The organism is Thermocrinis minervae (genome assembly GCF_900142435.1).
GTDB lineage: Bacteria > Aquificota > Aquificia > Aquificales > Aquificaceae > Thermocrinis_A > Thermocrinis_A minervae.
Genome location: NZ_LT670846.1, coordinates 1 through 56,289, shown reverse-complemented (window position 1 = coordinate 56,289; position 56,289 = coordinate 1). Strand labels below are relative to the sequence as shown.

The window sequence follows — 56,289 nt, the reverse complement described above, 5'->3', positions numbered from 1 at the left end:
GAAGCTTTTGTTAAGAAAGCTTACGACAATGGCATAGAAGTCTTCAGGATATTTGATGCTTTGAATGATACAAGGAACATGAGAAAGGCCATAGAGGTGGCCAAGAAGATAGGAGCCACAGTCAAGGGTGTCCTCTCTTACACCATAAGCCCTGTTCATACAGTGGAGTATTACCTTAAGGTAGCCAGAGAGTTAGTAGACATGGGAATAGACATAATATCCATAAAGGATCAGGCGGGGCTCTTGTCTCCAAAGGTTGCCTACGAGCTTGTTAAGGCTCTTAAGGAGGAGTTTCCTTCGTATCCTGTACATCTACACACACAGACAACGGCAGACCTAGCAGAGATGGCCCAGCTTAAAGGCATAGAAGCTGGAGCAGATATGATAGATACAGTCTTCTACTCCCTATCTGGTCAAACATCCCATCCACCAGGTGAGACCATGATATACGTTCTTAGGGAGTTCGGTTATAAGGTAAGCGTGGATGAAAACCTCTACAAGAAGGCTGGTGATATGTTTAGAGAGATAAGGAAAAAATACAAAAAGTATGATGTTCTACCCCCATACCCTGATGTGGGCGTGTTGAAGCATCAGATACCAGGTGGAATGATAACCAACTTCATAAGCCAGCTAAAGGAACAAGGAATGGAAGACAAACTTGAGGAGGTTATGCAAGAGGTAATAAGGGTAAGGGAAGACCTTGGGTATCCTCCACTGGTAACACCAACCAGCCAGATAGTAGGTTCCCAAGCCTTCTTAAACGTCTTGCATGGAGAAAGATACAAGGTGGTCACCAAAGAGACAAGAGACTACGTAAAAGGTCTATACGGTAGACCACCAGCCCCCATAAAGGAGGAACTAATAAAGAAAATACTAGGAAATGAGGAACCCGTATACCATATAAGACCTGCGGATCTGCTAGAGCCAGAGCTTGAAAAGGTAAGGCAAGAAGCTATACAGGCTGGTGCGAGGAGCGAAGAAGATGTACTTTCCTACGTTCTCTTTCCGTTAGTAGCCAAAGAGTTCTTTGAGTGGAGGGACAAGTTTGAGAAAGGTCAAGCACCACCACCTTACACGGAAGATATCATGCAAGAAGAGGAAGAAAGGCATAAGGCTCCTGTAGAGTTTTACATAACGGTGCATGGTGAGCAGTACCACGTTCAGATAGCTGGTAAAGGTGAGGATACGGAGGAAGGTAAGACCTTCTTCATCAGGCTAGATGGAAGGCTTGAAGAGGTGGTTCTTAAGCCTTTAAGGGAGATAGATATATCTCAAATAAAGAAGGGAGAGATAACAGCTGGTGAAGAAGTAAAACCAAAAAGAAGAAAGCCCGTAGGTGTAGGAGACATAACTTCACCCATATCTGGTAAGGTGGTCAACATAAAGGTAAACGTAGGGGATCGTGTTAAAGAAGGTGATGTACTGTTTGTGGTTGAGGCCATGAAGATGGAGAACGAGGTGCACAGCACCATAAGCGGCGTGGTGGAAGAAATACTGGTGTCTGTGGGTGAGGTTATCAATCCAGATGAGGTAGTGATGAGGATAAAGCCAGAGATATGAAAGGTACGCTCCTCATTGTAGAGGACGATAGAGACCTTTCTGACCTTATAGCTTACAATCTTAGAAGGGAAGGCTATCAAGTTTTGACAGCAAGCAGTGGAGCACAAGCCTTAAAGCTCCTGGACAGCCAAAGGATAGACCTCATACTTTTGGACATAATGCTTCCAGATTATGACGGCTATAGGATAGCCCAGTACGTAAGATCTAGGCAGGACCTCAGGATGATCCCAATACTTTTTATCACGGCGAAAGATAGGGAGGAGGATAAGCTTAAAGGCTTCTCTGTAGGTGGAGACGACTACATAACAAAGCCCTTCTCCATAAAGGAGCTGCTTGCAAGGGTCAGGGCGGTGTTGATGAGGTCGAAGGGTGTGCCACCTGGTAGAGTACATAACATAGGCGATATAACGGTAGACTTAGACACCAAGAAGGTTTGGAAGGGTGGAACTCTTGTAAGCCTTACACCTTCGGAGTTTAGGATACTTGAAGCTCTTCTGGAAAACAGAGGAAAGCCCGTAAGTAGAGAAAGACTCGTGGAGAACTATTTGGACAGGGATGTTTTTGATAGGACAGTAGATGTACACATAAAGAACCTCAGAGAAAAGCTTGGTAAAGATGTTATCAAGACGGTAAGAGGTTTTGGTTATAAAATAGAGTGATGCTCCAGCTCTGGAAGGAAAAGATAGAAAAGAGGCTAAGAGATCTTCTAAAACCCTTCAACCCTGATGTGTTCTACAGGGCCATGTCCTACTATCCTTTTCAGGAAGGTAAAAGGATCAGGCCCATGCTCGTATGCATAGTGGCAGACGCTTATGGTGGAGACATAGAGGATGCTATTACTGCCGGCTGTGCTATAGAGTTTTTGCACAATTATTCCCTTATACATGACGATCTGCCGTGTATGGATAACGATGCCTTTAGGAGGGGGTTACCATCGTGTCATGTGGCTTTTGGTGAAGACCTTGCACTTCTTGCAGGTGATGCTTTGCTTACCTTCAGTTTTGAAGTGTTATCCGACAAAGGTCTGTACAAAACTCTGACAGAGGGTGAACTCCTGCTTATGGTGAACATTCTCTCCAAAAAGGCTGGTTTTATGGGTATGGTCGGTGGGCAAGTTTTGGACATAAGGAAGCTAGGAGATCAGGATGAGATAACCTTAAAGAAGACAGCCGAGCTTTTTAGTGCATGCTTTATCTTTGGTGGTATAGTTGGGAAGAGATTGGACCTCCTTGAAGAGTTAGACACCCTAGGAAAAGAGTTTGGCATATTCTTCCAGATGATAGATGACTACAAGGATAAGGATGGATACTACCAAGTGTACAGCGAAGGTGTCCTGCATATGGCCGAAGAGAAGCTAAACTCAATAAAGAAAAAGGCACAGGAGCTTTCAGTTCTTACTGAGCACTTTTTAAACCTTCTGCAGATGTTTGAAGACTTTGTAAAGACTGATTAGTGCCACAAGCACTACTAAAGAGACATAAGTAAACGCCAGTGTTGCGTTTATGTAATCTCCAAGAAGTACTTTATGGGCTACGTCCATAGAGTTTATACCGGAGGGAAGCTCTCCTTTTTGGAGGAAGGAAGAGATCCATCGAGCATGTGCCAGAAAACCTATACCCTTGTCAGGATGGAACACCTTTTCAAGCCCAGCCGTTATGGTGTTTATGCCTACGAACAGTGCTGGCAATCCTGTTACCCACGCATACCTTATTCCATGCCTTGTGGCTATGTAGTAGGTTGCTATTATAAGGGCTGCAGTAGCCAACAACTGGTTGGATACTCCAAATAGAGGCCAAAGGGTCTTTACACCACCATAGGGATCCACAACACCTGCATACAGGAAGTAGCCCCACAGGGCAACAACTACGAAGCTTACGAATATGTTCAGAATAGGGTTAGAGTAGTTTTTGAAGGATGGGTGTACGTAGCTCAGTATGTCCATAAGGATGTACTTTCCTACTCTCGTGCCTGCGTCTATGGTGGTGAGTATGAACATGGCTTCAAAGAGTATGGCAAAGTGATACCAAAAGGCTATGAGTGCCTCCGATGTGCTTTTGGCAAGTATGTAGGCTATACCTATGGCGAAGGATGGAGCTCCGCCAGTCCTTGAGAGGATGTTCTCGTGAACCTCTTGCGAGTACCTCTTTAACTCCTCAGCTGTTATAGGGAAACCCCACGAAGATATCACGGATGCTGCCTGTTCAAAGGTCTTTCCTATCACTGACGGGGGAGAGTTTATGGCGAAGTAAAGACCAGGCTCCATGCTGACAGCTGCTATAAGGGCTATGACTGCTACGAAGGATTCAGCTAGCATACCCCCATAACCTACAAGCCTTATGTGGCTTTCTTTGTCTATGAGCTTTGGCGTCGTTCCAGAAGATATGAGTGAGTGAAAGCCCGATATAGCACCACACGCTATAGTTATAAACAAGAAGGGAAACAGATCACCCTTCCAGACGGGACCATTTCCATTGAAAGCAAACTGGGTAAGTGCCGGCATCTTCACTTCAGGCATAGCCACGAGTACACCAATAGCTACGAGCACAACAGTTCCAAGCTTGAGGAAAGTGCTAAGGTAATCCCTTGGTACCAGCAGCAGCCACACGGGCAGGACTGAAGCGGTAAAGCCATAAGCCATGAGGAAGAAGGCTAGAGTCTTTTCAGACAAGTTAAAGTACACGGACAAAGTTGGAGAGTCTGCAACCAATCTACCTATATATAAGCTGAGTAGTAAGGAAGTAGCTCCAAACAGGAAAGGGATAAGTGCAGAGCCAGGTCTTACGTACCACATGTACAAGCCCATAAGGATGGCTATGGGTATGCTCGCAAAGACTGTAAAGGTACTCCACGGGCTGTTGAACATAGCCTTGACTATAACCAGGGCAAGGACTGCAAGCAGTATAATGAGTATGGAAAATATGGTGAGGAGAACCACAATACCCCCAAGCTTACCAAGCTCCTCCTTAGCTATCTGACCCAAGCTTTTAGCATCCTTGCGCATGGACATGGCAAGCACTACCATATCCTGCACAGCACCAGCAAGAACCACACCTATCAGTATCCACAGAAGCCCAGGAAGATAACCCATTTGAGCAGCAAGGACAGGACCTACCAAAGGTCCAGCACCAGAGATGGAGGCAAACTGGTGAGCAAAAAGCACCCACTTGTTGGTAGGAACAAAGTCTACCTTGTTGTAAAACTTATGGGCTGGAGTGGGGTTGCTGTCATCTACCTGAAAAACTTTGTAGGCTATGAACCTGCTGTAGTACCTGTAACCTATAGTAAAAGCGCAGAGGGTAGCCACTAAGAACCATACTGCATTTACCTTTTCTCCTCTCTCTATGGCCAATACATATAGAGAAAAAGCACCTACTAGAGAAAGAATTAGGAGTATAAGCTTTTCCCTCATTCTAGATGTTGCTTGAAGAAGGCTACTGTCTTTATCCACACGTCTTTGGCGTACTCTTCATGGTAGACCTCAGGCCTTGCATCGTTGAAGAAGGCATGATCCACGCCTGCGTATATGATAAACTGGGCGTTTATGGAGTGTTTATTGCACTCCTCTATTGCCTTGACTACGTCCGACAGTGGTATGAAGGCGTCCTTTCCTGCATGGACGGCAAACACGGGAGCCTTTATCTTGGAAAAGTCTATAGGCACTATGCTGTACAAGCCGTAGTATGGAGCTAAGGCATGAACGTCTTGGGGGAACTTAGCCCCAAAGTACCAGGTGCACGTTCCACCACAGCAAAAGCCCGTAACTCCAAACCTATAGTCCTGGACCCTACCCACAAACCCTATGTCGTTCTCCTTAAAGTAATCCAGGCTTGCTTTGAACATAGCCTCGGCTTCAGGAAGCCTGTTTTGAAAGAGATCCTGCATGAGCTTGCCTGCATCCTCTGGGTTGTTAGCAGTCTTACCCTTGTATAGATCTATGCCGAAGGCGAAAAAGCCTTCCCTTGCGTACCTGTCACACACGTCCTTTATATGAGGTACAAGTCCCCACCATTCGTGTATAACTATGACGAGCGGACCCTTCGTTATGGCCTCAGGCTCTGCAAAATACCCAGAAACCTCCACTCCGTCCTTTTTGAAGCTAATCATCTTTCCCATAGCAATCCTCCTGTTATATTTTATTGATATATAATTATATACAGGGGTGCGTTATGGTAGTAAGCGAAGAGGAAAGGTTGGAAGAGTGGGCTGAGTTTTTAAAAGCTCTGGCACATCCTATAAGACTGAGGATAGTGGCAGAGCTTATGGAGAGCAAGCAGTGCGTTAAAAACTTGAGCGAGCTCATAGGCACATCCCAGCCTAACATCTCTCAACATCTCAGCATTCTTAGGAATAAAGGTATATTAGGATGTAAAAGGGACGGTTCAGTGGTGTGTTATTACATAAAGGACAGGAGAGTAATACACATATATAGGTTGCTTGCATCTGAAAAGGAAGAGGCTAATAAAGGAGGATAGGCATGGCTGGAAAAGTTATCACTTTAACTGACAGCAACTGGCAGACGGAGGTGCTTAACTCCGACGGGCTTGTGCTCGTGGACTTTTGGGCTCCGTGGTGTGGACCATGCAGGATATTGGCACCCATAATAGAGGAACTTGCGGAGGAGTTTGAGGGAAAGGTAAAGGTAGGAAAGCTAAACACGGATGAAAACCCAAACATAGCGATGCAGTATGGCATAAGGGCCATACCCACTGTTATGCTCTTCAAGAACGGTGAAGTGGTAGACACGAGGATAGGTGTACAGCCCAAGGAAGCCCTAAGGCAGATGATACTCAGTCACATATGAACGGGTTTTCTGAAGATATACTCTACGATTGTGTCATAGTGGGTGGTGGACCTGCGGGGCTTACCGCAGGTCTTTACTGCGCAAGAGCAAAGATGAACACCCTTCTCTTTGAGAAGGGTACGTTGGGCGGTCAGATAGCTATAACAGATCTAGTTGAGAACTACCCTGGGTTTCCAGAAGGTATAAGCGGGAAAGAATTGACCCAGCGGTTCAAGGCCCAAGCTGAAAGATTTGGCCTTAAGATACACCGCGGCGAAGTTTTAAAGATTGAAAAAGTAGATAAGGAGCTATTCATACACCTTAGAACAGGTCAAATGGTTAGAAGCAAAACGGTAGTATTGGCCGTGGGTGCAAGTCCAAGGAGATTAGGCGTTCCTGGAGAGGAGGAGTTTTTAAACAGAGGAGTATCCTACTGTGCTACCTGTGATGGGGCCCTCTTTGACGGTGTTCCCATAGCTGTAATAGGTGGTGGTGATTCTGCATGTCAGGAAAGCCTTTTTCTTACTCGTTTTGGCAGCGTAGTCTATCTTATTCACCGAAGAGATCAGCTTCGCGCTCAAAAGCACCTACAAGAAAAGGTCTTTTCCAACCCAAAGATAAAGTTCATACCCAACAAGGTAGTTGAAAGGATAGAGGGAAGTCAAGCCGTAGAAAGGCTAGTGCTAAGGGACACAAAGACGGGTGAGCTCTCCGAGTTAAACGTAGAGGGTGTGTTCATATTCATAGGGCTTGAGCCAAGCACAGGATTCTTGAAGGGTTTTGTGGAGTTGGATGAGAGAGGTTACATAAAGACAGATGAGCGTATGAGAACGAACGTACCAGGTGTGTTTGCCTGCGGTGATTGCAGAAGCGGCGCCACAGGTCAGGTGGCTGTTGCAGTAGGGGAGGGTTGTATAGCTGCCATAGAGGCAGAGAAGTACCTGCAAGAAGAGTTTTAATATGCTTCTGAAGGTGCTCTCGGTAGGACCCTTATCTGTTAACTGCTCTATACTGTTGGACGAGGAGAGGAAGGAGGCCTTAGTAATAGACCCTGGAGCAGATGCAAGCAGGATAATAGAAGAGTTGAAGGACTTTAAACTGGTGGGCATACTTGCAACGCACGGACACATAGATCACGTAGGTGTAGTAAAGACCCTAAAAGAGCGGACTGATGCCATCTTTTACATGAACGAAGAAGATCTTTTTTTGTTAGAAGATACCCTTTGGCCAGGGTTTGATAGGTATATAGGAGCCGAACTACCCTGCCCAGAACCTGATATCTCCATAAGGGAAGGAGATACCATAAAGTTTGGGTCTGTGGAGATAAGGGTATTGCATACACCCGGTCATACTCCAGGACTTTGCTGCTTTTACATACCACAACATTCCCTGTTAATAGCCGGGGACCTTCTCTTCAGAGGGGGTGTGGGAAGATGGGATCTGCCTGGTGGGGACCTTCAGGCTTTAAAAAAATCCTTGAGGCGTGTGTTTGAAGAGCTTCCTGACGACACACTGGTGGTAACGGGTCACTATGATAAGACCACAATAGGCCATGAGAGGGTCTTCAATCCTTACCTGAGGGAGCTACTATGAGGCTTGCTGTAGTAGACATAGGCTCTTACTCCTGTAGGCTTGCTGTTGCAGATATTAACAACGGTGTACCCCATATAGTCTATAAGGAAGGAAAGATCACATCCCTTATGAGCGGTGTACAGTCCGAAGGTCTAATACAGGAAGACAGGATGGAGGAAACTTTACAGGTAATAGAGTCCTACCTCAAGAAGGCAAAGGAGCTAGGTGTACAAGAGATATACCTTTTGGGAACAGAAGCCCTTAGAAAGGCAAAGAATAGAGATCAGTTTTTTAGACTAGTCAAAGAGAGGTTAGGGTTAACAGTTGAAGTGATACCACCAGAGAAGGAAGGAGAGTTAGCCTTTTTGTCTGCTGTTTACTCCCTCGATCTTAGCGGTCACGTGTGCGTCATAGACCAGGGTGGAGGGTCTACAGAGTTCGTATTTGGAAGGGATAAAAAGCTCTATGAGGTCCGATCACTTCCTATGGGTATAGTAAGCCTGACGGAGGAGTTCATAAAGCACGACCCACCCACCATATACGAGCTAGAGTCTCTCAAAAACTACGTAGATGAAAGAATATCCGAGTTGGTAAGACCAGTGGATCAACTTGTGGGACTTGGTGGTACTATAACCACCCTGGCGGCGTTAGAGTACAACGTCTTCCCTTACGACCCTTCTCAGGTACATGGCAAGGCTCTTTCCCTAGAAGCTATCATGAAGTGGCTCGAAATCCTTTCTTCCATGAAAGCACAAGAAAGGTACGCCACATTCCCACACATAGAGCCAAAAAGGTCCAAGGTAATAATAGCAGGGATAGTCATGTTCTACAGGATACTCCTCCTGTTTGGTAAGAAGGAGATAGTCGTAAGTGACTGGGGAATAAAGGAGGGTTTTTTGATAAAAAAAGGAGGGGAACGGAAAGGGAGGTAAGCTTTAGAAGATCCACTGGAACTGAATCGTTACAGCATCGTTGTTTATCTTGTTTCTTTCTTCGTCGAACTTTGTGTACTCAATGGTCCATCTGAAGTTTTCGTTCCTGTAGTAGTAGTTGATGCCCAGGCCGAGCTGTTTTATCTTACCCAAGGTAGATCTGTCCTGACCGGCGGTCAGTTGGTTAGCTCCCACAAAGTTTGTAGCGTCACCGTACAGTCTGGCATTAGCTCCGCTGCCCACTATCACTATCTGAGGTTTGTACTCAGAGTAGCTTATGTAAGGTTCGAACTTATGTGGAGATTTTTCGTTCAAGAGATATCCTGCCTTCACAATCCAGAAGGAGTTCTTTATGCTTTGATTAGGATATAGGTTGTTGGCACCATCTGTCAGGAGTAGCTTTTCAAACTTAACCTGTCCAATCTCCGCTAGGAAGGATATTGGTCCGTGATGCCAGGCTAAGTCCGCACCGTAAAACCTCATGTTAACCTTGTTGTCAAGCAAACTCTGCGACACCGTAGTGCTGTTTACACCTATTGGATTGGGAAGTATTAGGTAGGGTATGCGCACGTTTACAGTTCCAGCACCGTTGTACGGTGAGCCGTTACCTAATACACCTGCGGATATCCCTTGGGTATCCGTTACGATATGCTAGTCTATCTTGTTCTGGAAGGCATAAGATACACCAAGAGTTATTCCCTTTCTTTTCCCTATGTAAGTGTCCCTATAGAGCCAGTTGTAGATAGCAGGTCTTCCTTCTGGGTCACCCAGTTGTAGCGTGGCCCTAAAGGTGTAAAGAGGGTTGTTGGAGGAGTTGCCCCTTGCCTTAGACAAGCATGTGGATATGTTTGGATTTGGGGTTGTATATCCACAGAGTGGTGTATTATTAGATACGCCGACGACTGTATCATCCCATGGGTTTTTTACGTTCTTAAAACTGGAAAAGGCTCCCACAAAGGCATCAAAGGTTATCTTAGAGTAGCCTTGACCTTTAGGGGGTGTCCTCAAGTGTACATAGCCTCCGAAGGACCTCCCCGTGACGTCTCCTATGGCAAGATGGGTCCATCTTAGGGTGGCGTTTGTCCTGTCAAGGTCTATGTTGTCATAGGCTCTTTGAAACTGTTCCCTTCCTAGGGGTACTCTAGGATACCCCAAGTGAAGGTCTACCGTCAGACTCTTCAGGTCGGTCATGGCGCTTGGTACTAGTATGAGGTCAAATTCATGGATGTAGCCCGTATTTCCGTTGCTCTGCCTTTTTGCATGAGTTGGCTGCCCTCCAAAAGGTGCGTCATAAGGATCCCTGCCAAAGTCGTTATCTCTCAGAACTAGGTTGAACTTAAACCACTGGTTTACGCTACCACCGAACCTTATCCTTATCCTCCTGAAGAATACATCATCCCTACTGCTTGCGTTGACAAAGTTAGGCCTGTTTTGATCGCTTATGTTTTGATGTCTAAACCAGGTTTGAATGAGGAAGTTTATGTCTAGGTACTGCTCCTCTGAAGAGGTGCTCAGCTTTATGGCGTGAGAAAACTCTGGGCTGAATAGAAGCAAAGCCAAGCAGCTCGAAGTAAGAAGATGCTTCTTCATGCTTAAACCTCCCTACTGAACTTTTATGTAGCCATAGCCCCTCGCTTGAAGCTCACCTATGGCCCCAACACCTGACGGAACTATCTTTGTAAACTCATGAAGCTTATTAGGATCAAGTCTTAGTCTTGTGAGGGTTATGTTACATATGTAGTACTCAACTCCATAGATCGTAAGGTCCTTCTCCATTCTGTAGAGTTCTTCTACGTTTATGGGTTCAGATTCCCAGGGTGAGCCTGTGAGGTCCTTCATGAAAAACTTTACGCCCGGTCCATGGGCAACCACCACTATCTTTATCTTGAATGGATCGTTGTTGTAAACAGATAGATGATTCCCTATGTTACCGAGCATGGCCCTAAAACGTGGCTCCTGTGGAAAGTCACAGTGATAGACTACGGATATGTCTGCTTCCTTCTTAAAGTCTTTGTATTCTATGCGTGGCGGTGCTGCACCTGCAAACCTTCCTATGAAAGGTAAACCCACTAGCAGAGAGGTCCACTTAAAAAAGCTCCTCCTGTCCATACTATCCACCTCCGCATACAACCTTTTTGCAAAAATCATGCCAAGGAGGGGATTTTGAAAAGTGTAGGATTTAAAAGCCTTTTGTCAGAGGAGTGGGTCTTATGTGTATGTCATAATGGCATGCAGGATGTCATGATGGCATTACAGGAGGTTATGGTACCTGAGCTTTCTGTAGAGAGTCCTTAAGGGTATTCCTAACATCTGAGCTGCCTTCTTTTTGTTGTTTCCACTGAGCTTCAGAGCCTCCAGTATACGCTGCCTTTCCATATCCTTCAGAGTTAAAGTACCTTGACAGGTATTTGGTATACAGAGCTCTTGCGGTGTTATGTATCTACCCTCGGCGAAAAGAACTGCCCTTTCTACTATGCTCTTTAGCTCTCTCACGTTCCCCGGGTAGGTATAGCTTAAAAGCTCCTCCTTTGCCTGCCTGGTAAAACCTTCTATACTCTTTCTGTACTTGTGGGAGTAAAACCTTAAAAAATGCTCGGCTAAGGGGATTATGTCCTCCGGACGTTCTCTTAAGGGTGGGATGTAGATCTCTACCGTGCTCAGCCTGTAGTATAGATCTTTCCTAAACTTTCCCTCCTCAATAAGCTTTTTTACGTCTGCGTTAGTTGCAGCTATGAGCCGTACATCTGTATGTATCTCCCTCTTTCCACCTATTCTGAAAAAGCTTTTGTGCTCTACTACCCTCAGCAGCTTGGCTTGTACCTCGACAGGAATATCTGTCACTTCATCCAAAAATATGGTGCCTTCGTTGGCAAGCTCAAAGAAACCCTCTCGGGATTGAACGGCTCCTGTGAAAGCTCCCTTCTCGTAGCCGAAGAGCTCCGCCTCCACCAGATCTTTTGGAATGCTAGCCAAGTTTAGTACGACCATAGGTTTAGCTTTTCTGGGGCTTAGCTGGTGTATCAACCTCGCTATTACCTCTTTTCCCACTCCTGTTTCACCTACTAAAAGCACAGGACAATCGCTACAGGATATCTTGGAGATGTTGTGTAAGACCTCCTTCATCTTTGGGCTTTTAAACACATACTCTTCTTCTAGCAGGGCTTTTTCTAGCTTATACAGTTTGTTTTCCTTCTTCGTCCGTAGAGTCTCCAAGGCTTTTTCAACGGTCATGTTTATATCGTCAAGGCTGCATGGCTTGGTCAAAAAGTCGTTTGCCCCTTTTTTCATAGCTTCCACGGCCAGCTTTATGCTTCCATGACCTGTTAGAAAAACTACCTCTGTACCAAGTTGGTTACTCTTGACGGTTTCAAGTATGTCTACACCATTGCCATCTGGAAGTAGCACGTCAACTATCGCCACATCATAGCTGTTTGTACTTAACCTGTCTACAGCATCCTTTAAAGTCTTGACCCAATCCACCGTGTAGTAGTTGGACAGGTACTCTAACAAAAGACTTCCAAAGTCCGTATCGTCTTCAACCACCAACACCCTCACCATCTCTGTTTAAGATAATCATAAACCTTGTGATGTTTGCTTGGCTTTTAAGCTCTATCTTTGCGCCTATATCCTCTGCGAACCTTTTCACTATGGTAAGGCCCAAACCTGTGCCACTTTCCTTTGTAGTATAAAAGGGTTCAAATATGAGCTTTTCTTCTTCTTTACTTATCTCCTGCCCCTCGTTTACCACCTCCCAAGATACTGTGCTGTCATGTACCCTCAAGGATACCTCTACGGTCTTCCCCTGAAAGGAAGAGTCTATGGCGTTGTCAACCACGTTGAGCAATATCTGTTCAAGCTTCCATTCAAAGGTGTAAATATGCTTCTGAGCTCTTATGTCTTTTATCAGCTTTATGATTACCGATTTTTTGCTAGCTTTTACCTGCAGGATTTCTACAACATTCTCAGTTAGCTTTTCAACATCAACCACGGATGGGAACTTATCGTAACCTTTAGCAAGATGTAACAACCTCTTAGTGGTATCAGCACACTTTAGAGCGCTGTTAATCACAGCTTGAGCATACCTTTTGAGTTGAGGATCTTCTAGCTTCTTATGGAGTACTTCTGCATAGCCCAACACAGAGGCTAAAGGGTTGTTAAGCTGATGAGCTATTGATGAGGCTATCTCTCCAGCTATAGCGAGCTTAGAGTATCTTACCAATATGTATTCAAGCTCCTTTTTGTCGGTTATATCTTTGATCTGGCATACAAGAAAGTTCTTTTCATCCATCTGTAATGTCGCAGTGTATATGGAAATATGGTAAACATGATCACCTATCTTCAGTATTGCATGTGGTAAGAAAGTGTTGGGATGCAAACTGTCTGTTGATAAAAATTCAGAGATATGTCTTCCTTCTAAGCTCTCTTTGTCTGCATTGAACCTTTCAAAAAATCTTCTGTTTACTTTCATTATCACACCTTTTTCGTCAAGTAGAAGCATGCCGTCAAAGACGTTATTAAAGAGCGATGTATAGAGGTCTCTTTCCTTTCTGAGTTGTTCGTACACGTTTAAGAATATCTTTGATAGTGCTTGTATCTCCTCAACCTTGTCTAGATCTTTTAGACCTATCCATCTTCCGAATTCATCCCTTAGCCTGTATAATGGAACAAACATACGCATGACAATCTCATAGGAAACCATCAGCAACAAGATGGTGCTTATACTTCCCATAAAGAAAGCTCTTTGTAGGAAGCTGTGTGCCTGGCTAAGTACCTTATCCTCTTTTTGTCTTAACATCACGTACAAGTTCATATCCTTTATGGGTACGAAGACATGGACAAATCCTTCGTTTCTGTTCATACTCCTTGTAAGCGTCACTTCTAGATTCATGGATAGAAGTACTGGATACAGTTCTGTAAGCAAATGGTTCAAGTTTATGTCGTACACAAAAAAGTCCCTAAGAACTCCTTCCTTTATACGGGGCACCTTTACCCTTACATAATGCTCAGAGTACTCGTTTTGATAAACCTCAAGGATGTCAACCTTAACAGGATTAGGATCTATCTTAGGTTCTGCCCTTTTTACGGTGGGGGTTTTATCAAACTCAATGAGGAGGTTTCCACCTTTATCATACTGAGCGCAGAGGAAAACGCCGTTCAGTTGGTTGAATACTTTCCATGCGTGAATTTCGGCGTTTGTATCGCCGTAGTCTAATGTGTAGAGTTTTAGCTTATCTATAGTTTCATGGAGTTTAAGGTTTAGACTTTCGGCTAGCATAGTCCCAAGCCTTTTGCTCTCGACATACCATCTGTCCAGTAGATCTTCTTTTAGTACGTAGAAGTAAGCTATAGAGAAAACCCATTGGAATAGAGCTACGAAAAGAAGGACTACTAGTACCTTATTCCTTAGCTTCATTCAACTGTTTGGGCCAGCATAAAGACGTATGGGTTATTGTAATACCCAAGCTCCCTGAAGGCGGAGAAGTTTATGGCCAGCTTTACATTCCTGACAGGTTCGAAGGGTATATTCCTAACGTCTTCCCCAGAAAATATCCTGTAAGCTATGAACGCGGCTTGATACCCCTGTTCGAACTGAGAGGTGCCGTAGGCTACTGGACATCCCTGTTTAACCTGATCGGGAGAAAGACACATGACTGGGATTGAATAAAAGCTCGCGTAATACAGTATGTAAGACTGTAGAAAGTTCTCCGTGTAAAAACAAGGGGTAAGGAGTATGCCACCAAAGCCATCCTCTCTCATGTGACTTATGATGTACTCCAAGTCGTTAGCATTATCTACTGAGACAGGAACCACCTTTATACCGTGTACTTGCCCTGCTTTTATGGCTCTTCTTGTGGCTTCTTTAGAAGCTTCAAACCTCGGAGTGCAGAACACTACAACCTTCTTCACATCAGGGAAGAGTTTAGAAAAGAGTTCAACCCTCTTCTCCATAAGTTCTGCGTTTAGGTTGTCAACACCGGTTATAGGGTAAGAGGGTTTTTTAAATTCATGCGTTATGCCCCAGGTTTTCAGTGCGGTCCCACCCATAACAACTATCGGTTTCTTTATGTTCTCTCCTAAGATGTTCTTTAGTATGTAAGTTTCTATGCTTCCTCCCGTAGCTACAAGATCGTACTTATCTATATCTGAAGCTAGCAGCCTCGCCTTTCTTTCAAGCTCAGAGAGGTTGTTTTCCCGTTGTAAACCTTATAGCTGCTTATCTTTATGTTTAAGGCCTTTAGACCTTGAAGGAAGCCTTCTACCTTCTTGGTTCTACCTTCTCCCGATATGAGAAAGGCTATATGATATCCATCCTTTTGGCAAGAGAGGATTACTACGGTAAGTGCAAGTATAAAGAGGCGGACAAACCTCATAGTGTGAGGCTAAAGTTGGCTGTATGCTCTACATCTCCTCTGTCCGGTTTTTGTTTGTATGTATGTTCACCCTTAGAATCACGCTTATCGGAGCTGTACCCAAAGGTTTGTTTTCCATTAAGTCTAAAGCTCTCTACAACCAATCCTAAGGACTGTAATGTGTTTAGGAGCTTTTGTACTTCTGCTTCAGTGGGCATCCTTATGTTTTCACTCTTTAAGTTTATCTCTATCCTCAGATTTTCCCTTAAAAAGCGTACGTTTATGTCAGCATCTTCGGTTTTTACCTTTAGAGCTTTGTACGTGTAAACGTCGTAGCTGTGGGGTTGTGTGTTCACCACCTCCTTAACTTGGGAAGCTTCCTTTGTATTTGTATTAGGATTTCCATCTGTAGACTGTACAAAAACTTCACTTCGTTGTTCTTTGATAAGATTAGACTGTTTTTTCTCAGTTTTTTTGATATCTGTTCCTATCTCTGCGGTAGTACTGTCTCTTAGTGTGCTGATGAGTTCTTTTTCTGTGCTTATAACAGTTTTTGGCGTGCTATTGTCTTCTACTCCATACAATATAAGGAAGTTTTTGCCAACATTATGTCTTTTGCCGTCCATGTCTTCTTGTATTGGAGACCAAGGATTTAGGTCCTGTTCTTTCTGTTTAGTATTCTGAAGGTTTATAGATAGACCTTCAGGAAAGAGCCTTTGAATAGATTTTTCATCGGTCTCTAAAACCTTTTGGGATGGAGCTGTGTATATGCGTGTTCCGAGGGGAATTCCTCCCTCTGTATTCTCAGGTATTTGAACGGTGGTGTTGATGTTTAGATTAGCAAACTGAGGATAAAGGAACTCCAAAGCTAGGTTCAATTTTTTGCTTTCGTCCTTTGACTGCGGTTCATAGTTATTTGATTCTCCTTCTTGAACGCTGCCAAATAGATTGGCTTTGAGGCTCAGCAGTATGCTTTCAAAGTCTTCCGCCTGTAATCCCTGTTGGTTTGCCAAAAGCTGTAGTATTAGGGTTTCAGGCGTGAGCTCTACTTTTAGCATAACTCCCCCTTCCTAAAAAAAAGTTAGCTTAAAGGCCTTGTGGTGTCAAGCGCTAAATATTTCTTCAGGAAGTGACCTGTGTATGAGTTTGGGTTTTCGGCAACTTCTTCGGGTGTTCCTTCTGCAACTACGTAACCACCCTTGTCTCCGCCTTCTGGCCCGAGGTCTATGATCCAATCGGCGCATTTTATAACATCCAGGTTGTGTTCTATCACTACTACCGTGTTGCCTTTGTCTACGAGTCTTTGTAGTACGTTTATAAGCTTTTTAACGTCGTCCATATGTAGGCCTGTGGTGGGTTCATCAAGCAGGTACAGAGTCCTTCCCGTCTCCTTCTTGGAGAGCTCCCTTGCAAGCTTGATCCTTTGAGCTTCTCCGCCGGATAAAGTAGTGGCAGGCTGACCAAGCTTTATGTATCCGAGACCTACGTCCCTAAGAAGTTCCAATTTTCTCCTTATGGCTGGATGGTTGTAAAAGAACTCGTAAGCCTCGTCTACAGTCATATCCAGGACATCCGCTATGTTTTTGCCCTTGTAAAGGATGTCAAGAGTTTCTCTGTTGTACCTTTTACCCTTACACACGTCACAAGTTATGTAGACAGGGGGTAGGAAGTGCATCTCCACCTTTATGTAACCCTCACCTTGACAGACCTCGCATCTGCCACCTTTCACGTTGAAGGAGAACCTTCCTGCATCGTATCCCCTAGCCCTAGCTTCTGGAGTGTTTGCAAAAAGCTGTCTTATATGATCGAAAATCTTAGTGTAGGTTGCTGGATTGCTCCTTGGAGTCCTGCCTATGGGCGATTGGTCTACGTTTATTACCTTGTCGAAGTGTTCCAAGCCCTCTATGCTATCAAAGCCTTCTTTTTCTGCTGTCCCACCGTAGAAGATTGCCCTTGCGTAGTTCCATAGGATGTCGTAGATAAGGGTGGATTTTCCACTGCCAGACACCCCAGTCACACAGACAAAAAGGCCTACAGGTATCTCTACGTCTATGTTTTTAAGATTGTGAAGCCTTGCTCCTTTTATCCTTATTACTTTGTTTGCCTTTGGCCTTCTTTTACTTGGTACCTCTATCCTGAGCCTGCCAGAAAGGTAAGCACCCGTGAGAGAGTTTGGTCTATCCATGATTTGGCTTACAGTTCCTTGAGCTACTACGTATCCCCCCAGCTTACCGGCTCCTGGGCCTAGCTCTATAATCCAGTCTGCTGCCATTATGGTCTCAGGGTCGTGTTCCACCACTATCACCGTATTGGAAAGATCCCTTAAATTCTTTAACGTCTTTATGAGCCTTTCCGTATCCCTTGGATGGAGTCCTATAGAAGGCTCATCGAGTACGTACAGCACACCCGTGAGCTTTGAACCTATCTGCGTGGCCAGCCTTATCCTCTGCATCTCACCACCCGATAGAGTGGTGGCGCTCCTAGAAAGGGTAAGGTAGTCTAGTCCTACGTCTATGAGAAAGCCAAGTCTTTGGGTTATCTCTTTAAGCAGCCTTTCTGCTATCTGCCTTTCCTTCTGGCTTAGCTTGTGTTCAAGAGATTGGAAGAACTCCAGGCAATCCCTTATGGGCATCTGCACTACTTGCCATATGTTCTTTCCGTCTATAAGAACAGCTAGGGCTTCATCCCTAAGCCTGGAGCCTCCACAGGTAGGACATGGTTTTTCCTTGATAAACTCCTCTATCTCCTCCCTTATCTTCTCAGAGTCCTCCTCCATAAAACGCCTCTCTAGGTGTTTTACTATCCCTTCAAAGTTTGCGTTGTAGAAGGAACCACCGTAAAGCAAAAAGTTTCTCACATTCTCAGGCAGGAGCTTGAACTTAGTCCTTGGGTCATAGCCTAGCCTTTTGAGCATGTTGATTATAGGAAACCTAAGGTAGTCAAAGAAACCCGACTGGGTTATTCGGAAGGCATCCACCGCTGGACTATCTTCGTCCACTAACAGCTTTACGTCCACCTCCCACTTTACACCAAGGCCCTTACATGTAGGACAAGCACCATAAGGTGAGTTAAAGGAAAAGAGCCTAGGAGAGAGCTCAGGTATAGAAAAGCCATGGTCTGGACATGACAACCTTTCGCTGAATATCTCCTCTTTTTGGCTGTCTACATCTTCTACCTTTACAAGGCCGTTTGACAGTTCAAGTGCCTTTTCTATGGCGTTTAAAAGTCTTGCTCTCTCTTCCTCCTCAAGGGTGAACCTGTCTACGACCACGTCTATGGTATGCTTTTTGTTTTTGTCAAGGGGTGGGACATCTATGATCCTTTTGTACTCACCGTCTACCTTAACCCTAGAGAAGCCCATCCTGTCCAGCTCCTTCATAAGGTCTTTGAACTCTCCCTTCTTGCCTCTTACCACAGGGCTAAGGACGGCTATCTTCCTACCCTTGTAAAGCTCCCAGACTTTTTCTAATATCTCGTGAGCGGAAAGCCCCTCAAGCAAGCGGCCACACTCGGGACAATAAGGCTTTCCTATGTTTGCCCAAAGGACCCTAAGGTAGTCGTATATCTCCGTGACGGTACCTACAGTAGACCTTGGGTTCTTTGATGCGGTCTTCTGGTCTATGGCTATGGCTGGAGAAAGACCTTCTATAACGTCCACGTCTGGTTTTTCCATAACACCCAAAAACTGTCTTGCGTAAGAGGACAGGGATTCTACGTACCTTCTTTGACCCTCTGCGTATATGGTGTCAAAGGCTAGGGAAGACTTACCCGAACCAGAAGGTCCAGTGATAACCACAAGCTTGTTTTTGGGAATGTCTAGGTCTACGTTCTTAAGGTTGTGCTGGCGAGCACCCCTTATGATTATCCTGTCCATACTACTCTATCAGGTACTCGTAGACTATCTTACCCCCCAACCTACCCTGTAGAAAGATGAGGAAAACCCCAAGAAGCAAAAGCAAGAAGTATACGTTCCTTACCATACCTGAAAAGTCCTTCCTCTTGAAAAGCCTTATAGCTGAGATTACCAAAAAGAGGAAGGGTAAAGAAAAGCCTAGAATCTCATGGGCACTAAACACAGGAACTTGCTTAAGCCTTTCTTCCAGAGGTTCATGGGCTATAAAACCCGTCAAGCTTGCCAGTAACACAGACAGGAAGGAGATGTGGGTAAACACCTCATGTATGACATCAGGCTCCCTTTTCATCCGTCTGTATAGGGCCTCTATCAGGAGCAGGGCCACTGGCATGGCTATGGCGAAGTGCGTAGCTGGCGGATGTAACTTTACCACCTCAGGAAGCATAAGGTAATAATATAATCCTACATGGTGCTGTATATATACCTCTGTGTTATCTTTCTTTTTTGCCTTACTCACGCTTACGAGAAGGAGTCTACACTGTTGGGTCAGTGCTACAGGATTTACATCACCTTAGATAGGGAAAAGCCGAAGAAGGAAAGGGATGTCAATGGGCTTCTCTCTTTCTTGATGGAGGATGTCAAAAAGCATATGTCCAAAGATGCCTGCGAGGTACACTACAGGCTAAAGCATAAAGGTAGCATGTGGGCTTACATAACCTACGGCAGAAGCACAGTAAATCACACGGATATCTACTCGGTAAACGACATTAGCGTCTCCAGTAGCCTTAGGAGGGTCTTCTGTAAGAGCTTTCTCAAGGCCAAATCGGACAAGGCTTTTCTGGTATGCAACCCTTCCCAAGGGTTCTTTCTAGACTGATCTTAAAATATTTCCCTGATGAAGACTATATTTGAGATAAAAAGTAAGAACACTTACAGACTGCCTAGGTGCGACGTTCCTGAGGTAGACCTAAAAGAGTACCTTGGAGAAGACCTAAGGGAAGAGTTAAACCTGCCTTCCGTATCTGAGCTTGATGTGGTCAGGCACTACACAAACCTCTCAAGGCTTAACTACGCTATAGACACAAGCTTTTTCCCGCTGGGGTCTTGTACCATGAAGTACAACCCCAGGGTGAACGAGGAGGTAGCAAACTATGAGGGCTTTAAAAACCTTCACCCTCTGACTCCTGATGAGTACGCCCAGGGTACCCTAGAAGCTATGTACAGACTGAAAGAGCTTTTAAAGGAGCTGGGTGGCTTTGCCGACGTTACACTGCAGCCTGCGGCTGGAGCCCATGGAGAGTTCTTGGGCCTACTCCTCATAAGAGCCTACCACCTAGATAAAGGTTTTGAAAGGAAGACAGTACTTGTTCCAGACTCTGCCCACGGTACAAACCCAGCTAGTGCTGCCCTTTGTGGCTTTGAGATAAAGACAGTAAAAAGCGATGAAAAGGGAGAACTAGATTGGAAGGACTTTAAAGAGAAGCTTACCGAGGATGTGGCTTGCCTTATGATCACCAACCCTAACACTCTTGGTGTTTTTGAAAGAAGGATAAAGGACATAGCCGATGCCTTACATGAAAAGGGAGCGCTCCTTTACATGGATGGGGCCAACTTTAACGCACTTGTTGGAGTGGCAAGACCTGGCGATTGGGGTGTAGACGTTATGCACTTTAACCTTCATAAGACCTTTTCTACACCTCACGGTGGTGGTGGACCAGGAGCATGCGCCGTGGGTGTCTCCGGAAGGCTAAAGGATTTCCTACCAGTACCCCAGATAGACTACAAGGACGGTAAGTACTTTCTAAACTGGGACATACCCAAGAGTGTGGGAAAGATTCTAACCTTCTACGGTCATACGGCAGTACTGTTGAGGGCTTTGGCCTATATACTGAGCTATGGCAAGGATATAGACCTCATATCGAAGTATTCGGTCCTTAACGCCAACTATTTGAGAAAGCTCCTAAAGGATGTCTTGGTAGATCCGTACGAAAGCTCCCCTTGTATGCACGAATTTGTGCTATCCGCCCAGAATCTCCTGCCATATGGCGTGAACGCCATGGATGTAGCCAAGGCCCTTCTGGATTATGGCTTCTACGCACCCACCGTATATTTCCCTCTCATAGTTAAAGAAGCTCTGATGATAGAACCTACGGAGACAGAAAGCCTGCAAACCTTAGAAGAGTTTGCCAACGCCCTGCGGCAGATAGTCCAAACAGCCCGTACGGAGCCAGAAAAACTAAAGCAGGCTCCCACGCGTACACCAGTCAGAAGGATAAAGGAAGCGGAAGCAAACAGGAAGCCCATACTCAGGTTTATGGTATAATCATTATTAGGAGGTGAGAGAAATTGGCTGTAGTTTACGTGAACGAAGGCGAGTCCTTTGAGAAGGTGCTCAAGAAGTTCAAGAGGATAGTAGAGAAGGAGGAAATACTCACAGAAGTAAAAAGAAGGCAGTTTTACGAAAAGCCCAGCGAAAAGAAGAAGAGAAAGGAAAGGGCGGCGCGTAAGAGACTCATAAAGGCTCTGAAGAAGAAGAACCTTCTGTAAACTTGCCCATCCTGTATGCCCTGAGCGTTTTTCTCTGCTCTTCTAATATAAACCTTCTTATCACCTCCTCATACTCTTTTTTTAGGTTTTCAAACTTAAGCCCAAAGCATAACCTTTCAGTAGATCTTTGAGTATTCCTTACTTCTCCAAAAACTTCCATACGTACTCCTGAGAGATCGAACCTGAGAAATACCTTTTGTCCTGTTTTCAAGTCTAATACTCTAGGGGTGCATACCTTAGCACCACCCACGCTTATATCTTGGATCATACCTTCTATAAAGCTTTCTTCTGATAGTTCTTTTACAGAACCATCTTCTAACATGGTAAACTGAACAGGAAGTTTTACCCGCCACCTTATATGCTCCCTTAACTGTATCCTGTTCAGTTTGTCCACGTGTGGCAGTATTAGTACCACCTTACCCCTGTCCATGTAAACATCTAAGACATCTGCCTCAAAGTAATACCTTGCATCATCCTCCCTCGTGAAGGAGAACTTCACCCTGTTGTTTGGGTTTATCCTGGGTCTATCGTTGAGTATTGCTATGTGGAGTTCCCCCTCAGTTCTTTCCCAAACTGCGGCAGGGTATGCGTCCCTGTTGTAGATGATAAAGCCAGTCTGGTAGAGGTCTATCTCTCTGCTGGTGCTTAAGGGCAAAAACCACGGAACGTAGTCAAAGTTGAGCTTTCTCCTAACCCTTCCCACCATATCTACCTTAGTAGGGTCTTCCTTGACCAGCATAGAGACACACTTTTCAAAGATGGGTTTACTCGTGTAGAGCTTGGTAGCCTCGTAATCTGTACCCTTCACGCATTCCCAAAAGACGCTTATCTCCTCCTCGCTAAGCCCCAACGACCTCCCCACAGAGAAGAACTTTGCCTTTTTTTCCCTTAGGTTGAGGTACCGCGATATTACGTAAGGAAGGACTATGAGGAAGAGAACCACAGAGAGAAACCCTCCCACTACAAAGAGGATATCCCACAAACTAGGTCCTTCAAACATCTTCCGGGAAGCTTCTCTAAACACTTCAAAACTTCCCTGAGCCCAAAGCATAAAACCCCTCCCTTATAAAGAGTATCACAAAAACTCCACACATCAACAAACAGGAAGAAAGATAATAACTTTTCAAGGAGGAGTTGGACAATGATAGGCCTGGTGCTCCTGTCCATGATAAGCATAACGCTGGCCGTAGATGAGCTGATGATAGGTGTTAAAGTGCTCGGTAAGGATCAACTCAAAAAAGCTTACTACGTGGAGGGCATAAACGGAGCATGTAGAGGTAAAAGGTTCTACCTCACTACAGATAAAAACTTAAGAGTAGGTGATGACTTACTTGTACTCATAGACAGCTCTACCTGTGAGGATGGCAAGACTTACCACATAAAGGGAGGCCTACCATGAAAAGGCTCCTCCTTTTTGCCCTTATACTCTTTCTTACCTTCCTCAAGCCAGGAGATCTAAAGGCACAAAATATGCAAGATTACTGTTATGTTCCACCATCCGTGGGTAACACTGCCCAACCTAACGTGATGCTTCTCATAGACGTAAGCGGCTCCATGTCCTGGTGTGCTTATAATCCAGGTACGTATGGTCATCCAGGTTTTTATACAGGCTGTTGTTGGGATCCCAAGGGGTGTGGAAATACATACACGGGTAAAGAGGAAGGGTACTTTGACCCAAACAAGGTCTATAGATGGACAGATTTCTGTAACACGGGAAGCTATAGAGGCGGGTGTTGGGTAGAGACTACCGGAACCCCAAGTCCGTGTCCTGGAGGTTTAAATTTTACTTTTATTGGACCTTATTATTATCTTTATGTGGATAAAAATAAGATATATTCAGGATCTTGTCTTAACTTCCTCATCATGACTAGGATAGATCTGGTAAGGTGGGCTTTGACGGGTGGAACTCTGGCAAGCTGTCCTACGGGAGTTAATGTAAACAATCCTCCGATAAACAGATGCGATCCAGAATCGTATGGTACACCTGGAGATCAAACAAGTTGTGACTCTTACGGATGCGTTTTAAAACCTTATTTGGCAGTAGATCCCTATAATCCTTATCTTTCTTATTTTTCTAGTATTTTTGGAAACTTTACTGTAAAAGTTCCATGGAGTAGGATATACGACGCCCTACTCTTTAAACTAAAGAACCTTTCTCTCAAACCACGTATGGGAGTTATGTTTTTTAGTGATTATGGTATAAGATCCAACGCAAGCGTCTACATAGGTGATTTTGTTACAAGTATAAACGACTATGATGTTCAACACCCTTACAAAAACACCATAACTCACGTAAACGTTGAAGATCCACAGGGGGGGACACCAACAGCACCTGCCTTGTGGGATACTTACAACTACTTTGCTCAGCAAAAGCCTGTGTATGGTGGCCTTAGTCCACAATCCGGACAAGATGATGTCTATAAAAACCCTATGTACCAATGTTTTGATACGAATAATGATGGGATGTGTCAAGGAAACGAGTTTCAACTGGTGCCTTGCGCTAAAAACTTTGTTATCCTGCTTACAGACGGGCAGTGGAACGTAGGAGGAAATCCAGCAGATGTTACATGTTCCATAGATACAGGATTTGAACAGTACTCAGCAGACCCAGTAGTGCCCGCCTATTGGTTGCACAAGAAGGGTTTTACCAACAAAATAACAGGCATATACTCGTACGTAGAGGCTATATACGGTATAGGTCTCTTCTTGGGTGGAACGGGTGCTCAATCTTTAAAGAATGTAGCCATGTATGGATCCTTTGACAGATCAAAGCAATGGCCAGACAGTCTTTCTGGTTATCCAAATGGTGAGTGTTATGTGGACGACTGTTCTTATTATACTGGAGATTTTGGTAAGGGTAGCGGATGTACATCCTTACCGCCTTCTTCACCAGACTGGGATGCCAACGGAGATGGTGTACCTGACACCTTCTTTGCAGCTTCCAACGCTGCTCAGATAAAAGACGCCATATACAACGCCATACTGGACATTCTGCGTAGAGCATCCTCTGGTTCTACGGTAGCAACCCTTACGGGTAGAGCAAACACCTCCCAACTTGTAATTCAGCCATACTTTTTACCCCGGTACTCTCAGGGTACTCAAACCTACTCCTGGCTTGGCTTTCTAAGGGCTTTCTGGGTGGACGTGTGGGCTAACCTGAGGGAAGACACCATAGTCAACAAAGTTCTAAACCTATTGTCTCCTCTTGTGGACAAGGTGTTCCAACTTGTCTTTAACAGCAACACACAACAAACTACGGCATACCTTGTCAGCGATGTAAACTCCTGTACCCTTGACAGTACGAAGGCCTTCAAGGATCTAGTACCTGTCATGGACGCAGGATGCTACCTTGCCAACACTGATCCATCTTCGAGGAATATCTACTACAACAAGAACGGGACGTTGACAGCCTTTACCACGTCCGAGGCTTCCTACCTGCAGACAGTGTGGGCAACAGATTCTACCACTGCCCAGAACATAATAAACTACGTACGCGGTCAGGACATATCCGGTTACAGATCAAGAACGTTGAATGTTGGAGACTTCTGTTCATACACAGGTATAACCGGTATCAAGACATGGAAGCTTGGAGACATAATAAACTCCAGTCCTGCAGTTGCAGGATCTGATGCCCTTAACAACTATCACTTTAAGTACAACGATGTGTCTTACGCGCAGTATGTGTACTCTAGTACGTACAAAAACAGGCCAACCATAGTAGCGGTGGGTGCAAACGACGGTATGCTGCATATATTCAGGGTTGGTTCTGTAGTATCTACAGGTGATCCTAACAATCCAGTAGCTCTGGTAAACTCACCAACCGACAACAACAACAACCTCGTAGGCCAAGAAGTATTTGCCTTCATACCACAAAATGCCCTCCCCTATCTAAAGTGGTACGGAGATTCTAATTACTGCCACATACCTACCGTCGACTACAGGGTTTTGATTTTTGACGCTTACATAGGTGGCCAATGGAGGACGCTTCTCTTGGGGGCCATGGGCTTTGGTGGTAAAGCCATAACTACGAACACAACCTACAGTTCTTCCATATTTGTCCTTGACCTCACAGACTGGCTAAACAACAACCTTTCTGGAACTCCTAAACTTCTCTGGGAGAGGTCTCTTCCTGACAGAACTCTCACTCTTTCCTTCCCTGCAGTTGCCAAAGTAGGAAACAACTGGTACGTCCTTGCAGGAACGGGTCCAAGTGGACTGAGTTCTAATGGTGAAACTTACTCAAGCAATACATCCATCTACGTGTTTAACCTTGCAGATGGCAGCTTGTATAAGCAAATTTCTATAAAAGTACCCGGAGTCAGCGGCCTAGCTGTTGGAGATATAGCGGTCGTTGACATAAACAACGACTACTCGGATGAGTATGCCTACTTTGGTGTATACGGTGTTAAGTCTTCTGGTGGTGTTTACGGAGCCCTTTACAGGTTAGACCTTTCAAGTTGGAACTTGTCGCAGGCTTTTGACTTTGGAAACTCACCTGCACCAGTGTTTGCTGCACCTACCTTCACAAAGGATGAGTATGGAAACCTCTGGGTGTTCTTCGGGACCGGTAAGTACCTCACCAGCGCGGACAAGGTCATTACCTACAACAATTACCTCATAGGTTTCAAAGATCCTCTGACATCCACTGTAAGGTTAACGGATCTTACGGATGTAACCTCATACAGCAGCCTTACCGTAAGTGTTATATCCAGCACTCAGATGTGTGTATGCGATACTTCAGGTTGTAGCAACAGGACTGTAGTAACGGATGCTTACGGAACCGTGCCACCGACACCCTCTGTAGGATGGTACATAAACCTAGGCAATTCGGAGGCTATTATTTCTCAATCCGCTGTGTTTGGTGGTACACTTAACTCTCTCTCATTGGTCCTGCCTCAAGATGTATGTAGTTTCTCTGGTAGTTCGAACTTATACTCCGTATTCTACAAGACAGGCACTCCATACCCAAGGCCTACTGTCCTTTCTCCTAATGCAGTGGTAAACAATCAAGTACAGAGAGAGATAAGCTTAGGAACAGGAACACCACCTCTCGGAAATCCCTTCCAGATAACCTCAAGCGGTGGCGAACAGTTTCAAAGTTACGCTCAAATATCAACAGGAGTTATACTAAGGCTCCAACAACAGACGGCAGAAGGATACGGTGGGAGGTTCTTACTGTGGATAGAAAAGTAAGGGGTATGTCCATGCTGGAGCTTCTCGTGGTGATAACCATAATAGCAGTTCTAGGCAGCATAGCTCTTATAGAGTTTAGGAACTTTATCTTAGACAGAAGACTAAAATCCGATACAGAAAGGCTCATAAGCATGTTAGAAACTGCAAAGAGGTACTCTCTGAGTGGGAGAAACGGTACCGTTTGGGGAGTAAACGTACTAAACGATAGAATACAACTCTTCCAGGACAACAATGGAAACTGTACAGTGGATCAAGGTGAGGTAGTTCAAGAAGTACGCTTGGAATCAGGTGTGCAGGTTCAAAACCCAGGTATTGTAATCTTCGACAAGAAAGGCATACCAAGGAATGCCATATGCGGCCTTGGACCCATAGGTTTTAACCTTGCTGCACCTGCGATAAACAGTCAGAGGATAGTCTGTGTGAGCAGCGTAGGCAGGATAAGGTACGTGCTACCACCTGGACAGTGTGGGGGAGAATGATGTATAAGAAAGGTTTTACACTCATAGAGCTGCTAGTAGCCTTCCTTATACTCACCTTTATCATGATAGGTTTCTTACGAGGAGTGCTCACGTACATACAGTTTTCCTTACATACCAGGCTAAAGGATCAGGCGAGCATCCTTTTGGGTCAGTGGACAGGATACTTAAACAGTCTTCCTTACCAAACCATACAAGCCATAACACAGAACTTTAACTATCCAAACGGTTGGAACAATGTAAACTGTGGTGTTAACACTAGTTTTGAAACTGCAGATGCGGATGCTGATGGAATACCTGACTTCTATGATCCATACAACGGGAATAACAATAACTTTTTCAACAATCAGCAGAACTTTGCTCCATGGCTTTTTGCAAGTCCGAGAAACAATCCCTTTCTGAACAGCCCACCGCTACAAGTGCAAGTGGGCAGTAGACTAGTCCGCGTTGGTATAACTGTCGCTATTTGTAGGAATCAACAGAACGCAGATGTAGGTAGAGTTTTCGGTGTAGTGGCTTGGTACTTTAGCCCTATTGATAACAGGTACAGATCTGTAAACGGTATAGTTGTGAGGGCACCATGAAAAGGGGAATGACACTGGTGGAGCTTTTAGTAATCATGGTCATGATGGTAATACTAGGAGCCGGAGTTATCACGGCAGTAAGAGATCTAGTAAGAAGGTCTCAACCACAAATAACCTTGGCAAAGCAACAGCAGGACGTGGAAGCCGTAGTTACCATGCTGACCATAGATTACTCTTCGGCAGGGTTTGGAGTACCGGTAAATCAGCTTCTGAATGCAGTCCAAAACATTGCATCACTGGATACTTCTAGAACTCCTTCGTGTTTCCTTACAGCAACTGCAAACCTTGGTGTTAACTCTGGATGCTGGGGAGTAGTAACCGTAGATAACAACGGAAACCCTGTTTTCAATGTAAACTCCATAAACTCCCTTGTGCAGAATTGTCCTCAAAACAGAAATCAGTACACGGGATCGTGCTTTGACCTGCTTAGGAATCCAGTAAACAACTGTCTCAACTGTACAAACTGTGTTGTGTTCTTTGGTCAGGTAGGGCAAGTGTGTTACAGTCTTGGCAATTCTGGAGATACAAGATGTGCTCCAGGAACTAGAGCTTTGAGGCGAGTTTGGACGAATCAAAATCAACCGGTTGTAGATTGCGTGAGATCTTTCGGGGTCAGGTACATGGTAAGAGGTCCCAATGGTGTGCAGTATGTAGATCAGCTTCCTCAAAACTTAAGCGACCTTTTGGGTGTAAGGTTATGCATGATCCTGCAGGTTGGCGAGCGTCAAAGCGTGCAACAGCCTGTACCGGCATATTCGCCGGCTTGTCAAGGAGTTAACATTTTACCAGTAAACAACGCGGAGGAGTACAGATGGCAAGTCATAGAGAGGGATATACCGCTCAGAAACCTTCAGTAAAGGGAGCCACCTTGTTATCGGTTGTCATTACAGCTGTCATAATAACCGTTGTTTTGGCCGGCCTTTACTTTATGCTTACTCGTCTCCTGGGTACCTCTGAAAGTGCAAGGGTTTACTCTTCCACCCGTGAGGCTGCTGTCGCCGGAGTTTATAGAGCTATTACGTCGGGTGCAATAGAAAGCATAACCTATAACCTTCCTTGTCCAGATGGTAACAATCCTGTAAATAGATGCTGTAATCTTACATTTCCCTTTAGGGTACAAGGTTCTAACGCTGTGTTTCAGAACAATGTACAAGTATGTTTTGTTGGCTATGCCCAAGTTTCAGGGTACCAGGTCACTGGCGTAGCTTACAGCAGGCCAATAGGTAGCAAAGGCTATGTATTTAGGATAATATCAAGTGCCAGGGGGCCACAGAATTCAACGGCCCAGATAGAAACTTTATACACACCATAAGGCTACTGCGTTATTATGGTCGGTGTTATGAATATGAGTAGTTCCGTATTTTGAAGGTTTAAGTTCTCCTGCCCAAACAGGTACTTGAGTATGGGAACCCTTACAAGGCCAGGAACGCCTTCATTTGTTTTACTATCCTGCTGCTGTATTATGCCGCCTATGATTATGGTATCCCCATCCTTGACTATAGCTCTTGCAGAAGCCTCTCTCTTATTTATGGCTGGTGGGACCCCCGGTATGGTAGTTTGCTGAGGTGTGTCCTGTTTGATCTTTATGTCAAGCAGTATCCTATCGTCTGGAGCTATGATAGGGGTTACCTCTAGAGCCAGGACTACTTCTTTAAAGCTATAGCTTACGGTTGTAGAACCTCCTGTAGCCAGTGCAGTCTGATAAGGTATCTCTTGGCCCTGCTTTATGATAGCCGTTTGTCCGTTTATGGTAACCACGCTAGGCCTTGCAAGGTTCTTAACCTGACCTAGTTTTTCATAGGCAGAGAGTCTTAGAAGAAGAGGGTTTATCTGTCCCTTGGCGTACCTAAATACAAGTAGACTACCGGGTACTGTGGATAAACCTGGTGTTGGCAAAAGAGAAGGTGGAGCTCCTATCTCTGGAAAGTTGGGTGGATACACAGGTGTGTTGGCAGATACTCCCCCGCTCCATGAGCTCGGTACTTGCACGTTAGACATGTTCAGAGATAGTCCCAAGCCTAGCTGCCTTACGACTTCTTCCCTAACTTCTACTATCCTTGCTTCTATCCTAACCTGCGGCGGAGTCTCACTCACATAATCTTTATAGAGGCTCTTTATCTTCTCAAATACTTCTGGATAGTCCGTTAGCATTATAGCGTTGAACTCTTTGATGACAGGTATCTGTCTGACAACCTGTGTTGTCGTTTGTGTGACTTGTTGTCCTTGGGGTGTGGTGGTTTGTTGAGTTTCAGTCTTTAGAGCACCTCCAGAAAGTATGGTACCGCTTTCGGAGAGTATGGGTTGTATGAGCTTTATAAACTCATCGGGCGTTATGTACTTAAGGTAAAGTATTTTGGTAACGGGCTTTCTTTCTTCCGGTGTTCTAGCTGAAAGCTTGCTCAGTACCCTCTCGTACTCCCTTAACTTTGAAGGTTTGTCTGTTATTATAAGAGCGTTGAAAACCGTTGACTCTGTAACGACTGCGTCCTTTGAAAGTATGGGCTGTATAAGCTTTTTGGCATCCTCTAGCTTTGCATAATCTATGTAGAACACTTTGGTGGTTGGTACCTCTTCCTCTGTAACTCTTTCCCGTGTCTGAAGCTTTGTATAGAATTCCTTTAAAGCGTTCTCAAGCTCTTTTATCTTCTTCTCGTAGTCTTTTACGTAGAGGTTGTCTAGGATTTTGTCGTAGGTTATGTAGGCGGAAGGCGTGGTCCTGCTTTTTACAAAGTCAATCAAGTCCTTCCTGTCTTTTTCAGACATACCCTTGAGGTTGATGGTAAGACTTGCAGACTTTCCTATAAGGTAAAGATTTTTGTCCTTTTGCGCGGCTATAAGTCCATACTGGTCGAGCAAGGCGTTTATGGCATCCTCTAACCTTACTGGGCTTTGGATGTTCACATCTACGTTCTTAGATAGTATGTCTGATGCATCAGGGTCAAAGATGTAATTCTTTCCTGCAAGCTTCATAAGGGCGGATATTACCGTAGAAAGCTTGACATTGCTAAAACTCATCTCAAGAATAGTCTTGGAGTAAGAAAAACTACTACCGAATAGGAAAAGTATCAGAATCAATCTAATAAAAACCTTCATTTCTTTGCACCTCCTTCCATATCCTTTCTTAAAAATTCCTTGGGATTCTTTTCTACTCTTATCAGCTTTATGTTATCTTGGTCTTCCACTACTATGTAGTTTTCTACTTTACCTTTATCCTGCACTACTATGTAGCCTACTGTATTCTCCTTTCCTATAAAGGCAGACTGTGCGTATGCTAGGCTAGCTATAACCATAAGTGTAGAAAACCACTTCATTTTTTCTCACCCCCTTCTTCTTTTTTTAGGACTAAAGTCAATTTTATTTCAGCGTTTACCTTATTGGATGAAGATGATAGACTCAAGGACTTTGGGTATGAGACGATTCCAAACTTCTGTAAGTCTATGAGAAAGCCTTTTATACCGCTGTAGTTACCGAGGACAGATAGAGTTAGATCTGACTTTTTGAAGGAAACTCCTGGTTTTTGCTGCTGCTGTTGTGATTTTGCCTGCTGTGATTTTGCTTGTTGTTGTGATGGCGGCTGTTGTTGTTGCTGCTGCTGGGAGGGTTGCTGAGGTTGTGGTTTTTCCTCCTTCACTATGTTATTCTCCAGTATGTATCTAACATCCTGTGGGTTTTCTATGCTTACCTTTTGTATCACAAGCCCGTTTTTCTTAGCTAAGGAACCAATTATCCTAAAGACTTCTGAAAGGTTTTTTTCAGTGGGTAAAAACCCTACTGTTCTTGAAAGTTCTTCATAAGCTTGGTCTCTCTGCCTTATTAGTTCCTCCTCTTTTCTTCTTAGTTTGTTTAAAGTCTCAGGACTAGACAGACGTTTTAGATTCTCTACGTCACTTTTTAGCCTTTCCAAATCGCTTCTATTTCTCTCCACTTGGTCTTTCAACGGAGATACTAACATAAAGTACATATAAACAGATACAAGTAATGGAAGCACTAACAACACTACTATCTTCTGCCATTGAGGAAGATTTTCCCATTGCCTTCTTAAAGATTCCATTACCTTACCTCCCTCTCCAACTTTAAATTAACAGAGTACACATCGTAACCAGTTTTAGATGGAGACCTTTCTATAGAGCTAACCACAGCAGGTGACATGCGCTTGACGTAGCTGTCTACAACGAAGTAATCCAAGGATTTTAACTGCATCTCTAAAGAGATCTTGCCAGAGTCCAGATCAAGCTCCTGTTTGTAGGAACTTACCCATGCCGTGTTTGGAAGAGTCTCTACGGAGGAGTAAAGGAGTGCATTGAAAGGTTTGTAGTATTCCTTAAGTCCGACTAGCACAGTCTTTCCAAAGTTTATTTCCTCTATCTCTTTGGTAAGTTTGCTTATACTTTCTTCTAAAATTTTCTTCTCTTCTTGCTGTTTTTTGTATGCTTCTAACAGCTTGGATTTCTGAAGGTTCAGGCTTGAAATATCCGAAAGCAGTTTTGAGTTCTCATCTTTTAGCTTTATGTAATAAGCTAACATGAAGAAAGGAATCAGCCACAGCACTACGGCAAGGTAGTAAAAGCTTTTATCTATCTTGAAAAGATCTTTAACTTCTCCAATTTTGATAGCAAATCTTTGTGTTTTAACCTCTTTTCTTCTTTGATCTCCAAGGAGGTTTATCTTTATCATCCTTCCATCCCCCTTATGAATAACATATATGGTATAAGAAAGTTAGGCTTAATACCTTCCAGATCCAAAAGCCCCAGTACAGGAAGATTTTCCATGAATCTTTCTAGTAGCTCGGAATTCATAAGCACTGGACCTGCCAGATAGACACTAGACAGGTCGTTTATCACTATTAGGTTTCTTACCTCCGAAAGGAACCTTTCTAAATGGTCTTCATCCTCGAATTCCTGATATTCTGCAAATCCCCAGTTTATCTCTGAGTAGGACAGATTGCTTTGCGATAAACTTACGAGTACCGAGTAGTGATAATCTATGTAAAGTATAGAAATAGGTAAGGGGAGGTTTAGATATAGACCATAGTTGACGAGGGCTAGGAGTTCAAAATCTAGTATCTTGGGATCTAATGAAGCGTCTTTTAGCATTGCGATACAATCGTCTACGGCTGACTTTCTAGCCAGCACCAGCAGAACCATAACTTGTTTTGTTTCCTTGAACTTATCAAGAAGGAAGTAATCATAAACCATTTCTTCTTTTGAAGCAGAAAGCTCCCTTTTTATGCTCCAATCTATAGCACTCTTCAGATCAGACATACTCATAGTAGCTGGGTATTTAAGTACCTTCAGAAGAACATCCTTGTAGTCAAGACTGGCTATCACACTTTTTCCTTTCAACCCTAGTTTTTCTACTACATCCTTAAGGAGATGTTTTTTTTCGTATTCACTCTTGTTCCACCAGTCTATTTCTACAGGTTCAAAGGTAGGTTTTTTGTTTTTGTCTAACGAAAGAAGCCTTGCAACTGTATGGTTTATCTGCAGTGCAAGGTCTACTTTAGCCTTCTTCTTTAGGATAGGGAGCGAAAGTTTTGGTATGCTGATTTTAGGCATTTGCACTTTCACTTCTGACCTCCTCCATCTCCTTTTCTACCCCTAACACCACCAGCAATGTCTTTAGTACAGAGTCAGGGTTTAGAGATATGCTGTCTATACCTTCTTTTACAAGGAAGGCGGCAAAGTCTGGAAAGTCGGAGGGTCCTTGACCGCATATGCCTACCTTCTTACCCTTCTCCTTCGCCACCTTTATCAGAGACGATATTAGTCTCTTCACTGCTTCGTTACGTTCATCGTACAGGTGTGCCACCAGACCAGAGTCCCTATCCAGTCCAAGAGTAAGTTGTGTAAGGTCGTTAGAACCTATGGAAAAGCCATCAAAGATTTCTGCAAACTCATCCGCAAGCACCACGTTGCTTGGGAGCTCGGCCATGACGTACACTTCAAGACCGTTGTCACCCCTCCTTAGACCAAACTCCTCCATTACCTCAAGCACCCTTCTCCCCTCCTCCGGTGTTCTACAAAACGGTACCATAACTTTTGTGTTTGTGAGTCCCATTTTATTCCTGACCCTGAGTATGGCTTGGCACTCGAGTCCAAAGGCTGGTTTGTAGACTTCCGAGTAGTACCTAGAGGCACCCCTCCAACCTAGCATAGGGTTTTCTTCCTCTGGTTCAAAGAGTTCACCACCTATAAGGCCTTTATACTCGTTGGACTTAAAGTCCGAGAACCTTACTATCACGGGATTAGGATAAAAGGCTGCTGATATTTTGGCTATACCGTACGAGAGTTTCTTTACAAAGTACTGGCTCTTATCATCGTAGCCTATGGTAAGGTTTTCTGTATCCTCTACTATCCTCCTTAGGTTTATCATTTTCTTGTCTTTACCCTTGGCCAGAACTTTCTTCAACCTCTCGGGAGCGTAAGTGTAAACGGCGGACATAGGGCAGTTTCCCCTCTCGTCCAGAATACCCCTAAGGCTTAGCTCCTTGTAAAGTTCCTTAATTTCTTCAAAGTATATCAGCGTGAGGGGGTGGATCTTTATGTAGTTGGCGATGATGAACTCTTCTCTCGCAAGTCCTACTCCGTCGTTTGGAAGGGACGAATACCTAAAAGCAGACTCAGGGTTTCCTACGTTCATCATTATCTTAGTCTTTGGCTTCTTAAGATCCTTCAGGTCTATTTCTTCCACTTCAAAGGGTATATAACCTTCGTAGACATAGCCTATTTCTCCTTCTGCGCAGGAGACAGTGACTTCCATGCCAGTTTTGAGTATCTCTGTGGCCTTATGTGTACCTACGATTGCTGGGATACCTAGCTCTCTAGCCACTATAGCGGCGTGTGCTGTTCTACCACCTCTGTTGGTGACTATGGCGGAGGCCTTTTTCATTATAGGCTCCCAATCGGGGTCTGTTATGTCTGTAACCAGGATTTCTCCTTCTTGGAACTGCCCAGCATCCTTTATATCGTAGATCACCCTAACCCTGCCCGTTGCTATCTTATCTCCCACTGCTATACCATACACCAACCTTTTGTTTTCTCTTTCCTCAAGAGGTTGCTTGAACTTGTAAACTTTGAGCTTACTCTCTTCTCTCCTTGAATGGACTGTCTCTGGCCTTGCCTGTACAATGAAGAGCTCGTTGAGGATACCATCCTTAGCCCACTCTATGTCCATTGGTGTCCATCTTCCGTTCTTCTTTGAATAGTGTTCCTCTATAAGGATAGCCCATCTGGCAAGCTTTAGTATTTCATCATCACTTAGCGCGAACTGTTTTTGTTCTGCTAAGGGGACGTTGACTACTTTTGTCCTCTCCCCACCTGTACCGTACACCATCTTCCTGTCTTTCCTTCCTAGTTTCTTCTCTATTATGGCCGAGTAACCTGCTTGAAGCGTAGGTTTAAAAACAACGAATTCATCAGGCGTTACCACACCTTGTACTACAAGCTCTCCCAGTCCGTAAGCCGCGTTTATGACCACCACATCCCTAAAGCCAGATTCCGTGTCCAGGGTAAACATGACGCCGGAGGCTCCCATGTCAGACCTAACCATCTTCTGTATGCCCATAGCTATGCCTACTTTAAAGTGGTCGAACCCAAAAGATTCCCTGTAGGATATGGCCCTGTCTGTGAAAAGGGAGGCAAAACCATTCTTTATGGCTGTGAGGACGTTTTCTGCTCCTACTACGTTTAGGTATGTTTCCTGCTGACCAGCAAAGGAAGCATGTGGGAGATCCTCCGCTGTTGCTGAAGAACGCACAGCTACATCCACTGCAAATGAGCCATACATCTCAGAAAGCTTGTGATAGTACTCTTTAATCATTTCTTCTATTTCGGGAGGAAATTCACCACCTTTTATGAGCTCCCTTACCCGATAACCCCTTTTGGCTAAATCTTCTACATCCTTTACGTTTAAACCTTCCAATTCTTTTCTTATAGCATCTTCAAGGTTGTTGTATCTTAGAAACTCGTAGTAAGCTTCTGACGTCACTACAAAGCCGTATGGTATGTTTATCCCAAGAGGCTTTAGATTCCTTATCATCTCGCCTAAGGAGGCATTCTTACCTCCTACAAGGGCTACATCTTCAATACCTACTTCATCTAACCATACTAAAAACCTTTTCATTCCTATACCTCCTCCTTGTATACTAACTGAGAAAAGTCGGCAAACCTGTTAAAAAGCTTCTTAGCTCTAAAGAGAAGCGCAAGCCTGTTTTCTCTTATATCTTGGTTGGGATCCATGACAAGGACCCTGTCAAAGAACCTGTCTATAGGCTCCTTTAGCCTGCTGAGCTGTAGTATTTCGTGACAGTCTTCTTCCAGAGACTTTACAGTTTCCCACAGCTCTTTTTCTTCTTGCTGTGTTAAGAGTTCTTCCCTCACCGTATCCCCCATCCAGTCCTTTGGGAGTATGCGCACTACTCTTCTATAAGCTGATACTATATCTTTGAATATAGATTCTTCTTTAAGCCGTGCTATCTCTTGGGCATTCTTTATACAACTAAGTGGTTTTAGTAGATTACACACTTCTAAGACAGCTCTAGCTACATCATAACCGTACTTTTCAAGGTAATTCTCAAACCTAGATCTTACAAAGTCTTCGGGTAGAGAAAACTCAGAAAGATCTATGTCAAGCTCAAACTCCTCCACCAAGAGGAAGATCCCGTTTATCGCTCTTCTTATTCCGTATGGGTCCGAACTTCCGCTTGGCTTTTCTCCAACCTTTAGGAGGCTTACCACATGGTCTATCTTATCTGCTAAGGATAACACCAAACCAACTTTAGATCTAGGAAGCTCCTCAGCTTTAGGCAGATACTGTTCGTAGAGGGCAATGGCTACTTCTGGATCCTCTCCTTGCTTTTGAGCGTATACCATGCCCATGTAACCTTGAAGTTCATCGAGCTCCCTGACCATATTGGTAAGAAGGTCAGCTTTGGATAGGTAGGCAGCCCTAAGGCACTTCTGTGTGGTTTCCTGATCCAACTTTAGCTGTTCGCAGAGCTTCTTGGATATTTCCATAAGCCTGTGAGTTTTTTCTAGCATAGTACCTGCCTTAGGATGGAATATCACACCCGAGAGCTTGGGCACGAGATCACTCAGAGGGACTTTAAGGTCCTCCTTGTAGAAGAAAAGGGCATCCTCAAGTCTTGCCTTTACCACCTTCTGGTAACCTTTTACTACTAGACTTTCATCTTTGGGTATATTCCCGCTTACCGCTAAGAAGCGGTTTAGAAGTTTTCCATCTTTTTTCAGACAGAAAAATCTTTGATGGTGTGCAAGGACAGTTACTATCACTTTGTCAGGAAGCTCGAGATACTTTTCATCAAACTCTCCACTCAGGACCACCGGGTACTCTACCAGGTTGGTCACCTCTTCTAATAGACCTTCTGGCTTTTCCAAGTCTGCCCCAAGGGAATAGGCTTCGTACATAAGCTCGGATAGAATAATCTCTAAGCGCTCTTTGTATGAAGGGATGACATAGTTTTCTTTTAGGCTCTGTTCATACTCCCTTGCCTCCTTTAACTCTATCCAGCCTGGGGACAAGAATCTATGACCTTTTGTCTTCCTGTCGGACTTTACCTTTCCAAACTTAATATCTACGATCTCCTCTCCGTAGAGGGCGCATATCCATCTTATAGGTCTTGAAAACCTGAGGTTTGTGGAATCCCATCTCATGGATTTTGGCAGTGGAGCAGAGAGCAACACGCTTTCAAACTCTTCCTGTAGTCTCTCCATAGGCGTCTTACCCTCTACAACCTTTTTTATACCCACGTATAGGTTATCGCCTTTTCTTACCTCTATCAGGTTCTCAATGTTAGCTTGGTTTCTTTCTAAAAAGGCAAGCAGAGCCTTTGTGGGTTTGCCTTCCTCATCGTAAGCTACCTTCTTCGGTGGCCCTACGATCAGCTGTTCTTCCATAGATCTTTCATTAGGAAGGTTTTCTACATAAAGCGCTAGCCTTCTTGGAGTACCATAGACCTTTATGTTTTCACAACCAAGGATTCTTATAAAGCTTTCTTTTAAGTATTCAAGCAGCGGGTTTATTACGCCTGCAGGAAGTTCTTCAGTTCCTATCTCTACAAGAAGGTCCTTCATGCTACCTTCCCGTTAGGAGTAAAGCCTGGGCAAGGTTTGAAAGGTATCCATCCTTTGCTAGATTCTTTACCTCAAGGTAAAGCTTAGGGTCGTTAAGTATCTGAGCCTTTAACAGAAGGGCCGAAGGGTAGTTAAAGTCATCCTTTTGTACGCCTTCAAGGACCTTTAAAGCCTGATCCTTTTTGCCTGACACATATAGTTCAAAAGCAAGCCTTTCCGTGTATAACTTCTTTATTTGAGGATCCTTTACATCCTTCTCTACCTGTTCCAAAACTTTTATCTTGTCTCCGCCTAACTCCTTGTAGGTTACGTAATAAGAAAGGGCTAAGGGTTCAAAGGGTGTGCCTTCAAGTTGCTTTATTAGCTCTTTGGCCTTTTGGTAGTCCTGCTTTTGAAGTGCGTTGTACAGAGCGTACTCTTTATAGGATGCTTCTGCTTGCAGTTGTTTTCTTCTGTCGTTCCAGACTATAAGTAGGAGAAGACCAATGGCGAGGATTACAACGAGACCGATTAGTGTCCAAAGTCTAGCTTTCATGATCCTAAAAAATTATAACTTAGGGTCTTCTAAACAGAAGGTTGAGTAGGAGTGTAAGCAATAGACTCAGTAGTATGGAGGTGGCTATAGGTATGTAAACGGTAAGGCCGTCCTTTTTTATGACTATATCCCCTGGAAGTTTACCTATGAAGGGAATTTTCTCTGAGAGGGTCAAAAGTAGGCCGACCAGTATTAGGAGAGACCCAAACAGTATGAGAAGTTTCCCCATCTCACTCATGCGACCCACCTTTTCCTTTTGTACATTATAAAGGCTATTATCTCCGCCACAGCTCTATAAAACTTTGGAGGGATTTCTTCCCCTACTTCTACCGCAGGGTACATGGCTCTAGCTAATTCCTCCTTTCTTACTACAGGGACCTGACTTTCAGAGGCGATCTGTACTATTTTTTCAGCTACAGAACCTTTACCCTTTGCTACTACTACTGGAGCTCTATCTTTGCCTTGGATGTACCTCAATGCTATAGCTATATGCGTGGGGTTTGTTATCACAACACTCGCCTTAGGAACTTCCTTAAACATCCTACCTCTAGCAAGTTGGCGCATTCTCTTCCTTATGGCGGACTTTATAAGGGGGTCTCCTTCGTGTTGTTTTATCTCCTCCTTTATCTCTTGCTTGCTCATCCTTATCCTTCTCTCATAGTCCCACCTTCTGTAACCGTAATCTAGAAGCGCTAAAAAGACTGCCAGAACACCAAGCACCACCACAACCTTAAATACAAGAAGAATAAAAGCTCTAAGTGAAGTACCTAGATCTTGGACAGAACCTAAGAGAAGGGTATAAATCTCTCCTTTTACTATCATATAAACCACAAGCAAGAAAAGAGTTGCTTTTAGAGTGTTTTTTACCATTTCAAACAGTAGGTTTAGCGAAAATATCCTTTTTATACCTTGAAGTGGGTTAAGCCTTTCCCACTTAAAGCTTAAGGGCTTGAGGGTAAAAATAAAACCGAACTGCGCTACATGTGAAAGAATTACTACTACCAGTGGTATAACAAAAAAGGGTAGTAAGAGTTTAAACACATGTTGAAAACTATAAACTAAAGCCTCTAACACGTTAACATGTGTACTTAAAAGTAGGAGTTTAAACATATCCCCTATGGTGCCTAAGTAAGCAGCTCCTAAAAAGAAGGTAACTATAGAACCTATAAGCAGTAGTACGGATGGTGCTATCTCTGGACTTTTTGCTACGTTTCCCTCTTCTCTTAGTTTTTTACGCCGGTAGGGTGTTGCTCTTTCTGTTCTGTTTTCCTCCGCCACCGATTACCCCCCCAGAAACCTCGTGAAGTTAATTATATACTCCTTCATGTGTGAGGTAATGACCATAACTATCACAGGTAAAGCTATAAGAAGTACCAAGAAGCCTAAAAAGAGTTGGAAAGGCAGACCAACGATGAAGACGTTCATCTGGGGTATAAGCCTGTTGATCACGGCCAGCGTAATATTAAAGATGAGCATGCTGAGGACCAAAGGAATAGCTACCTTTAGAGCAAGGGAAAAACTGGCGTAAAAGAGCTTAAGGATAGCATGTCCGTCTAAAGAGTAAAGTTTAAAACTACCTGGTGGTACAGATTGGAGGCTCTTTAGGAGTGCAAGGTAGACTATGTGAAGACCTCCTATGTTTATGAAGATGATTGTAGCCATGAGACTAAAGTAAAGCCCAAGGATGGTGGTTTGTGGCTGTTGTGGTAGGAAGAGGGTAGCTAAACCCAGACCCATGTTTACACTCATAAGCTCGCCAGCCATGAACACGGCATCCAAGACAAACCTCAGCAGGAGACCAGCCACAAAACCAAGCAAGAACTCATTAAAGCAGTAGATAAAGAACTCAACAGTAGTGTCAAACTTTATGGGTTCCACTCGTTGATAGAAAAAAAGGGACAGCCCTATAGCGCTACCAAGAAAGGCTTTTACTGTGTTAGGGAGGAAACCTGTACCAAACACTGGGACAAATATTAAGAAGGCGAACACTCTTAGGTAAACCAAAAAGAGAGTTAAGAGAGTATTTAGGTCCAAGATCATCTTAAGAGTGCTGGTATGTTAACTATGAGCTCTTTGGCAAAGTCCATAAGCTTAGAAAGCATCCATCCGCCCAGGATAAGAAGAGTCACGTAAACGGCTATTATCTTCGGTATGTACGTAAGGGTCATTTCTTGTATCTGTGTAGCAGACTGGAGTATGCTTATCACGAGCCCAACAAGGAAGGTTACCACCAAAACAGGACCGGCCAAGAGTAAAGCTATCTCCAAGGTCTTGTAACCAAAGGACATAACCATATCGGGCGTCATTGATAACTCCTCACCAAGGACAGCACTACAAGTTCCCAACCGTTTATAAGCACAAAGAGCATCAGTTTAAAGGGTAGCGAGATTATCTGGGGCGGTATCATTATCACACCCATGGATATAAGTATAGATGCCACAACTAGGTCTATTATCAGAAAGGGCAAGAAGAGCAGGAAGACTATCTGGAAGGCTACAGAAATCTCGCTTATCATGAAAGCAGGAACCACCACCCAAAAGGGTACATCCTGAGCGCTCCTTATCTTCTCCTTTTCTTCTTTAGGGATGTTAGATACATCCAAGAAGACTTTGAGGCTTTCCTTTTTGGTGTGTTTGAGCATGAACTCTTTAAGGATGTTGGAAGTCCTTTCCAGGAAAACCTCGTCTGTTATCTGCTTTTTTACGTACGGCTGAAGGGCTTCTTGGTTTATCCTCTCAAAGGTTGGCTTCATCACAAAGAAGGTAAGGAATAAAGCCAGCGAAACTATCACCTGGTTTGGGGGTACCGTTGGAACACCTAGGGCCTGCCTTAAGAGTGAAAGCACTATGACTATTCTTATGAAAGAGGTAGTCATTATGAGTATAGAAGGAGCCAAGGAGAGTACAGTCAGCAATATCAGCAGCTTTATGGAAGTGTCCAATTGGCCTGTACCCACCTTTAGGTCTATGTTCGGAAGGATGTTCTGAGCCAACGCTAAGTTTGTAAAACTAAGTAGAAGAATCAACATCATCTTTGTAGACCAAGAAGGTGTACCTCTCGGTTACTATCATCACATGTAGCTTTCCCTTTATCTCCAACACAAGAAGGTTAATACCCTTAGAAAGTGGTAGAAGCTTCTTTATCCTGAAATCTTCATTGTCTACGTATCGTATTCTGAACTTCTCCAATAGCTTTGGCAGGAATGCAGAGATGAGGAGTATAAGGACGATGACTATACCCAAAGCTAGTAAGACTCTTACAAGCTCTATAAAAAAGTTGCTCATATTCCTTGTACCACGAACTCGGTAAAGTAGACATTCCTGACGCCACCTTCCACTAAGATAGTGTTTATGCGCCTTATGAGTTCGAGTCTTAGGCTCTCTCTACCCTCAGGGCTTTTCACAAAGGTTGATGTTTTGCTACTAAGGACATCTATCACCGCGTCCTTGATTATAGGGAGTCTCTTTTCAACTTCAAGCCTCGTCTTTTCGTCAGACAATTCGAGGGTTATGGACACCTTTGCGTAAACATCGGCGTTTTTATCTGCCAGGTTTACCACGAAAGAACCTAGGTCAAACATCACTCCCACCTGATTGGGAAGTGTCTGTTCGCTCTTTTCCTTCTTCTGATACGTAGAGAACCACAGGTAAGCACCGCCACCAGCAATTATGGCAAGGGTTAGGGGTACAAGCAAGAAAATAAGCCTCTTCTTACTTCCCCCTTTTTGCTCTTCTTTCTTCTCAACTTCCTCTGCCATGTCCGTTAAGAATTATACAATAGGCGTTTATAATCAATATGGAGAGATATGAGGATCATCCTGCTGGACATAGAAGGTACGGTGGCCCCCATATCCTACGTGAAGGATGTTATGTTTCCCTACTCAAGGGAAAGGTTAGAGGGATTCCTTAAAGAGCATTGGAACGATGAAGATGTAAGGCAGATCTGGAAGGAGTTAGAAGCAAGGGTAGGAAGAAGTCTAGACTTCGAAGAAGGGGTAAAACTTCTAAAAGAATGGATAGATAAGGACCTTAAGGAGAAGCCTCTTAAGGACCTGCAGGGTCTTATCTGGGAAGAGGGCTTTCTAAAGGGAGAGTTGGTTGCACCTATATACGAGGATGCTTATAGGAAGGTGCTAGAGTGGTACAAAGAGGGTAAAAAACTCTACATTTATTCTTCTGGTTCTGTAAAGGCTCAAAAGCTTTTCTTCTCACACACCAACTATGGAGATCTTTTGCAGTTCTTTTCTGGTCACTTTGATACGTCCGTGGGTAGTAAGAAGGATCCAGAGTCTTACAGGAGGATTTCTCAAACTATAGGTGTTGGACCTGAAGAGGTTTACTTTTTCTCTGATTCTGAAGAGGAGTTGGATGCGGCAAGGTTGGCAGGTATGAACACTGTGAGAGTAGTAAGGGAAGGAGAAGTCCTATCAAAGCATAAGATAATAAGAAGTTTTGATCAAGTATAATTGTTGTTAGTATGAAGGGGTATTTGGTAGTTCTGATAACTGTACCTCAGGATAAGGCCTTGGATGTAACCAGACACATAGTGGACAACCGACTTGGTGCCTGTGTAAACATAGTCCCTGAGGTAAGATCCCTTTACTGGTGGAAGGGTAAGGTAGAGGACGACAGGGAAAGCCTTCTGGTGGTTAAAACTTCCATGCAGGTATTTCCAAAGCTAGTGGAAGAAGTCAAAAAGGTACATCCCTACACGGTACCTGAGATAATAGCACTTCCTATAGTAGCTGGCAACGAGGACTACCTTAGGTGGATAGACGACTCTCTTGGACTATCTGAAGGAAGTTCCTAAGTATATCCAGACCTACCTCTGATAGTACAGACTCGGGGTGGAACTGGACCCCAAACACAGGATACTCCACGTGGGCTATACCCATAATCTCTCCGTCTTCTGACTCTGCAGTTATCTTAAGCTCCGCGGGTAGGCTTTCCCTATCTATCACGAGCGAATGATACCTAACCGCAGTGAAGGGGTTTTTGATACCTTTGAATATACCTTCTCCTGTATGGTATATGAGAGATGTTTTTCCATGCATTAGCCTTTTAGCCCTCACTATCCTGGCTCCAAAGGCATAACCTATGGCCTGATGTCCCAGGCATACGCCTAGTATAGGATACTCGGTGTAATACCTTTTTATCACTTCTACAGACACGCCAGCTTCCTTTGGTGTGCATGGGCCTGGAGAAATGACTATGGCATCCACACCAAAACTCTTTACATCCTGAACTTCTATCTCGTCGTTCCTCTTTACCAGGACTTGGGCACCAAGCATGTAGAAGTACTGCACCAAGTTGTAGGTAAAGGAGTCGTAGTTATCTATCATCAATATCTTCATGGTCTTCAAAGAAGCTTCTCAAGAGCAAACTTTATCCTTCTTATTCCTTCTGCTATATCTTCTTCGGAAAGGCAGTAAGAAAGCCTTAGATAACCCTCAGCCCCGAAGGCTGAACCTGGGACGCCGGCTACCTTACCTACCTCCAAAAGATACTCGGCTAACTTAAGATCGTTTCCAAGCTTTGTTGAGTAGTAGGAGAGGTTGGGGAATATGTAAAAGGCTCCCTTTGGCTTTACCACACTTACGTGGGGAATTTCCCTTAAAAGCTCATAGGCTAAATTTCTCCTCCTTTCAAAGGTGGACCTCATCCTTTCAACGAAGGCTTTGCCTTCTGGGTTCCTAAGAGCCTCGAGGGCTCCCCATTGGGCAAAGCTTGTAGCATTGGACACACTCTGGCTGTTTAGATCTGCTATGACCTTGGCGTATCTCTCTGGGCAAGCCACGTATCCTACTCTCCAACCTGTCATGGAAAAACTCTTGGAAAAAGCGTTTACAGTAAAAGTTATACTTCTTACCTCCTGTGAGAGGCTTGCAGGGCTTAAAAACTCCTCTCCATCGTACACAAAGGCTTCGTAACACTCGTCGGATATTATGAATATATTCTTTTCTACGCAAAGTTCGGCTATTTTCTGCAACTCTTCCTTTGGCACTACGGCACCAGTAGGGTTGGAAGGGGAGTTAAGGACTAGAACTTTCGTCTTTGGTGTTATGTATTTCTTTAGCTTTTCAACCGTAAGCACAAAGCCTTCCTTTTCGTCTAGGTTGACTATTACAGGCTTTGCACCGAATAGTAGAATCTGTTCTGGGTAGGTGACCCAGTAAGGGGCTGGTAAGAGAACCTCATCACCCTCTTCGAGCAATGCCATGAAGGTTAAAAACAGCGCCATTTTAGCGCCAGCGGTAACCACTATTTCAGAAGGGTTGTAGTGAATCTTGTTTTCCTTTAGGAGCTTTTCAGAGAGAGCCTCCCTTAGGGGTAGTATACCTGCAGAGGGTGTGTACTTGGTTTTACCTTCCTTTAGGGCTTTTATGCATGCCTCTTTTATGAACTCTGGGGTATCAAAGTCTGGCTCTCCAGCACCAAAACCTACGATATCTTCCCCTTTAGCCTTAAGCTGGTTTATCTTGGCACTCAAAGCCAAAGTTGGAGCAGGTTTTATATGTGAAACCCTCTTAGAAAGCATGGAGAACATTATAATAGTCTACACATCATGCAGGACTATGCTTTATACGGTCTTACAGAGGAAGAATACAGGAGAGTTTTAGAAGAGTTAGGAAGGGAGCCAAACCACGTAGAGCTTGGAATAATAGGGGCTCTTTGGTCGGAGCACTGTTCCTATAAGTCCTCTAGGAACCTCCTTAAGGTCTTTCCTACCAAAGCCCCTTGGGTGGTTCAGGGCCCTGGTGAAAATGCCGGAGTCGTAGCTTTTGATGAGGATGTTTGGATAGCTTTCAAGGTGGAAAGTCATAACCACCCTTCCTTCATAGAACCCTTCCACGGTGCAGCTACTGGTGTGGGTGGCATCATAAGGGACATACTCTCGATGGGTGCAAGACCTATAGCCCTCATGGACTCTCTCAGGTTTGGTTATCCTTTAGACTCTAGGACAAAGCACATAGTGAGGGGAGTGGTAAAGGGAATAAGCAGCTACGGAAACTCCATAGGAGTCCCCACGGTGGGCGGAGAAACATACTTCGAGGAGTGCTACAAGACTAACCCTTTGGTTAACGTCTTCTGTTTGGGCATAATGCCCGCAGGAAGGATGCTTAGGGCAAGAGGAACAAAGACTGGTCAAAGGCTTATCCTAATAGGTTCGGCTACAGGTAGGGATGGCATACATGGGGCTGTAATGGCCTCTGGTGAGTTTAGTGATGATGCAGAGTCCAAAAGGGTTAACATCCAGATTGGAGATCCATACTTTGGAAAGAAACTTGTGGAGGCCATTCTCGAGCTAGTGGAGAGGGACCTGCTGGTAGGGCTCCAAGACCTTGGAGCTGCAGGCCTTGCCGGTGCTGCTTCCGAACTTGCCAGTAAATCCCAGATGGGAGTGGTACTCTTCTTGGATAAGGTACCCCTACGTGAAGAGGGTATGACTCCCTTTGAGATAGTCCTTTCCGAAAGCCAGGAAAGGATGCTTTTAGTGGTTGAAAAGGAGAAGGTAGAGGATGTGCTAAACCTTTCCAAAGAGTACCATCTGGAGGCTGCACAGGTGGGAGAGCTCACAGAAGATGGTATCTTTAGAGCTTACTATGGAGAACAGCTAGTTGCCGAGCTGCCTGTCAGCCTTATAGTGGAAAAAGCTCCAAGGTACAACAGACCAAGACAGCAACCTGAATACCTTGAAAAGGTTTGGACCTTTGACCAATCAAAGCTTCCAGCCGTAGACTTAAGAGAAGCCCTATATAAGCTCCTAAGTAGTCCGAACCTATGCTCCAAGGAGTGGATATACACCCAGTATGACTACCAGGTGGGTACAAACACGGTTCTAAAGCCCGGTGGAGATGCTTCAATCCTCAGGATAAAGTGGGTGGTAAAGCCTGAGGTAAAAAGTGACAAGCTCTTGGCTATAACCTCAGAAGGCAATGGAAGAATGCTATACCTGGATCCTTATGAGGGTGCCAAGTACTCAGTGGCAGAAGCCTTTAGGAACCTAGCGTGCGTAGGAGCTAAACCCTTAGCCATAACTGATTGCCTCAACTTTGGGAATCCAGAAAGACCTCAGATAATGTGGCAGTTGGAGATGGCTGTTAATGGTATGGCAGAAGCCTGCAAGTTCTTTGGTGTACCCGTTGTAAGCGGTAACGTATCCCTCTATAACGAGACTGTAGAAGAGAACGAAGCAAGGAACGTGTACCCAACACCCATATTAATGGCTGTAGGAAGGATAGACGGCAAGTACGTGGACCACAAGTTTAAAGAGGAAGGGCACCTTATCTTTCTCATCGGAGACATAAGGAGGGAATTCTCTGTAGCTGGAAGCGAGTACCTAAAGGTTGTACACTCTCAGGTGGCCGGCAAAGTGCCCAGGGTAGACTTGGAGAAGGAAAGGAAACTACATGAACTCCTTTACAGACTCATAAACGAGGGGATAGTATTCTCAGCCCATGACGTCTCCTTAGGTGGCCTTATGTTTACCTTGCTTGAGTGCCTCTTTGGAACACCTTTCGGAGCAGAGATAAAGCTCTACACAGAGGAACGGTTGGACTTCTTCTTCTTCTCGGAGAACCCCACTCTGGTGGTGGTAAGCACGGATAGCGACAGGGCAGACCTTCTTAAGGATATGGTGGAGCAGTCTGGTTTGGATTGGATGTACCTAGGTAAAGTAACCGAAGAACCAAAGCTTGTGATAAAGAACGTGGACGAAAAGGTACTGGAGGAAGATGTAAGACATCTGGAGGAAGAATGGAAGCTTTGCTTAGAAAGAGTGCTTTCCTTTACTGGTTGATCGTCTCCCTAGTGGTCTTGATTGACCTATTTACAAAGAATCTAGCAGAGGCATTCTTACAGTATGGTGATATTACGCTTTTGCCCTTTCTGCATCTTGTACTCGTTCACAATAAAGGGGTGGCCTTCGGATTCTTATCAGAAGCACCAGACAGCATAAGGTTACCCGTACTCATCCTAACGCCCTTGATAGCCACCACTTTGACCTTTTTCTACGCTTTGAAAAACCCCTCTCCCTTCAACTCCATTGTTATGGGTATGATAGGAGGCGGGGCAATCGGTAACTTCTACGATAGACTCTTCTTAGGTTACGTAAGAGATTTTATATACGTAAGCTATAAAGGCTTAGCCTGGCCCGCTTTTAACGTAGCGGACGCAAGCATAAGCCTCGCCATGGCCCTTTTGCTTATAAGATGGCTTCTGAAAGGTCAGTGATGGTGATGTTCTTCCATCTTGCCTATACCCTTCTTTAAGGGTGCATTTACCTTTACCTGGCCTGACTTTTCAAACTGTAGGACCAGTTCCACTTGCTGACCTTCCTTAGTGGGTTTTTTCAGATCTATTAGCATTATGTGGTATCCACCAGGCTTTAACTCTACCTTCTTCCCAGCCGGTATCTCTATGTACTTTACCCTTCTCATCTTTCCCCCTACAGTCTCGTGAATTTCTGCAACCTTCGATATGTCACTCTTTGCACCTATCAATTTATCAGGTTCGTTTCCTTGGTTTTCAATCACCATGTAGGCTGCGCTAGAACGAGAGTTGGGTGGAACCTCTCTTACCCAGGCATCTTTTACCTCTATCTTGGGCTGGGCCAGAGCAACACCTAGCAGAATTAGACTTGGTAGGAATCTTCTCATTTTAAACCTCCTTGAGTAAATTATAATAACTGTATAAACAAATTATAATGTACTTCAACTGAGAGAGAGGTAAAGATTCAGTTACATCCTTGTGAAAAATTTCTTAATGTGGCACATCGCGAAATGTCTGAACTCTAAGCTTTTAGTTAATATTCCTGGTGGGCAAAACAGTATGGTAAAGAATTGCTTCAGATACAACATCACCATGCACACATGGTGTCATGTATGGCGGAAAGGGGTGTGGGTGTAGGTCAAAGGGTTCTTGGCATCGTGTGGGATGGAACCGGCTATGGAGTGGACGGTACCCTCTGGGGTGGGGAGTTTTTAGTAGGAGGATATACGGATTTTGAAAGAGTTTACTCTTTCAAGGAGTTTAGGCTTTTAGGTGGAGAGAGGGCTATAAAGGAACCATACCGTGTGGCTTTCTCGTTGTTGTACAGCATGTATGGAAGGCAAGCTCTAAAGTTCTTTGATTTCCTGGAAGATAAGGAACTTGCCATGTTGGAAAGACTTTACATCTCTGGCTATAACTCTCCTTACTCTTCTTCCGTTGGTAGGCTGTTTGACGGGATTGCTTCCATCCTCGGTTTGGTGCATAGGGTATCTTACGAAGGGCAAGCAGCTATGATGCTTGAAAGCATGTATGACTATACGGTAAAAGAGACTTATCCTTTTGATGTAATAGATGGGAAGGTCCTCTGGGAAGGCATAGTGGAGGGTGTTTTAAAGGATAAGAAGAAACCCTCTGTAGCGGTAAGCAGGTTTATCAACACACTAGCGGAGGTTTGTCTTTACGTATCCAAAGAGGTAGGCATCCCTACCATATGTCTCTCAGGAGGAGTTATGCAAAACGACCCCTTGGTGCATAAGATCAGGGAAAAACTTAAAGGCTTTGAAATCCTGCAACACCAAACGGTCCCACCTAACGATGGTGGCATTTCCTTAGGACAGGCAGTCTTTGGTGGTCTGTTATGAGCCGGGCGGGATTCGAACCCGCGACCCACGGATTAAAAGTCCGTTGCTCTACCAGACTGAGCTACCGGCTCTATGAAAGAAATATTATAGCTCAGTCTTTTAGCTTTTCAAAGCCCTTACCTTTTAGAAGTCTTTGTCTTGCTCTAGCTATGGCAAGGTCTCCTTCTGGCACGTCTTTGTTTATAACAGACCCACCTGCTATGTAAGCGTAGTCACCCACCTTTATAGGAGCTATAAGCAAGGAGTTACTTCCTATAAAGGCATACTTACCTACGAAGCTCTTGTGCTTTTTCTTTCCGTCAAAGTTAGCAAACACAACGCCAGCACCTATGTTAGCTCCTTCCTCTATTGTGGCATCCCCTATGTACGCAAGATGTTTAGCTTTTACTCCCTCACCTATATAAGAGCTCTTAACCTCTACAAAGCATCCTATCTGTGCCGAACTTTTTATGGTAGTCCCGTCCCTCAAGTACGCAAAGGGGCCTATAGAAGCGTAACCCTCCACCGTAGAGTTCTTTATTACTGAGTAGGGTTCTACTACAGCTCCCTCTCCTATTTGGGAGCTTTCTATGTATGCGCCTTTGCCTATCTTGGCGCCTTTGCCTATGCGAGAGCTACCCTTTATGGTCACCGATGGTTCTATTTCTACATCACCTTCAAGGATAACATCCGGCTCTATGTAGACCGTTTCAGGTTGATGAATAGTATTTCCTTCTTTTGCCAAACGTTGCAATATCCTGAGCCTTAGGACGTTTTCTGCTATCGCGAGCTCCCACCTGTCGTTAACCCCCATGGCTTCTACAGGTTCTTCTGCCATGAAGCTCCTAATCTTGTAACCCTTTTGATACATAAGGTCTATCACCTGTGTGAGGTACAGCTCTCCACTGACTGGACTATGTTTTACCTGGAAGATGGTTTCAAGAAGCTTGGCACAGTCAAAGATGTAAACGCCTCCGTTTATCTCGTTTATCTTCTTCTCTTCAAAGGTGGCATCTTTCTCCTCTACTATCTTCATCACGTAACCTTCTTGATCCTTTACAACCCTTCCATACCCTGTAGGGTCGGGTAAAAAGGCAGACAGTAGAGTGCAGGCAAGCTTTACACCTTCGTACTCCTCAACCATATGCATGAATCTGATCATCTGCCTTATGGTCTCTGCTTTTACCATAGGAGCGTCACCGTTTATTACAAGAAGTTGTCCATCGTCTGCCCTCCAGAAGTCTATGGCCGAGAGCACTGCATCCGCTGTTCCGCCTTTGGGATTCTTCTGTTCAAAGAATCGTAATCCTTCGTCTTTGAAATATTCCATTACCTGTTCTTTACAGTAACCTACAACCATACCTATATCCCTTATGCCTGCATCCTTAAGGGTTTTCACTACGTACCATACCATGGGCTTACCCAGTATAGGATGCATCACCTTAGGTTTTTGGCTTTTGAACCTTGTCCCAAGACCTGCTGCCAGTATTAGAGCCTTCATTAGCTTTCCTCCAGTCTATCTAATATCCTAATGCTGGCATCCGGTTTGCAAAAGGTCTTCATCCTTTCAGAAAAGGACTCTCTGTCTATCAAGAGCTTTTCAAGCATTTGGATCACATCTTTAGGCTTAGCCTTTTCCTCTCGGAGCACAAAAGCTCCTCCAAGCTCTTCCAACTCCTTAGCATTATAATACTGATGGTCCATAGCAGCATGCGGGTATGGTATGAAGAGGGAAGGTACTCCAAAGAGGGAAAGCTCGCACACGCTGCCGGCACCAGATCTAGATAAGGCTACAGAACAAGCTCTGTACAGAAGTCCCATGTCCTCATAGAAGGGAAAGACCAAAACCCTTAACTTTTTTTCAGAGTAAAGATCTTTGATCCTTTGGTAGTCTCTATACCCTGTTATGTGTATACCCTGCCACCCTGTTTTTAGGAAAACTTCTGCAGCCACCTCGTTCAGAAAGGACGAGCCTTGACTACCTCCCATCACCAGCAGTACAGGATATTCCTCATTAAGCCCAAGCTTTTTAAGAGCCTCATCTCTGCTCATATTCAAACTCTTTAAGAGACTTTCCCTTATAGGTAGTCCTGTCCTTTCTACTCTATCCTTAGGGAAGAATTTTCTGCTGTGTTCAAAGGTTATAAAGATCTTTTTGGCAAACCTGCTTAAAAGTTGGTTTGTCTTGCTGGGTACAGAGTTTTGTTCATGTAAAAAGAGGGGCATTTTCTTTAGAATGCTGGTAAGCCCTAGGGGTAGGCTTGCATAGCCACCGAAGACCAGAGCCTTTGCTGGACCTTTAACAAACTTGAAGGTGTCCATAAGTGCCTTCGATAGGTAAAACAGGGACTTGATCTTTTGTAGAGGGTTCAAACCAACAAAAGGATACACATCCAAAAACAGCCTCTGGCAGTTTATAAGGTGTTGCATCTTATTCTCTATTCCTCTTTTTGCTCCTACGTAAAAAACGTTATGTTTTTTCTTTATGGCTTCTTCCATAAGTGCCAGGGCTGGGAAGAAATGGCCACCTGTACCACCACCAGATACGTAAAGCTTCATCCTAAAAGTTCCTTTATCTTCTTAAGGTCTTCTACAAACTCCTTCTCGGCGTGTGGATTTCTTAGTATGTAAGCGGGATGGTAAGTGAGCAGGACCTTTATCTTAGGATTGAAAGGGTACTGGAAGACCTGTCCCCTGTACTTGGTTATGGGATAGCTTTTGCCCATAATTCCTTCCAAGGCAGTTGACCCTAAGCATACTATAAGTTTTGGATTGATAATCTCAATCTCCTTCTTAAGGTAGCCTACACAGCTAGCTATTTCTTCTTTAGTGGGTTTTCTGTTGTTAGGGGGTCTGGATTTTACCACGTTGGTGATGTAAACGTCCTCCCTCTTTAGACCTACTTCTTGAAGCTTTCGGTTTAGATACTGTCCTGCCTTTCCTACAAAGGGTCTTTTTAGCTTGTCCTCTTCTTCTCCTGGAGCTTCTCCTACGAACACAACCGGTGAGTCTGGATTACCTTCCCCGAAAACATAGCCGCTTGAACCTTCAAACTTAGGGCACTTTCCCTCTGTCTCTATCCTTCTGTAGAGTTCTTCAAGGAGCTTTTTCTTTGAGTCCGTCTGAGGCTTTTCTAGATTTTCTGTCTGTCTGTGCTGTTCCTGCCTAGGCTGTCTGTATACCTGAGAGCTTTCCAAAAAGATAACATCAAAGCCAATAGCCTTTAAAGCCCTGAGAGTTGCTTCTAGTCTTGTATCCATGAGGGTAACAGTTGAGAAAAGTTTTCGAAGAAGGCTAGAAAGGCAGACTTATCAAGTACTATGTAGAGCTTTCCCTTCTTCCTTCCGATTATTACACCTTTTGTGGATGGGTTTATGGAAAAGAGGCTTAGGTTAACAGCCGTCTCGGCTGGAAGAATCCTCTCATCAAGGTCCACATACTTTGTGGTGATCACCACATTAGCCTTTTCCTCGCCGGAAAGTTTATGACCCTTGCTTTCTACTATGCCCGAGAACTCCGAAAGCTCTTCATCTAGAAACATGTTAAGGCTCTCCATCCTCCAGTCGCTTTTACCACCCTTTTTCTCCAGCAGCTTTATCTCCTCTATCACCATGCTGTCGTCTAGGCCCTTACACATGTCGTATATGCAGAGTAGAGATACGCTAACAGCTGTAAGAGCTTCCATCTCGTAACCAGTCCTGGCAACACCTTTTACGAAGGAAAAGACTTCTATAGAGTCTTCGTTAATCTTTAGATCTACCTCCACGTGGTCTATGCTAAGTGGATGGCAAAAGGGTAAAAGCTGGTGGGTATGCTTTGACGCCATTATACCAGCCAGCTTGCTTGCTGAAAGCACATCCCCTTTGGGTACTTGACCTTGGATTATCTTCTGTACAGTCTGGGTTTTTAACCTTATCCTTCCGTAAGCCCTGGCTATCCTTAGAGTAGGGGGCTTATTGCTGACGTCTACTGTTCTCATAGTAATTCATATACTAAGTGTGGTAGTATACCCAGGAGAAGCACCAACAGACCGCAGACAGTAAGGACAAAGGATTCGCCAGCTGAAAGTCTAAAGCTGTGCATCTTTTGACCTTCTTCTTTCATGTACATGTAAACGACCACCTTCAGGTAGTACCCTGCAGATATCACGCTGGCCACAGCGAAGATCAAGGCAAGCCACATAAGGTTTACGTTTGCAAGACCCATAAACAGTGAAAGCTTTCCTACGAAAAGAGCCATGGGGGGTATGCCTATAAGTGCCATCAAGAAAAGGGTAAGTAATGCTGCCAGGATAGGTCTTTTCCTACCAAGGCCCACGTAATCCAAAAAGTGATGGGAGAAATTCTCCTGCTTTTCTAAGGTAGCTAAAACGGTGAAGGCTCCCAAGGTGGCAAAGCTGTAAACTATTACGTAGAAAAGCAGGGCTTTCTGCAGCATAGGATCTTTTACTGTAAGGCCGGTTAAAAAGTATCCTGCATGGGCTATAGAGGAATAAGCCAGAAGTCTCTTTACAGAATTCTGCGCATAAGCTGTAAAGTTTGCGTAAAGCATGGAAAGCATGGAAAGGATGACCACCACTGACATCCATATCTTTACGTGGGATGTGTAGGAGAGGAGCTTTACCAAGAAGAAGTAGACGGCAAGCTTAGGAACTGTTGCCATAAAACCCGTTACTGGAGTGGGAGCCGATTCATAAGCGTCCGGAGTCCAAAAGTGGAAGGGAACGGCGGATATCTTAAGAGCTAGCGCCGATAGAAGCAAAAAGGTAGCCAACGTGAAAAAACTGTTCTCCTGTGTGTAATTTGTAAGATAAAGGCTACCTGTTGCACCGTAGTAGAAGGCGCTACCAAGAGCAAAGAGAGACGTACCGGTAGCACCCATCACTAAGTATTTGTAAGCACCCTCTTTAGAAGGATAATCTCCCCTGAAGGTCCCCGTAAGTATATACAGGGTTATGGAAGAAAGCTCCAAAGATAGAAAGGTTAGACCCAGATTGTTGGACGAAACTAGTATGGAAAGACCCAGGGAAGCCATAAGGGTCAGGTAAGAAACCTCTCCATAAAGGGATCCTTTCTCCTCGTAGTAGGCATACATAGAGAACAGTGCTAAAGCTGTCAAGATGTATATAAAAAGCTTCGCAGTCGGATATGTGGTAAAAAGGCCGTAAAAGGTATCAGCAGGATGAGGAGCAAAGTACAGAGACACAGCCGCCATTAAGGCCACTATGCCACCCAGAACGTAAAGGACTCTTTTCCTTTCCAGGAAGAGTTCCAAAAGGAAGAGAAGAAGAGCACCTACAAGCAGTACAGTTTCTGGAAGGAAAGCCATACTTTAACCTCCAAGTACCATCTTTGTAGTGTGCTCCATAAGCTTTACAAAGGGGAAGGGATATACGCCCAGTAAGAAAGCTGCAGCTATTACAAGAAGGAAAGAGAGCATATGGTGTACTTCCAGGTCTTTAAGGTGGCTCCACTTTTCTCTTCTGTAATCGGATATGGTTTCTTCTTCAAGCATAACCCTTTTGTACATGTACAGAAAGTAAGCAGCGCTTAGGACTACACCAGAACCAGCCACAAAAGCCCATACGGGGAAGCTTTTAAAGGTTCCAAGGAGGATTAGGAACTCTGCCACAAAGCCAGAAAGACCAGGGAAGCCTATGCCAGCAAGACCTGATATCATGAAAAAGATGGCAAGGTTTGGAAGGTATCTAGCTAAACCACCAAGGTCATCCATATGGTAGGAATGTATACGGTCGTATATAAAGCCGGCTGACATAAACAGGGCTGCAGAAGAAAGACCGTGGGCAACCATCATATATACGGCACCATTGAGAGCGTTGTGGTCCATGGCAAAGGTGCCCAGGGTAACCATACCCATGTGACTTATGGAGGAGTAGGCTATCAGCTTCTTTATGTGTGTTTGGGCTATGGCCATCATGGCGGCGTATATGATGGCTATCACACTGAGTAAGAATACAAGGGGTATAAAGTACTTGCTTGCCTCTGGAAACATGGGTAAGGAGTACCTTACAAAGCCATATGTACCCATCTTAAGGAGGACTGCTGCCAGGATCACAGAACCGGCTGTGGGTGCTTCCACGTGTGCGTCTGGGAGCCACGTATGGAAGGGCCACATGGGTACCTTAACCGCAAAGCCTATACCAAAAAGCAAGAAGAGTACCACTTCGAGCCAGAAGGGACGCATAAGGTTCTTATGGAAGAAGTAGTCAAAGCTTACCTGACCAGAGGTGATGTAGCCATAAACCACCAAAGTGGCTATGCCCAAAAGCAGGAATATGCTACCAAAGAAGGTATAAATGAAGAACTTGTTTGCTGCGTAGACTTTATTGTCGTGTCCCCACAGACCTATGATGAAGTACATGGGTATGAGCATAGCCTCCCAGAAGAGGTAAAACAGGAAAAGGTCAAGGGCTGAGAACACACCCAAGCATGCTGTTTCAAGTATCAAAAACAGAGCTATGTACAGGTTTGGTCTGTCTTCTATCCTTATAGACCATATAAAGGCCACCAAAAACATGAGGGCAGTCAAGACCAACAGCGCCATACCCATACCATCAAGTCCCACATGGTAGGAAATACCTAAGGATGGTATCCAGTTCAGTCTAAAGACATGCTGGAAACCTTCCTTGTTCCAGTCAAACTTTAAAAACAGGTCTAGGGTAATCAAAAAGACGAGAGCTGAAACTCCTGTAGCAAGCCACTTAGAAAAAGTTTCATTCCTAACTAGGAGTACTACTATCCCCGCCAGGAGTGGTAGAAATATAGCCAAGCTAAGCTCCATCCTTTACCCTCCAAAGATTATTAGAAGTAACAGTAGTGCCAAACCAACAGCCATAAAGAGCATGTAAGTGTTTATCTTTCCAGATTGGACTAGCTTAAAGGTATGCCCAAGGTTTGAGACAATATGGTAAAGACCGTTTACGACTCCATCTATAAAAAGTTTGTCACCTACTTGGTAAAGGAGTTTGGAGTACATCATATAACCTGCGGCCAGCACTTTGTGGTAGAGTTTTTCTGTGAAGAACTGTTCTTTTAATGTAGTGTGTAAGGGCTTAAGGGCTTGGTAGAGTTTTTCAGGGTCTGGGCTTTTCCTGACAAAAACCATGTAGGCCAACGCTATACCAGTTAAAGCTACAAAGGTGGAGATAAGGGCTATGTTTAGGTGAAGCTCCTCTTTATGACCA

General features: G+C 44.3%; 60 protein-coding genes, 1 tRNA gene and 1 pseudogene (1 of these 62 only partly in view). 23 read left to right on the top strand and 39 right to left on the bottom strand.

Features of this window, described 5'->3' with window-relative positions; genetic code table 11:
- The 3 genes in view from oadA to B5444_RS00285 are tightly spaced (each overlapping or abutting the next) and all read left to right on the top strand, a layout consistent with a single transcriptional unit that may run on beyond the window.
- Positions 1-1,560 carry the 3' portion of a sodium-extruding oxaloacetate decarboxylase subunit alpha gene (gene oadA / locus B5444_RS00295; RefSeq protein WP_079653272.1) on the top strand. It extends 294 nt beyond the left edge of the window, so only the last 1,560 of its 1,854 coding nucleotides appear in the window; its start codon lies beyond the left edge, outside the window; it ends in the stop codon at positions 1,558-1,560.
- Positions 1,557-2,219 carry a response regulator transcription factor gene (locus B5444_RS00290; protein WP_079653271.1) on the top strand — a complete coding sequence of 221 codons (663 nt, stop codon included), beginning with the start codon at positions 1,557-1,559 and terminating at the stop codon, positions 2,217-2,219. Before oadA ends, B5444_RS00290 begins: the two co-directional genes overlap by 4 nt.
- Positions 2,219-3,013, top strand: a complete 795-nt coding sequence (locus B5444_RS00285) for a polyprenyl synthetase family protein (RefSeq protein ID WP_079653270.1) — start codon at positions 2,219-2,221, stop codon at positions 3,011-3,013. Before B5444_RS00290 ends, B5444_RS00285 begins: the two co-directional genes overlap by 1 nt.
- On the opposite strand, the gene B5444_RS00280 is transcribed toward B5444_RS00285, so the two are convergent.
- Together B5444_RS00280 and B5444_RS00275 are read right to left on the bottom strand one after the other, a co-directional pair.
- Positions 2,969-4,969: a carbon starvation CstA family protein gene (locus tag B5444_RS00280; RefSeq protein WP_079653269.1), complete on the bottom strand. Its 2,001-nt coding sequence runs from the start codon at positions 4,967-4,969 to the stop codon at positions 2,969-2,971. The genes B5444_RS00285 and B5444_RS00280 overlap by 45 nt on opposite strands.
- Positions 4,966-5,673 (bottom strand): dienelactone hydrolase family protein, encoded by a 708-nt coding sequence (locus tag B5444_RS00275; protein WP_079653268.1) that lies wholly within the window; start codon positions 5,671-5,673, stop codon positions 4,966-4,968. The genes B5444_RS00280 and B5444_RS00275 overlap by 4 nt, the downstream gene beginning before the upstream one ends.
- 53 nt (positions 5,674-5,726) lie before the next feature.
- Between B5444_RS00275 and B5444_RS00270 the strand changes: the two genes are divergently transcribed.
- From B5444_RS00270 to B5444_RS00250, 5 genes are read left to right on the top strand one after another with little or no spacing between them, the layout of a single operon-like run.
- Positions 5,727-6,032 carry an ArsR/SmtB family transcription factor gene (locus B5444_RS00270; RefSeq protein WP_079653267.1) on the top strand — a complete coding sequence of 102 codons (306 nt, stop codon included), beginning with the start codon at positions 5,727-5,729 and terminating at the stop codon, positions 6,030-6,032.
- Positions 6,033-6,034: 2 nt separating this feature from the next.
- The gene (gene trxA, locus B5444_RS00265) at positions 6,035-6,361 is read left to right on the top strand and encodes a thioredoxin (protein WP_079653266.1); all 327 of its coding nucleotides are present in this window, start codon (positions 6,035-6,037) and stop codon (positions 6,359-6,361) included.
- Entirely contained in the window at positions 6,358-7,299 is a 942-nt protein-coding gene (trxB, locus tag B5444_RS00260; protein WP_079653265.1) for a thioredoxin-disulfide reductase, read from the top strand. Before trxA ends, trxB begins: the two co-directional genes overlap by 4 nt.
- Before the next feature lies 1 nt (position 7,300).
- The gene (locus tag B5444_RS00255; RefSeq protein ID WP_079653264.1) at positions 7,301-7,933 is read left to right on the top strand and encodes an MBL fold metallo-hydrolase; all 633 of its coding nucleotides are present in this window, start codon (positions 7,301-7,303) and stop codon (positions 7,931-7,933) included.
- Positions 7,930-8,844, top strand: coding sequence for a Ppx/GppA phosphatase family protein (locus tag B5444_RS00250; protein ID WP_079653263.1), 915 nt, complete (start codon positions 7,930-7,932; stop codon positions 8,842-8,844). Before B5444_RS00255 ends, B5444_RS00250 begins: the two co-directional genes overlap by 4 nt.
- A 3-nt stretch (positions 8,845-8,847) precedes the next feature.
- Here the strand turns inward: B5444_RS00250 and B5444_RS07750 are convergent, their stop codons facing one another.
- The 10 genes from B5444_RS07750 to B5444_RS00210 all read right to left on the bottom strand — a co-directional run bounded on the left by B5444_RS07750 (position 8,848) and on the right by B5444_RS00210 (position 19,492).
- The gene (locus tag B5444_RS07750) at positions 8,848-9,414 is read right to left on the bottom strand and encodes a hypothetical protein (protein ID WP_231967119.1); all 567 of its coding nucleotides are present in this window, start codon (positions 9,412-9,414) and stop codon (positions 8,848-8,850) included.
- A gap of 81 nt (positions 9,415-9,495) precedes the next feature.
- Entirely contained in the window at positions 9,496-10,434 is a 939-nt protein-coding gene (locus B5444_RS07745) for a hypothetical protein (RefSeq protein WP_231967117.1), read from the bottom strand.
- Positions 10,435-10,446: 12 nt separating this feature from the next.
- On the bottom strand, positions 10,447-10,953 hold the full coding sequence (locus tag B5444_RS00240; protein WP_079653262.1) for a DsrE family protein: 507 nt from the start codon (positions 10,951-10,953) through the stop codon (positions 10,447-10,449).
- A gap of 141 nt (positions 10,954-11,094) precedes the next feature.
- Entirely contained in the window at positions 11,095-12,402 is a 1,308-nt protein-coding gene (locus B5444_RS00235; RefSeq protein ID WP_231967116.1) for a sigma-54-dependent transcriptional regulator, read from the bottom strand.
- Positions 12,380-14,257, bottom strand: coding sequence for a two-component system sensor histidine kinase NtrB (locus tag B5444_RS00230; RefSeq protein WP_079653261.1), 1,878 nt, complete (start codon positions 14,255-14,257; stop codon positions 12,380-12,382). Before B5444_RS00230 ends, B5444_RS00235 begins: the two co-directional genes overlap by 23 nt.
- On the bottom strand, positions 14,254-14,925 hold the full coding sequence (locus B5444_RS00225; protein WP_231967187.1) for an ABC transporter substrate binding protein: 672 nt from the start codon (positions 14,923-14,925) through the stop codon (positions 14,254-14,256). Before B5444_RS00225 ends, B5444_RS00230 begins: the two co-directional genes overlap by 4 nt.
- Before the next feature lie 68 nt (positions 14,926-14,993).
- Positions 14,994-15,215, bottom strand: coding sequence for a hypothetical protein (locus tag B5444_RS07740; protein ID WP_231967115.1), 222 nt, complete (start codon positions 15,213-15,215; stop codon positions 14,994-14,996).
- Positions 15,212-16,252 (bottom strand): hypothetical protein, encoded by a 1,041-nt coding sequence (locus tag B5444_RS00220; protein ID WP_079653260.1) that lies wholly within the window; start codon positions 16,250-16,252, stop codon positions 15,212-15,214. Before B5444_RS00220 ends, B5444_RS07740 begins: the two co-directional genes overlap by 4 nt.
- A gap of 23 nt (positions 16,253-16,275) precedes the next feature.
- Positions 16,276-19,068: an excinuclease ABC subunit UvrA gene (gene uvrA / locus B5444_RS00215; RefSeq protein ID WP_079653259.1), complete on the bottom strand. Its 2,793-nt coding sequence runs from the start codon at positions 19,066-19,068 to the stop codon at positions 16,276-16,278.
- Between the two features lies 1 nt (position 19,069).
- Positions 19,070-19,492, bottom strand: coding sequence for a DUF2231 domain-containing protein (locus tag B5444_RS00210; protein WP_079653258.1), 423 nt, complete (start codon positions 19,490-19,492; stop codon positions 19,070-19,072).
- Positions 19,493-19,513: 21 nt separating this feature from the next.
- On the opposite strand from B5444_RS00210, the gene B5444_RS00205 reads away from it, so the two are divergent.
- The 3 genes from B5444_RS00205 to rpsU are packed head-to-tail and all read left to right on the top strand — an operon-like array spanning position 19,514 to position 21,594.
- A complete protein-coding gene (locus B5444_RS00205; protein ID WP_079653257.1) occupies positions 19,514-19,924 on the top strand; it encodes a hypothetical protein in 411 nt (136 codons plus the stop codon).
- An 18-nt stretch (positions 19,925-19,942) separates the two neighbouring features.
- Entirely contained in the window at positions 19,943-21,370 is a 1,428-nt protein-coding gene (gene gcvPB / locus B5444_RS00200; RefSeq protein WP_079653256.1) for an aminomethyl-transferring glycine dehydrogenase subunit GcvPB, read from the top strand.
- A gap of 23 nt (positions 21,371-21,393) precedes the next feature.
- Positions 21,394-21,594 (top strand): 30S ribosomal protein S21, encoded by a 201-nt coding sequence (rpsU, locus tag B5444_RS00195; RefSeq protein WP_079653255.1) that lies wholly within the window; start codon positions 21,394-21,396, stop codon positions 21,592-21,594.
- Here rpsU and B5444_RS00190 read toward each other — a convergent pair.
- Entirely contained in the window at positions 21,560-22,645 is a 1,086-nt protein-coding gene (locus tag B5444_RS00190) for a flagellar brake protein (protein ID WP_079653254.1), read from the bottom strand. The two genes, rpsU and B5444_RS00190, sit on opposite strands and share 35 nt — an antisense overlap.
- 90 nt (positions 22,646-22,735) lie before the next feature.
- Between B5444_RS00190 and B5444_RS00185 the strand changes: the two genes are divergently transcribed.
- The 6 genes from B5444_RS00185 to B5444_RS00160 are packed head-to-tail and all read left to right on the top strand — an operon-like array spanning position 22,736 to position 29,159.
- Positions 22,736-22,993, top strand: coding sequence for a hypothetical protein (locus B5444_RS00185; protein ID WP_079653253.1), 258 nt, complete (start codon positions 22,736-22,738; stop codon positions 22,991-22,993).
- Positions 22,990-26,787, top strand: coding sequence for a pilus assembly protein (locus B5444_RS00180; RefSeq protein WP_079653252.1), 3,798 nt, complete (start codon positions 22,990-22,992; stop codon positions 26,785-26,787). Before B5444_RS00185 ends, B5444_RS00180 begins: the two co-directional genes overlap by 4 nt.
- Positions 26,772-27,266 (top strand): prepilin-type N-terminal cleavage/methylation domain-containing protein, encoded by a 495-nt coding sequence (locus B5444_RS00175; RefSeq protein ID WP_079653251.1) that lies wholly within the window; start codon positions 26,772-26,774, stop codon positions 27,264-27,266. Before B5444_RS00180 ends, B5444_RS00175 begins: the two co-directional genes overlap by 16 nt.
- Positions 27,263-27,847 (top strand): type IV pilus modification PilV family protein, encoded by a 585-nt coding sequence (locus B5444_RS00170; protein ID WP_079653250.1) that lies wholly within the window; start codon positions 27,263-27,265, stop codon positions 27,845-27,847. Before B5444_RS00175 ends, B5444_RS00170 begins: the two co-directional genes overlap by 4 nt.
- A complete protein-coding gene (locus B5444_RS00165) occupies positions 27,844-28,704 on the top strand; it encodes a PilW family protein (RefSeq protein ID WP_079653249.1) in 861 nt (286 codons plus the stop codon). Before B5444_RS00170 ends, B5444_RS00165 begins: the two co-directional genes overlap by 4 nt.
- Positions 28,659-29,159: a hypothetical protein gene (locus tag B5444_RS00160; RefSeq protein WP_079653248.1), complete on the top strand. Its 501-nt coding sequence runs from the start codon at positions 28,659-28,661 to the stop codon at positions 29,157-29,159. Before B5444_RS00165 ends, B5444_RS00160 begins: the two co-directional genes overlap by 46 nt.
- 2 nt (positions 29,160-29,161) lie before the next feature.
- Here the strand turns inward: B5444_RS00160 and B5444_RS00155 are convergent, their stop codons facing one another.
- The 15 genes from B5444_RS00155 to B5444_RS00085 are packed head-to-tail and all read right to left on the bottom strand — an operon-like array spanning position 29,162 to position 42,230.
- Positions 29,162-30,940, bottom strand: coding sequence for a pilus assembly protein (locus B5444_RS00155; protein ID WP_231967114.1), 1,779 nt, complete (start codon positions 30,938-30,940; stop codon positions 29,162-29,164).
- Positions 30,937-31,158: a hypothetical protein gene (locus B5444_RS00150; protein WP_079653247.1), complete on the bottom strand. Its 222-nt coding sequence runs from the start codon at positions 31,156-31,158 to the stop codon at positions 30,937-30,939. The genes B5444_RS00155 and B5444_RS00150 overlap by 4 nt, the downstream gene beginning before the upstream one ends.
- Positions 31,155-31,898 carry a hypothetical protein gene (locus tag B5444_RS00145; protein ID WP_079653246.1) on the bottom strand — a complete coding sequence of 248 codons (744 nt, stop codon included), beginning with the start codon at positions 31,896-31,898 and terminating at the stop codon, positions 31,155-31,157. Before B5444_RS00145 ends, B5444_RS00150 begins: the two co-directional genes overlap by 4 nt.
- Positions 31,898-32,521 carry a hypothetical protein gene (locus B5444_RS00140; RefSeq protein WP_079653245.1) on the bottom strand — a complete coding sequence of 208 codons (624 nt, stop codon included), beginning with the start codon at positions 32,519-32,521 and terminating at the stop codon, positions 31,898-31,900. The genes B5444_RS00145 and B5444_RS00140 overlap by 1 nt, the downstream gene beginning before the upstream one ends.
- Positions 32,518-33,414 carry a type IV pilus biogenesis protein PilM gene (gene pilM / locus B5444_RS00135; RefSeq protein ID WP_079653244.1) on the bottom strand — a complete coding sequence of 299 codons (897 nt, stop codon included), beginning with the start codon at positions 33,412-33,414 and terminating at the stop codon, positions 32,518-32,520. Before pilM ends, B5444_RS00140 begins: the two co-directional genes overlap by 4 nt.
- Entirely contained in the window at positions 33,395-35,968 is a 2,574-nt protein-coding gene (gene ppsA / locus B5444_RS00130) for a pyruvate, water dikinase (protein ID WP_079653243.1), read from the bottom strand. The genes pilM and ppsA overlap by 20 nt, the downstream gene beginning before the upstream one ends.
- Positions 35,969-35,970: 2 nt before the next feature.
- Positions 35,971-37,938, bottom strand: coding sequence for a glycine--tRNA ligase subunit beta (gene glyS, locus B5444_RS00125; protein ID WP_079653242.1), 1,968 nt, complete (start codon positions 37,936-37,938; stop codon positions 35,971-35,973).
- A gap of 1 nt (position 37,939) precedes the next feature.
- Entirely contained in the window at positions 37,940-38,473 is a 534-nt protein-coding gene (locus tag B5444_RS00120) for a tetratricopeptide repeat protein (protein WP_079653241.1), read from the bottom strand.
- Positions 38,474-38,492: 19 nt separating this feature from the next.
- On the bottom strand, positions 38,493-38,711 hold the full coding sequence (locus B5444_RS00115; protein WP_079653240.1) for a DUF2905 domain-containing protein: 219 nt from the start codon (positions 38,709-38,711) through the stop codon (positions 38,493-38,495).
- Positions 38,708-39,751: a flagellar biosynthesis protein FlhB gene (gene flhB / locus B5444_RS00110; protein ID WP_079653239.1), complete on the bottom strand. Its 1,044-nt coding sequence runs from the start codon at positions 39,749-39,751 to the stop codon at positions 38,708-38,710. Before flhB ends, B5444_RS00115 begins: the two co-directional genes overlap by 4 nt.
- A 3-nt stretch (positions 39,752-39,754) precedes the next feature.
- Positions 39,755-40,513 (bottom strand): flagellar biosynthetic protein FliR, encoded by a 759-nt coding sequence (gene fliR / locus B5444_RS00105; protein ID WP_079653238.1) that lies wholly within the window; start codon positions 40,511-40,513, stop codon positions 39,755-39,757.
- Positions 40,510-40,779 carry a flagellar biosynthesis protein FliQ gene (gene fliQ, locus B5444_RS00100; RefSeq protein WP_079653237.1) on the bottom strand — a complete coding sequence of 90 codons (270 nt, stop codon included), beginning with the start codon at positions 40,777-40,779 and terminating at the stop codon, positions 40,510-40,512. The genes fliR and fliQ overlap by 4 nt, the downstream gene beginning before the upstream one ends.
- A complete protein-coding gene (fliP, locus tag B5444_RS00095) occupies positions 40,776-41,504 on the bottom strand; it encodes a flagellar type III secretion system pore protein FliP (protein ID WP_079653236.1) in 729 nt (242 codons plus the stop codon). The genes fliQ and fliP overlap by 4 nt, the downstream gene beginning before the upstream one ends.
- Positions 41,482-41,757 carry a hypothetical protein gene (locus B5444_RS00090; protein ID WP_079653235.1) on the bottom strand — a complete coding sequence of 92 codons (276 nt, stop codon included), beginning with the start codon at positions 41,755-41,757 and terminating at the stop codon, positions 41,482-41,484. The genes fliP and B5444_RS00090 overlap by 23 nt, the downstream gene beginning before the upstream one ends.
- Positions 41,754-42,230, bottom strand: coding sequence for a flagellar basal body-associated FliL family protein (locus B5444_RS00085; RefSeq protein ID WP_079653234.1), 477 nt, complete (start codon positions 42,228-42,230; stop codon positions 41,754-41,756). The genes B5444_RS00090 and B5444_RS00085 overlap by 4 nt, the downstream gene beginning before the upstream one ends.
- 48 nt (positions 42,231-42,278) lie before the next feature.
- Between B5444_RS00085 and mtnC the strand changes: the two genes are divergently transcribed.
- Both mtnC and cutA read left to right on the top strand, forming a co-directional pair.
- A complete protein-coding gene (gene mtnC, locus B5444_RS00080; protein WP_079653233.1) occupies positions 42,279-42,938 on the top strand; it encodes an acireductone synthase in 660 nt (219 codons plus the stop codon).
- An 11-nt stretch (positions 42,939-42,949) separates the two neighbouring features.
- Positions 42,950-43,282 carry a divalent-cation tolerance protein CutA gene (gene cutA, locus B5444_RS00075; RefSeq protein WP_079653232.1) on the top strand — a complete coding sequence of 111 codons (333 nt, stop codon included), beginning with the start codon at positions 42,950-42,952 and terminating at the stop codon, positions 43,280-43,282.
- On the opposite strand, the gene B5444_RS00070 is transcribed toward cutA, so the two are convergent.
- Positions 43,236-43,826: an anthranilate synthase component II gene (locus B5444_RS00070; protein WP_079653231.1), complete on the bottom strand. Its 591-nt coding sequence runs from the start codon at positions 43,824-43,826 to the stop codon at positions 43,236-43,238. The genes cutA and B5444_RS00070 overlap by 47 nt on opposite strands.
- A 5-nt stretch (positions 43,827-43,831) precedes the next feature.
- Positions 43,832-45,010, bottom strand: coding sequence for a pyridoxal phosphate-dependent aminotransferase (locus B5444_RS00065; protein WP_079654613.1), 1,179 nt, complete (start codon positions 45,008-45,010; stop codon positions 43,832-43,834).
- A gap of 27 nt (positions 45,011-45,037) precedes the next feature.
- Between B5444_RS00065 and purL the strand changes: the two genes are divergently transcribed.
- The gene (purL, locus tag B5444_RS00060; RefSeq protein WP_154021698.1) at positions 45,038-47,272 is read left to right on the top strand and encodes a phosphoribosylformylglycinamidine synthase subunit PurL; all 2,235 of its coding nucleotides are present in this window, start codon (positions 45,038-45,040) and stop codon (positions 47,270-47,272) included.
- Positions 47,230-47,706, top strand: coding sequence for a signal peptidase II (gene lspA / locus B5444_RS00055; protein ID WP_079653229.1), 477 nt, complete (start codon positions 47,230-47,232; stop codon positions 47,704-47,706). Before purL ends, lspA begins: the two co-directional genes overlap by 43 nt.
- Here lspA and B5444_RS00050 read toward each other — a convergent pair.
- The gene (locus B5444_RS00050) at positions 47,700-48,131 is read right to left on the bottom strand and encodes a copper chaperone PCu(A)C (protein WP_079653228.1); all 432 of its coding nucleotides are present in this window, start codon (positions 48,129-48,131) and stop codon (positions 47,700-47,702) included. The genes lspA and B5444_RS00050 overlap by 7 nt on opposite strands.
- Positions 48,132-48,299: 168 nt before the next feature.
- Here B5444_RS00050 and B5444_RS07835 point away from each other — a divergent pair.
- Together B5444_RS07835 and B5444_RS00045 are read left to right on the top strand one after the other, a co-directional pair.
- A pseudogene (locus B5444_RS07835) lies at positions 48,300-48,356 on the top strand (hypothetical protein); the annotation flags it as partial.
- The gene (locus B5444_RS00045) at positions 48,357-49,106 is read left to right on the top strand and encodes a Kae1-like domain-containing protein (protein WP_079653227.1); all 750 of its coding nucleotides are present in this window, start codon (positions 48,357-48,359) and stop codon (positions 49,104-49,106) included.
- Here the strand turns inward: B5444_RS00045 and B5444_RS00040 are convergent.
- The 8 genes from B5444_RS00040 to B5444_RS00005 all read right to left on the bottom strand — a co-directional run bounded on the left by B5444_RS00040 (position 49,104) and on the right by B5444_RS00005 (position 56,210).
- Positions 49,104-49,177: transfer RNA gene (locus tag B5444_RS00040), tRNA-Lys, on the bottom strand. The genes B5444_RS00045 and B5444_RS00040 overlap by 3 nt on opposite strands.
- 20 nt (positions 49,178-49,197) lie before the next feature.
- A complete protein-coding gene (gene glmU / locus B5444_RS00035) occupies positions 49,198-50,586 on the bottom strand; it encodes a bifunctional UDP-N-acetylglucosamine diphosphorylase/glucosamine-1-phosphate N-acetyltransferase GlmU (RefSeq protein WP_079653226.1) in 1,389 nt (462 codons plus the stop codon).
- On the bottom strand, positions 50,586-51,644 hold the full coding sequence (gene murG, locus B5444_RS00030; RefSeq protein ID WP_079653225.1) for an undecaprenyldiphospho-muramoylpentapeptide beta-N-acetylglucosaminyltransferase: 1,059 nt from the start codon (positions 51,642-51,644) through the stop codon (positions 50,586-50,588). Before murG ends, glmU begins: the two co-directional genes overlap by 1 nt.
- Complete coding sequence (locus tag B5444_RS00025) at positions 51,641-52,345, bottom strand: uracil-DNA glycosylase (RefSeq protein WP_079653224.1); 705 nt, start codon at positions 52,343-52,345, stop codon at positions 51,641-51,643. Before B5444_RS00025 ends, murG begins: the two co-directional genes overlap by 4 nt.
- Positions 52,330-53,064 (bottom strand): cyclic pyranopterin monophosphate synthase MoaC, encoded by a 735-nt coding sequence (gene moaC / locus B5444_RS00020; protein WP_079653223.1) that lies wholly within the window; start codon positions 53,062-53,064, stop codon positions 52,330-52,332. Before moaC ends, B5444_RS00025 begins: the two co-directional genes overlap by 16 nt.
- Complete coding sequence (locus B5444_RS00015; RefSeq protein WP_079653222.1) at positions 53,061-54,413, bottom strand: NADH-quinone oxidoreductase subunit N; 1,353 nt, start codon at positions 54,411-54,413, stop codon at positions 53,061-53,063. The genes moaC and B5444_RS00015 overlap by 4 nt, the downstream gene beginning before the upstream one ends.
- Before the next feature lie 3 nt (positions 54,414-54,416).
- Positions 54,417-55,886 carry a complex I subunit 4 family protein gene (locus B5444_RS00010; protein WP_079653221.1) on the bottom strand — a complete coding sequence of 490 codons (1,470 nt, stop codon included), beginning with the start codon at positions 55,884-55,886 and terminating at the stop codon, positions 54,417-54,419.
- Positions 55,887-55,889: 3 nt separating this feature from the next.
- The gene (locus tag B5444_RS00005; RefSeq protein ID WP_231967186.1) at positions 55,890-56,210 is read right to left on the bottom strand and encodes a hypothetical protein; all 321 of its coding nucleotides are present in this window, start codon (positions 56,208-56,210) and stop codon (positions 55,890-55,892) included.
- Positions 56,211-56,289 lie beyond the last annotated feature (79 nt).

Coding starts and splice junctions, on each gene's coding strand:
- B5444_RS00290 (WP_079653271.1), top strand. CDS start 1,557: ATGAAAGGTACGCTCCTCATTGTAGAGGACGATAGAGACCTTTCTGAC.
- B5444_RS00285 (WP_079653270.1), top strand. CDS start 2,219: ATGCTCCAGCTCTGGAAGGAAAAGATAGAAAAGAGGCTAAGAGATCTT.
- B5444_RS00280 (WP_079653269.1), bottom strand. CDS start 4,969: ATGAGGGAAAAGCTTATACTCCTAATTCTTTCTCTAGTAGGTGCTTTT.
- B5444_RS00275 (WP_079653268.1), bottom strand. CDS start 5,673: ATGGGAAAGATGATTAGCTTCAAAAAGGACGGAGTGGAGGTTTCTGGG.
- B5444_RS00270 (WP_079653267.1), top strand. CDS start 5,727: ATGGTAGTAAGCGAAGAGGAAAGGTTGGAAGAGTGGGCTGAGTTTTTA.
- trxA (WP_079653266.1), top strand. CDS start 6,035: ATGGCTGGAAAAGTTATCACTTTAACTGACAGCAACTGGCAGACGGAG.
- trxB (WP_079653265.1), top strand. CDS start 6,358: ATGAACGGGTTTTCTGAAGATATACTCTACGATTGTGTCATAGTGGGT.
- B5444_RS00255 (WP_079653264.1), top strand. CDS start 7,301: ATGCTTCTGAAGGTGCTCTCGGTAGGACCCTTATCTGTTAACTGCTCT.
- B5444_RS00250 (WP_079653263.1), top strand. CDS start 7,930: ATGAGGCTTGCTGTAGTAGACATAGGCTCTTACTCCTGTAGGCTTGCT.
- B5444_RS07745 (WP_231967117.1), bottom strand. CDS start 10,434: ATGAAGAAGCATCTTCTTACTTCGAGCTGCTTGGCTTTGCTTCTATTC.
- B5444_RS00240 (WP_079653262.1), bottom strand. CDS start 10,953: ATGGACAGGAGGAGCTTTTTTAAGTGGACCTCTCTGCTAGTGGGTTTA.
- B5444_RS00235 (WP_231967116.1), bottom strand. CDS start 12,402: ATGGTGAGGGTGTTGGTGGTTGAAGACGATACGGACTTTGGAAGTCTT.
- B5444_RS00230 (WP_079653261.1), bottom strand. CDS start 14,257: ATGAAGCTAAGGAATAAGGTACTAGTAGTCCTTCTTTTCGTAGCTCTA.
- B5444_RS07740 (WP_231967115.1), bottom strand. CDS start 15,215: ATGAGGTTTGTCCGCCTCTTTATACTTGCACTTACCGTAGTAATCCTC.
- B5444_RS00220 (WP_079653260.1), bottom strand. CDS start 16,252: ATGCTAAAAGTAGAGCTCACGCCTGAAACCCTAATACTACAGCTTTTG.
- uvrA (WP_079653259.1), bottom strand. CDS start 19,068: ATGGACAGGATAATCATAAGGGGTGCTCGCCAGCACAACCTTAAGAAC.
- B5444_RS00210 (WP_079653258.1), bottom strand. CDS start 19,492: ATGCTTCCTGAGGTGGTAAAGTTACATCCGCCAGCTACGCACTTCGCC.
- B5444_RS00205 (WP_079653257.1), top strand. CDS start 19,514: ATGGTGCTGTATATATACCTCTGTGTTATCTTTCTTTTTTGCCTTACT.
- gcvPB (WP_079653256.1), top strand. CDS start 19,943: ATGAAGACTATATTTGAGATAAAAAGTAAGAACACTTACAGACTGCCT.
- B5444_RS00190 (WP_079653254.1), bottom strand. CDS start 22,645: ATGCTTTGGGCTCAGGGAAGTTTTGAAGTGTTTAGAGAAGCTTCCCGG.
- B5444_RS00185 (WP_079653253.1), top strand. CDS start 22,736: ATGATAGGCCTGGTGCTCCTGTCCATGATAAGCATAACGCTGGCCGTA.
- B5444_RS00180 (WP_079653252.1), top strand. CDS start 22,990: ATGAAAAGGCTCCTCCTTTTTGCCCTTATACTCTTTCTTACCTTCCTC.
- B5444_RS00170 (WP_079653250.1), top strand. CDS start 27,263: ATGATGTATAAGAAAGGTTTTACACTCATAGAGCTGCTAGTAGCCTTC.
- B5444_RS00165 (WP_079653249.1), top strand. CDS start 27,844: ATGAAAAGGGGAATGACACTGGTGGAGCTTTTAGTAATCATGGTCATG.
- B5444_RS00160 (WP_079653248.1), top strand. CDS start 28,659: ATGGCAAGTCATAGAGAGGGATATACCGCTCAGAAACCTTCAGTAAAG.
- B5444_RS00155 (WP_231967114.1), bottom strand. CDS start 30,940: ATGAAGGTTTTTATTAGATTGATTCTGATACTTTTCCTATTCGGTAGT.
- B5444_RS00150 (WP_079653247.1), bottom strand. CDS start 31,158: ATGAAGTGGTTTTCTACACTTATGGTTATAGCTAGCCTAGCATACGCA.
- B5444_RS00145 (WP_079653246.1), bottom strand. CDS start 31,898: ATGGAATCTTTAAGAAGGCAATGGGAAAATCTTCCTCAATGGCAGAAG.
- B5444_RS00140 (WP_079653245.1), bottom strand. CDS start 32,521: ATGATAAAGATAAACCTCCTTGGAGATCAAAGAAGAAAAGAGGTTAAA.
- ppsA (WP_079653243.1), bottom strand. CDS start 35,968: ATGAAAAGGTTTTTAGTATGGTTAGATGAAGTAGGTATTGAAGATGTA.
- glyS (WP_079653242.1), bottom strand. CDS start 37,938: ATGAAGGACCTTCTTGTAGAGATAGGAACTGAAGAACTTCCTGCAGGC.
- B5444_RS00120 (WP_079653241.1), bottom strand. CDS start 38,473: ATGAAAGCTAGACTTTGGACACTAATCGGTCTCGTTGTAATCCTCGCC.
- B5444_RS00115 (WP_079653240.1), bottom strand. CDS start 38,711: ATGAGTGAGATGGGGAAACTTCTCATACTGTTTGGGTCTCTCCTAATA.
- fliR (WP_079653238.1), bottom strand. CDS start 40,513: ATGATCTTGGACCTAAATACTCTCTTAACTCTCTTTTTGGTTTACCTA.
- fliQ (WP_079653237.1), bottom strand. CDS start 40,779: ATGACGCCCGATATGGTTATGTCCTTTGGTTACAAGACCTTGGAGATA.
- fliP (WP_079653236.1), bottom strand. CDS start 41,504: ATGATGTTGATTCTTCTACTTAGTTTTACAAACTTAGCGTTGGCTCAG.
- B5444_RS00090 (WP_079653235.1), bottom strand. CDS start 41,757: ATGAGCAACTTTTTTATAGAGCTTGTAAGAGTCTTACTAGCTTTGGGT.
- B5444_RS00085 (WP_079653234.1), bottom strand. CDS start 42,230: ATGGCAGAGGAAGTTGAGAAGAAAGAAGAGCAAAAAGGGGGAAGTAAG.
- mtnC (WP_079653233.1), top strand. CDS start 42,279: ATGAGGATCATCCTGCTGGACATAGAAGGTACGGTGGCCCCCATATCC.
- cutA (WP_079653232.1), top strand. CDS start 42,950: ATGAAGGGGTATTTGGTAGTTCTGATAACTGTACCTCAGGATAAGGCC.
- B5444_RS00070 (WP_079653231.1), bottom strand. CDS start 43,826: ATGAAGATATTGATGATAGATAACTACGACTCCTTTACCTACAACTTG.
- B5444_RS00065 (WP_079654613.1), bottom strand. CDS start 45,010: ATGCTTTCTAAGAGGGTTTCACATATAAAACCTGCTCCAACTTTGGCT.
- purL (WP_154021698.1), top strand. CDS start 45,038: ATGCAGGACTATGCTTTATACGGTCTTACAGAGGAAGAATACAGGAGA.
- lspA (WP_079653229.1), top strand. CDS start 47,230: ATGGAAGCTTTGCTTAGAAAGAGTGCTTTCCTTTACTGGTTGATCGTC.
- B5444_RS00050 (WP_079653228.1), bottom strand. CDS start 48,131: ATGAGAAGATTCCTACCAAGTCTAATTCTGCTAGGTGTTGCTCTGGCC.
- B5444_RS00045 (WP_079653227.1), top strand. CDS start 48,357: ATGGCGGAAAGGGGTGTGGGTGTAGGTCAAAGGGTTCTTGGCATCGTG.
- glmU (WP_079653226.1), bottom strand. CDS start 50,586: ATGAAGGCTCTAATACTGGCAGCAGGTCTTGGGACAAGGTTCAAAAGC.
- murG (WP_079653225.1), bottom strand. CDS start 51,644: ATGAAGCTTTACGTATCTGGTGGTGGTACAGGTGGCCATTTCTTCCCA.
- B5444_RS00025 (WP_079653224.1), bottom strand. CDS start 52,345: ATGGATACAAGACTAGAAGCAACTCTCAGGGCTTTAAAGGCTATTGGC.
- moaC (WP_079653223.1), bottom strand. CDS start 53,064: ATGAGAACAGTAGACGTCAGCAATAAGCCCCCTACTCTAAGGATAGCC.
- B5444_RS00015 (WP_079653222.1), bottom strand. CDS start 54,413: ATGGCTTTCCTTCCAGAAACTGTACTGCTTGTAGGTGCTCTTCTTCTC.
- B5444_RS00010 (WP_079653221.1), bottom strand. CDS start 55,886: ATGGAGCTTAGCTTGGCTATATTTCTACCACTCCTGGCGGGGATAGTA.
- B5444_RS00005 (WP_231967186.1), bottom strand. CDS start 56,210: ATGGTTTTTGTCAGGAAAAGCCCAGACCCTGAAAAACTCTACCAAGCC.